The 57,671-nt window shown below is 41.4% G+C and carries 48 protein-coding genes (2 of these 48 cut by a window edge); 30 read left to right on the top strand and 18 right to left on the bottom strand.

Annotated features, from left to right (window positions below):
* The 8 genes from apf to AC6UDA_RS06760 form a co-directional block, all read left to right on the top strand.
* Positions 1–397, top strand: the 3' portion of a protein-coding gene (gene apf, locus AC6UDA_RS06795; RefSeq protein ID WP_500711429.1) for an aggregation-promoting factor. The gene continues 434 nt to the left of window position 1, outside the view; the window shows 397 of its 831 coding nt (coding positions 435–831); its start codon lies off the left edge, out of view; its stop codon occupies positions 395–397.
* A gap of 326 nt (positions 398–723) precedes the next feature.
* Positions 724–1,398, top strand: a complete 675-nt coding sequence (locus AC6UDA_RS06790) for a WxL domain-containing protein (RefSeq protein WP_500711427.1) — start codon at positions 724–726, stop codon at positions 1,396–1,398.
* A gap of 117 nt (positions 1,399–1,515) precedes the next feature.
* Positions 1,516–2,583, top strand: coding sequence for a DUF916 domain-containing protein (locus tag AC6UDA_RS06785; RefSeq protein ID WP_500707398.1), 1,068 nt, complete (start codon positions 1,516–1,518; stop codon positions 2,581–2,583).
* 20 nt (positions 2,584–2,603) lie between these two features.
* Positions 2,604–3,005: a hypothetical protein gene (locus AC6UDA_RS06780; protein WP_500711426.1), complete on the top strand. Its 402-nt coding sequence runs from the start codon at positions 2,604–2,606 to the stop codon at positions 3,003–3,005.
* Between the two features lie 7 nt (positions 3,006–3,012).
* A complete protein-coding gene (locus AC6UDA_RS06775; protein ID WP_500695854.1) occupies positions 3,013–3,981 on the top strand; it encodes a WxL protein host-binding domain-containing protein in 969 nt (322 codons plus the stop codon).
* A 48-nt stretch (positions 3,982–4,029) separates the two neighbouring features.
* Complete coding sequence (locus AC6UDA_RS06770; protein WP_500711424.1) at positions 4,030–6,435, top strand: hypothetical protein; 2,406 nt, start codon at positions 4,030–4,032, stop codon at positions 6,433–6,435.
* Between the two features lie 188 nt (positions 6,436–6,623).
* The gene (locus tag AC6UDA_RS06765; RefSeq protein WP_500711421.1) at positions 6,624–7,409 is read left to right on the top strand and encodes a TMEM175 family protein; all 786 of its coding nucleotides are present in this window, start codon (positions 6,624–6,626) and stop codon (positions 7,407–7,409) included.
* A 132-nt stretch (positions 7,410–7,541) separates the two neighbouring features.
* A complete protein-coding gene (locus AC6UDA_RS06760) occupies positions 7,542–7,922 on the top strand; it encodes a hypothetical protein (protein ID WP_500707403.1) in 381 nt (126 codons plus the stop codon).
* 74 nt (positions 7,923–7,996) lie between these two features.
* Here the strand turns inward: AC6UDA_RS06760 and AC6UDA_RS06755 are convergent, their stop codons facing one another.
* From AC6UDA_RS06755 to AC6UDA_RS06745, 3 genes are all read right to left on the bottom strand, one after another.
* A complete protein-coding gene (locus tag AC6UDA_RS06755) occupies positions 7,997–9,583 on the bottom strand; it encodes an L-lactate permease (RefSeq protein ID WP_500694115.1) in 1,587 nt (528 codons plus the stop codon).
* A gap of 142 nt (positions 9,584–9,725) precedes the next feature.
* Positions 9,726–11,210 (bottom strand): glutamate/gamma-aminobutyrate family transporter YjeM, encoded by a 1,485-nt coding sequence (yjeM, locus tag AC6UDA_RS06750; protein WP_500695849.1) that lies wholly within the window; start codon positions 11,208–11,210, stop codon positions 9,726–9,728.
* A 92-nt stretch (positions 11,211–11,302) separates the two neighbouring features.
* Positions 11,303–13,048 (bottom strand): ABC transporter ATP-binding protein, encoded by a 1,746-nt coding sequence (locus AC6UDA_RS06745; RefSeq protein WP_500711419.1) that lies wholly within the window; start codon positions 13,046–13,048, stop codon positions 11,303–11,305.
* 111 nt (positions 13,049–13,159) lie between these two features.
* Here AC6UDA_RS06745 and AC6UDA_RS06740 point away from each other — a divergent pair, with 111 nt between their 5' ends.
* Positions 13,160–13,996 carry an aldo/keto reductase gene (locus AC6UDA_RS06740; RefSeq protein WP_500695847.1) on the top strand — a complete coding sequence of 279 codons (837 nt, stop codon included), beginning with the start codon at positions 13,160–13,162 and terminating at the stop codon, positions 13,994–13,996.
* A gap of 68 nt (positions 13,997–14,064) precedes the next feature.
* Here AC6UDA_RS06740 and AC6UDA_RS06735 read toward each other — a convergent pair whose 3' ends face one another.
* A complete protein-coding gene (locus AC6UDA_RS06735; protein WP_500711417.1) occupies positions 14,065–14,568 on the bottom strand; it encodes a TetR/AcrR family transcriptional regulator in 504 nt (167 codons plus the stop codon).
* A 180-nt stretch (positions 14,569–14,748) separates the two neighbouring features.
* Entirely contained in the window at positions 14,749–15,585 is an 837-nt protein-coding gene (locus AC6UDA_RS06730; RefSeq protein WP_500711415.1) for a DegV family protein, read from the bottom strand.
* A 279-nt stretch (positions 15,586–15,864) separates the two neighbouring features.
* Between AC6UDA_RS06730 and AC6UDA_RS06725 the strand changes: the two genes are divergently transcribed.
* The 3 genes from AC6UDA_RS06725 (at position 15,865) to AC6UDA_RS06715 (ending at position 19,580) form a co-directional block, all read left to right on the top strand.
* Complete coding sequence (locus tag AC6UDA_RS06725) at positions 15,865–15,987, top strand: hypothetical protein (protein WP_500694107.1); 123 nt, start codon at positions 15,865–15,867, stop codon at positions 15,985–15,987.
* Between the two features lie 114 nt (positions 15,988–16,101).
* On the top strand, positions 16,102–17,295 hold the full coding sequence (locus AC6UDA_RS06720; protein ID WP_500711413.1) for an MDR family MFS transporter: 1,194 nt from the start codon (positions 16,102–16,104) through the stop codon (positions 17,293–17,295).
* Positions 17,296–17,306: 11 nt separating this feature from the next.
* Complete coding sequence (locus AC6UDA_RS06715) at positions 17,307–19,580, top strand: ATP-binding cassette domain-containing protein (RefSeq protein WP_500711411.1); 2,274 nt, start codon at positions 17,307–17,309, stop codon at positions 19,578–19,580.
* A 45-nt stretch (positions 19,581–19,625) separates the two neighbouring features.
* Here the strand turns inward: AC6UDA_RS06715 and AC6UDA_RS06710 are convergent, their stop codons facing one another.
* Positions 19,626–20,387, bottom strand: coding sequence for a hypothetical protein (locus tag AC6UDA_RS06710; RefSeq protein ID WP_500708521.1), 762 nt, complete (start codon positions 20,385–20,387; stop codon positions 19,626–19,628).
* 194 nt (positions 20,388–20,581) lie between these two features.
* Between AC6UDA_RS06710 and AC6UDA_RS06705 the strand changes: the two genes are divergently transcribed.
* Both AC6UDA_RS06705 and AC6UDA_RS06700 read left to right on the top strand, forming a co-directional pair.
* Positions 20,582–20,998, top strand: coding sequence for a hypothetical protein (locus AC6UDA_RS06705; protein ID WP_500694103.1), 417 nt, complete (start codon positions 20,582–20,584; stop codon positions 20,996–20,998).
* Positions 20,999–21,358: 360 nt separating this feature from the next.
* Positions 21,359–22,537, top strand: a complete 1,179-nt coding sequence (locus tag AC6UDA_RS06700; RefSeq protein ID WP_500711410.1) for an aminotransferase class I/II-fold pyridoxal phosphate-dependent enzyme — start codon at positions 21,359–21,361, stop codon at positions 22,535–22,537.
* A gap of 73 nt (positions 22,538–22,610) precedes the next feature.
* On the opposite strand, the gene AC6UDA_RS06695 is transcribed toward AC6UDA_RS06700, so the two are convergent.
* The 4 genes from AC6UDA_RS06695 to AC6UDA_RS06680 all read right to left on the bottom strand — a co-directional run bounded on the left by AC6UDA_RS06695 (position 22,611) and on the right by AC6UDA_RS06680 (position 29,158).
* Positions 22,611–23,957 carry an FAD-dependent oxidoreductase gene (locus AC6UDA_RS06695; RefSeq protein ID WP_500708523.1) on the bottom strand — a complete coding sequence of 449 codons (1,347 nt, stop codon included), beginning with the start codon at positions 23,955–23,957 and terminating at the stop codon, positions 22,611–22,613.
* Between the two features lie 108 nt (positions 23,958–24,065).
* Positions 24,066–24,551 carry a class Ib ribonucleoside-diphosphate reductase assembly flavoprotein NrdI gene (gene nrdI, locus AC6UDA_RS06690; protein WP_500701307.1) on the bottom strand — a complete coding sequence of 162 codons (486 nt, stop codon included), beginning with the start codon at positions 24,549–24,551 and terminating at the stop codon, positions 24,066–24,068.
* A 129-nt stretch (positions 24,552–24,680) separates the two neighbouring features.
* The gene (locus AC6UDA_RS06685; RefSeq protein WP_500708524.1) at positions 24,681–27,716 is read right to left on the bottom strand and encodes a YfhO family protein; all 3,036 of its coding nucleotides are present in this window, start codon (positions 27,714–27,716) and stop codon (positions 24,681–24,683) included.
* A 62-nt stretch (positions 27,717–27,778) separates the two neighbouring features.
* Positions 27,779–29,158, bottom strand: coding sequence for a hemolysin family protein (locus tag AC6UDA_RS06680; protein ID WP_500694099.1), 1,380 nt, complete (start codon positions 29,156–29,158; stop codon positions 27,779–27,781).
* A gap of 335 nt (positions 29,159–29,493) precedes the next feature.
* On the opposite strand from AC6UDA_RS06680, the gene AC6UDA_RS06675 reads away from it, so the two are divergent.
* The 3 genes from AC6UDA_RS06675 (at position 29,494) to adhE (ending at position 35,274) form a co-directional block, all read left to right on the top strand.
* The gene (locus AC6UDA_RS06675; protein WP_500694098.1) at positions 29,494–29,916 is read left to right on the top strand and encodes an Hsp20/alpha crystallin family protein; all 423 of its coding nucleotides are present in this window, start codon (positions 29,494–29,496) and stop codon (positions 29,914–29,916) included.
* 160 nt (positions 29,917–30,076) lie between these two features.
* A complete protein-coding gene (locus AC6UDA_RS06670; protein ID WP_500695839.1) occupies positions 30,077–32,428 on the top strand; it encodes an HAD-IC family P-type ATPase in 2,352 nt (783 codons plus the stop codon).
* A 227-nt stretch (positions 32,429–32,655) separates the two neighbouring features.
* The gene (adhE, locus tag AC6UDA_RS06665) at positions 32,656–35,274 is read left to right on the top strand and encodes a bifunctional acetaldehyde-CoA/alcohol dehydrogenase (protein ID WP_500711408.1); all 2,619 of its coding nucleotides are present in this window, start codon (positions 32,656–32,658) and stop codon (positions 35,272–35,274) included.
* Positions 35,275–35,321: 47 nt separating this feature from the next.
* Here adhE and AC6UDA_RS06660 read toward each other — a convergent pair whose 3' ends face one another.
* Positions 35,322–36,212, bottom strand: coding sequence for a LysR family transcriptional regulator (locus AC6UDA_RS06660; protein ID WP_500707414.1), 891 nt, complete (start codon positions 36,210–36,212; stop codon positions 35,322–35,324).
* A gap of 119 nt (positions 36,213–36,331) precedes the next feature.
* On the opposite strand from AC6UDA_RS06660, the gene AC6UDA_RS06655 reads away from it, so the two are divergent.
* The 4 genes from AC6UDA_RS06655 to AC6UDA_RS06640 all read left to right on the top strand — a co-directional run bounded on the left by AC6UDA_RS06655 (position 36,332) and on the right by AC6UDA_RS06640 (position 40,801).
* Complete coding sequence (locus tag AC6UDA_RS06655) at positions 36,332–37,987, top strand: malolactic enzyme (protein ID WP_500707415.1); 1,656 nt, start codon at positions 36,332–36,334, stop codon at positions 37,985–37,987.
* 16 nt (positions 37,988–38,003) lie between these two features.
* Positions 38,004–38,975, top strand: a complete 972-nt coding sequence (locus AC6UDA_RS06650; protein WP_500696983.1) for an AEC family transporter — start codon at positions 38,004–38,006, stop codon at positions 38,973–38,975.
* Positions 38,976–39,108: 133 nt separating this feature from the next.
* On the top strand, positions 39,109–40,080 hold the full coding sequence (locus AC6UDA_RS06645; protein WP_500701275.1) for an AEC family transporter: 972 nt from the start codon (positions 39,109–39,111) through the stop codon (positions 40,078–40,080).
* Between the two features lie 79 nt (positions 40,081–40,159).
* A complete protein-coding gene (locus tag AC6UDA_RS06640; RefSeq protein ID WP_500708525.1) occupies positions 40,160–40,801 on the top strand; it encodes an HD domain-containing protein in 642 nt (213 codons plus the stop codon).
* Positions 40,802–40,835: 34 nt separating this feature from the next.
* Here AC6UDA_RS06640 and AC6UDA_RS06635 read toward each other — a convergent pair whose 3' ends face one another.
* A complete protein-coding gene (locus tag AC6UDA_RS06635) occupies positions 40,836–41,336 on the bottom strand; it encodes an aminoacyl-tRNA deacylase (RefSeq protein WP_500701273.1) in 501 nt (166 codons plus the stop codon).
* Positions 41,337–41,448: 112 nt separating this feature from the next.
* Here AC6UDA_RS06635 and AC6UDA_RS06630 point away from each other — a divergent pair, with 112 nt between their 5' ends.
* The 4 genes from AC6UDA_RS06630 to AC6UDA_RS06615 all read left to right on the top strand — a co-directional run bounded on the left by AC6UDA_RS06630 (position 41,449) and on the right by AC6UDA_RS06615 (position 48,191).
* Positions 41,449–43,053, top strand: a complete 1,605-nt coding sequence (locus AC6UDA_RS06630) for an Nramp family divalent metal transporter (RefSeq protein ID WP_500694089.1) — start codon at positions 41,449–41,451, stop codon at positions 43,051–43,053.
* Positions 43,054–43,166: 113 nt separating this feature from the next.
* Positions 43,167–43,892, top strand: a complete 726-nt coding sequence (locus AC6UDA_RS06625) for a GntR family transcriptional regulator (protein WP_500707416.1) — start codon at positions 43,167–43,169, stop codon at positions 43,890–43,892.
* A gap of 150 nt (positions 43,893–44,042) precedes the next feature.
* Positions 44,043–45,548: a glutamate--tRNA ligase gene (gene gltX, locus AC6UDA_RS06620; protein WP_500707417.1), complete on the top strand. Its 1,506-nt coding sequence runs from the start codon at positions 44,043–44,045 to the stop codon at positions 45,546–45,548.
* 234 nt (positions 45,549–45,782) lie between these two features.
* On the top strand, positions 45,783–48,191 hold the full coding sequence (locus tag AC6UDA_RS06615) for a phosphoketolase family protein (RefSeq protein ID WP_500695833.1): 2,409 nt from the start codon (positions 45,783–45,785) through the stop codon (positions 48,189–48,191).
* Positions 48,192–48,247: 56 nt separating this feature from the next.
* Here AC6UDA_RS06615 and AC6UDA_RS06610 read toward each other — a convergent pair whose 3' ends face one another.
* Both AC6UDA_RS06610 and AC6UDA_RS06605 read right to left on the bottom strand, forming a co-directional pair.
* Positions 48,248–49,132 (bottom strand): RluA family pseudouridine synthase, encoded by an 885-nt coding sequence (locus tag AC6UDA_RS06610; protein WP_500707418.1) that lies wholly within the window; start codon positions 49,130–49,132, stop codon positions 48,248–48,250.
* Positions 49,133–49,184: 52 nt separating this feature from the next.
* Positions 49,185–49,625: a universal stress protein gene (locus tag AC6UDA_RS06605; protein ID WP_500694084.1), complete on the bottom strand. Its 441-nt coding sequence runs from the start codon at positions 49,623–49,625 to the stop codon at positions 49,185–49,187.
* Positions 49,626–49,761: 136 nt separating this feature from the next.
* Here AC6UDA_RS06605 and AC6UDA_RS06600 point away from each other — a divergent pair, with 136 nt between their 5' ends.
* Positions 49,762–50,181 (top strand): hypothetical protein, encoded by a 420-nt coding sequence (locus tag AC6UDA_RS06600; protein ID WP_500701272.1) that lies wholly within the window; start codon positions 49,762–49,764, stop codon positions 50,179–50,181.
* A gap of 15 nt (positions 50,182–50,196) precedes the next feature.
* On the top strand, positions 50,197–50,670 hold the full coding sequence (locus AC6UDA_RS06595; RefSeq protein ID WP_500694082.1) for a hypothetical protein: 474 nt from the start codon (positions 50,197–50,199) through the stop codon (positions 50,668–50,670).
* Positions 50,671–50,860: 190 nt separating this feature from the next.
* Here the strand turns inward: AC6UDA_RS06595 and AC6UDA_RS06590 are convergent, their stop codons facing one another.
* Positions 50,861–51,706: an SAM-dependent methyltransferase gene (locus AC6UDA_RS06590; RefSeq protein ID WP_500694081.1), complete on the bottom strand. Its 846-nt coding sequence runs from the start codon at positions 51,704–51,706 to the stop codon at positions 50,861–50,863.
* A gap of 9 nt (positions 51,707–51,715) precedes the next feature.
* Positions 51,716–52,123, bottom strand: a complete 408-nt coding sequence (locus AC6UDA_RS06585) for a helix-turn-helix domain-containing protein (RefSeq protein ID WP_500694080.1) — start codon at positions 52,121–52,123, stop codon at positions 51,716–51,718.
* A gap of 130 nt (positions 52,124–52,253) precedes the next feature.
* On the opposite strand from AC6UDA_RS06585, the gene rny reads away from it, so the two are divergent.
* Positions 52,254–53,846 carry a ribonuclease Y gene (gene rny / locus AC6UDA_RS06580; RefSeq protein ID WP_500707419.1) on the top strand — a complete coding sequence of 531 codons (1,593 nt, stop codon included), beginning with the start codon at positions 52,254–52,256 and terminating at the stop codon, positions 53,844–53,846.
* 43 nt (positions 53,847–53,889) lie between these two features.
* Here rny and AC6UDA_RS06575 read toward each other — a convergent pair whose 3' ends face one another.
* The gene (locus AC6UDA_RS06575; RefSeq protein WP_500711405.1) at positions 53,890–55,434 is read right to left on the bottom strand and encodes a bifunctional metallophosphatase/5'-nucleotidase; all 1,545 of its coding nucleotides are present in this window, start codon (positions 55,432–55,434) and stop codon (positions 53,890–53,892) included.
* A 202-nt stretch (positions 55,435–55,636) separates the two neighbouring features.
* On the opposite strand from AC6UDA_RS06575, the gene spx reads away from it, so the two are divergent.
* Both spx and AC6UDA_RS06565 read left to right on the top strand, forming a co-directional pair.
* Positions 55,637–56,035 (top strand): transcriptional regulator Spx, encoded by a 399-nt coding sequence (gene spx, locus AC6UDA_RS06570; RefSeq protein ID WP_010022968.1) that lies wholly within the window; start codon positions 55,637–55,639, stop codon positions 56,033–56,035.
* A 61-nt stretch (positions 56,036–56,096) separates the two neighbouring features.
* Positions 56,097–56,906, top strand: coding sequence for a Cof-type HAD-IIB family hydrolase (locus AC6UDA_RS06565; protein ID WP_500708249.1), 810 nt, complete (start codon positions 56,097–56,099; stop codon positions 56,904–56,906).
* Between the two features lie 64 nt (positions 56,907–56,970).
* On the opposite strand, the gene AC6UDA_RS06560 is transcribed toward AC6UDA_RS06565, so the two are convergent.
* Positions 56,971–57,671: the 3' portion of a nucleoside hydrolase gene (locus tag AC6UDA_RS06560; protein WP_500694076.1), read on the bottom strand. Its footprint extends 259 nt past the window's final position; the window shows 701 of its 960 coding nt (coding positions 260–960); its start codon lies beyond the right edge, outside the window; it ends in the stop codon at positions 56,971–56,973.

The following is a 57,671-nucleotide window of genomic DNA, read 5'->3' as shown; positions in this document are numbered from 1 at the left end:
CCCAGCTCCACAGCAACAAGCTAATACTCAACCAACCCAATCACCAAAGGCTAATGTACAAGCATCAGCTCAAAAGAGCACTCCAGCTCCAGCAGCACCACGAACTAACCAAAGAACTTACGCTGTACAAACTAATACTGTTAAACCAGCTAACGTTAACTACTCAAGCAACGGTGGTGATGATGCAGCCAAAGCTTGGATCACGGCACGTGAATCAGGCGGTTCATACACTGCTTCAAATGGTAACTACTACGGTAAGTACCAATTATCTAAGTCATACTTAAATGGTGACTACTCAGCTGCTAACCAAGATCGAGTTGCCAACCAATACGTAACTTCACGTTATGGTTCATGGTCAGGTGCCCAATCATTCTGGCAATCACACGGTTGGTACTAAGATAATTTATACTAACTAATTAATAAGAATTAATTGAAGTCACGGTGATCGAAAGGTCACCGTGACTTTTTTAGCTTGAAAAATAATCAATTTATAAGTTATACTAATAGTAGACTTTTGCATGAAGCCTGGATTCTATTAGGATATTGTGAAAAGAAGTGGGTGTTGTGAAATTTTTCCTATTTTTATTGCACAAGGATTTTATTCTATGGTATAATGTCTTTGTGAAAGATGTTATTAGATTGCGTGTCTGTGGTGCTTTATCACCATTACAAACATACAATTTATTAGCAATAAAATAATATATTTTTTGGAGGTAGTTTTTTATGGAAGCAAATATTGGTAAGAAATTAGTTTTAGGTGTGGCATCATTAGCAGCCGTTTTAGGTTTGTCAATGGCCGTTGGTAATGTTAATGCAAATGCCGATGCTGTAAATGGCGACACTAGCTCAACTCCTAATGACACTACTGGTTCAGTATCAGAAAAGTCAAATGCTCACGTTCAAGTAAGAACCGGATACTTAACTTTATCAGAAGTTCCAGATTTAAACTTCGGTGAAGCAGCTAACAACCCTAACCCACAATTCGGGATTCCGTTGCATGATAACCAAACCGGTAATGGTAAGCCACAATTAGTGGTTGTTGATGGTCGTACCGTCAAAGACCAACCAAATGGTGCTGGTTGGAATGTCTCAGCTGCTTTAGGTCAATTTAATGATCAACCTGGTAATGGTTGGGGTGTTCAATTAAATCAAACCGCTTATAAGAATAGTACTGGCAGTACCGCTGAAGTTAATACTCCATTGCTTCAAGCCGGATCTAACAATTCTACCCAAGTTCTTTCAGCTAATGCTGGTCAAGGTTTAGGATCAACTTCAGTTAACTACTCAAAGAGTACTGACGCTAGTTTGAACATGCCAGCTAACGTTACTCCAGCTGATTACAACGCACAAATTACTTGGACTCTTAACGCACAAGGCCCACAAAACCCAACTAACTAATAGTTCTCTTTACGGGTGTGTATTGTATAACCAAGAAGACAGACCACGTACGGTTTGTCTTCTTTTTAGTAAATTAGAAAATTAATTAAGTAGGACGTGATTGTAATTTTATCAAGGTTGAAGAAATTCTGGTTACCGTTTTTACTTGCCGTTGCAACCATTCTTTTGATGATTCCGATACTTGGAACCTTAAAAACAAATGCAGCCCAAGGTCCATCAATTGCGGTTAAACCGAATTACACTAAGAATCAAATTAAGCAAGATGGAGTGATCTTTGTTCAAACCAAGCCGGGTCAAACCCAACAAATTAGTTTGAGCATCGTTAATTTATCCAAATCACCCCAGTCCTTTAGCATTGAACCAACAACTGCTTTTACTTCCGGTGGTGGTGCCATTGCGCTCAATCCGACTAATAAGTTTCCGACTGATAAAACTTTGAAGTATAAATTCAAGGATTTAGTCCAAGGAGACAAAAAGCAGACGATTAACTTAGCTCCTAACAAGGGAACCAACGTTAACTTTAACGTAAAAGCTCCTGACAAGACCTATCAAGGTGTCATCATGGGGGGACTGTACGTTAGTCCACAGTTACCACCTTCTGCAGCTAAATTAAGGGGAGTCAGCGTTAATAATAAGTTTGCTTTAGCAATGCCCGTCTATCTTCGTGACAACACTAATCAAACCATTAAACCAAAGCTTACGGCTCAAGGCATTAAACCGGGGAAGGTAGCTAGTGAACCGGTGATTTATACCAAGTTGGCAAACGAAAAGCCCACGACGGTTAGTCAAATGCATTTAAAAGACAAGATTTACCGAAAGAGTAATCCGAAGAAGGTCTTGAGTAAGGCCAACCAGAGTGGCTTAAGTATGGCGCCTAATTCCAACTTTAATTTTATGAATAATTTTGGCAAAAACGCGTTGTTACCCGGTAATTATCATTTGAGTTTGCAGGCTTCAGACATTAACGGAAACAAGTGGGATATTGAAAAAGATTTCCATATCTCAATTGCTCAGGCAGCAATTAATAATGCTAATAAAAACTGGTGGTGGATCATCCTATTGATTATCTTGTTAATCTTAATCTTGATCTTATGCTACGTTTTGTACCGTCAACACAAAAAACAAAAGGATTTGATTGCCGCACAGCAAGCAGAACTTGATAAAAGAAACGATCAATCTAAATAACTAGGTTGGGAGATGTACAAATGCGAATACAATGTTCTAAGTTTTTAAGGATGGTACTGTTAACTGGATTAACTATTTTAATAGCCGTTGGGTTAGGAGCAAACGCTGCTTCGTTTGCGAAGAGTGAATCTAATTCAAATACCACAATTCGAATTGGTAGAAACGTAACTCCGGCACCCAATGGACAGGGTGGTCAACCTGAAGATATGTCTAATAAAACCCCAGGTTCCTCTGAATCAGAAGGCACTAAAATTCCGCCAACCATTGCTGTTAGTGGGGAGCAACAAGGTACGTTACCTCAAACAGGACAAATGCTTAAATGGGGCACAATGGTAGCCGGAGTGATTTTTCTCTTTATCGCTTTTCTGATTATATTAAACCGTCATTTCATTAAAAAATTAGAATTGAAGAATTCGAAATAAAATTCAAATGCGAAAACTAATTAAAATTATAATTTTAGTTGGAGTTTTGTTGATTGAACTGTTTGTGCCAATGACTTCCCAGGCCAATTCGGATGATTATCCGTCATTTTCTGCCACGCCGGTTTTGGGTGGACTTCCACTTCAAAAGGGCAAAGAGTATTTTGCGATTCAAGCTAAACCGAATCGGGAATACCAGCTCCCGCTTCTTTTGAAAAATCACGGAGACCGTCCCATTAAAATTAGGTTAACGCTGAATAATGCAACGACCACGTCGAGTGGCAGTATTTCATACGCTAATCCAAGCGTGCTTAAAAATGATCAGAATTCGGTTTCTAGACAAGTTGTTGGAAAACTTAAAAGAGAAGTGAATTTGGCTCCGGATGCAAGTAAGGTAGTCAATTACCAAATCAGGACAAATTCACGAGTTATGGGAACAGAACTTGCTGGCATTACTGCTACTGGAGTGGTTCCTTCCGTTTCAAACGAGAAGGTTAACAGTTTAGCCAGTTACGTTATTGGAGTTTCGTTAAGTGGACAGGATGGATTGAAATTAGATCGTTTAAAAATTTCAAACATCGAGAGTGGAAATTATGATGGATTAAATGCGTTTAAAGTTACGATTAAGAATAATTACCCACAGCTGATTCAACATGCGAGGGTGCGAGTCAAAGTTTTTCATAACGAAAAATTGGATACGATAAAGGAATATTCGGATGTCAGTATTGCCCCGAATACTCCTTTGGTGTGGACAATTCCCTATCAAAAATTGCAGCCTGGTAGGTATCGGATGGATGTTATGATCCATTCTGACAAGCAAACGGTTCGATTGCACAAGACGTTTACCCCACTAAAGTTATCAAACCAAGTAGAGTCATACGTACCGGTTTTAATTGCGGTATTTTTGACCATCGAAATTTGGATTATTTTTTGGATTTGTCGGATGTTCTATCACAAAAAGAAAAATAAAAAGAATTGAGAAAAAATGAGAATAAAAAGAGAAGTACTTTATAAGCTATTAATAGGAGTGGTTTGTACTGCTGTATTTATGATTTGTGGCGCAATGATGAGTGTTAGGGCGGATCCAGATAATCCGTATAACATTCCTGCACCACCAGAATCAGGTCCGTCAATGGATGAATTTATGTTTGCTGGGGTTCAACCGAATGAAAGCGTTCAAAAAAGATATCCCAACGTTCAGGTGGTAACTGATAATACTGGTGATGATCATTCTGCTCAAACCATGTGGTGGAAGAACCAAGTTGATTTACAAAAACCGTTTACAATTAAGTTTTACGTTTATATGAAAAACCCGAAAAAAGTTAAAACATTAGCTGATGGACTGACCTTTACCCTGCAAAATGACAATCCAAATGCCATCGGATCATCGGGTGAATCACTCGGTTCATATGGAAATGTCCGAACCGCTTCAAAGGCAATTGACAATGATCATGTTAATCCTAAAAAGGCATATTTGAGGACCCAATTTATTCACAATGCTTTATCGTTTGAGTTTGATCCATACTACAACGGAGATTATAGTGACCATAAATTGCCGCGAAAGATTCCGCATACGGCGTTCATTTATCCAAATGAATTCACTGGTCCATTTGACTGGCACGATAAAGATCATATTGGAATCAATCACCATGATTATAGTCAGACGCCATCTTTAACGGCTAATCAGGGAACATGGATCCCGGTGACTTACAAGTGGATGCCTAATGACTGGCAACCAGATAGTAACGCCAGGTCGGATCATGCCACCGCAACGGTTACTTATAATGATCCCAAGTCTGGTCACTCAATTGACGGAATTGATCAGCATACCACTACTGAAAATGTTCCTTTGAGCCAATTTCAAGGTGACTACGCATGGTGGGGATTTACTGGTGCAACTGGTGCGTTGAACATGGTCAGTGCCATTGCCAATACCGAAATTCCTCAGATTCCTGGAGTTAAAAAATTAGTTTGTGATTTAAGTGCACTTCAACGTGAGGGGAAGTATAAGGATATTAATCCCTATGATAGTGATACCGGTGCCGCAAATGACATGATTAAGGAAATCGATCCAAGTGAATTTAAGGACCTTGTCACTAACGCTAAGGTTGGAGACGTGATGCTTTATAAGGTCGATACCTACAACTACAAAGATAATGGTTTAGGAAATACCTGGGATAACGTTAAGGTTACGGATGACATGACCAATCTAGGGATGCGTGGTCTGGACGATAACGATCAAATCGTGGCGGAATACCCCAACGGAATTGAACCCATCGACGATGATGGGAAACCTGACTCGGTTGGATTTCGCACGATTATTACTGATCCAGATCCTAATACTAAGCAGAATACGGTAACCGCTAAGGGAAGTAACTTTACGGCACCGGATGACGGAGTGGTTAAGTCAAGTCAGGCGACCGTCGAAATGTCGAATAACCCGTACGACAACGTTAAACCACGGGTTATTTTACAAAACCAGATGTCAAATGACGGTGGCAATACTTGGACCAATAATCTGACCGACGTCAAAGACGGAAGTGAGGTTCAGTACAAGATTTCCCTTCATAACATGATTGAAGGCACGCAGTTTAAAGATGGTTCGTATTCATTTGTGGTTCCAAGTATTAAAGACATCAAGAACATTGATGTTAACGGAGAACCAATTAGTAATAGTGATTATACGGTAAGTGACACCAACGATTATGAGATTAGTGGGAAAGACTCCAACTCTAACTTTAAGAACGCTAAGAAGATTACGATTAAGAATCTTCCAGACATGAATGGTCGAGCTGTAACTAATATTACCGCTGACCTTCAACTCGGTGACAATAATCCTGATAATATGAGTTCAATTCCTGAATTGACGGGAACCGATCGCAACCAGGATTCACTTAAGTTTCAAGGACGAAAAGAAACGTATAATTTCTATAATGGATCGGTTGTTTTGAATCAACCGCAGGATTTAGACTACGGCTTTCAAAATGACTACTTCTTTAAGGATCAGTACATGCAACCAAGAAACCTTGGCAAGAAAAAGACCCCGATTGACATCAACAAAGGGTACGAGGTTGCTAGTTTAACCGATGATCGTCGTGTTAAGAGTCCGTACAGTGTCTGGCTCTCTCAGGAGAATACTCCTGAAAATCCACATGAGATTGGGAGGCCCGGGTCACCATTTTCACTGGCTTACTTTGCCTTAAACAGCAAGCAACCAACCATTTTGAATCCAGGAATTGGCAACGTCCAGGTTTACAACTATCCTGGAAAAAAGGAAGATGGTAAGATTACGACTCCAATTAAATGGAATGCTAATCAAGGACTTGATTTAAGGATGAACCAGAGTGGAAGTGCCGTCGGTAGTACCGGGGGATATGACGCTACGCTTAACTGGAGCATCAAGTATGGTTCAAAAGATAGTGGAACACCATAAAGACGGTTAATCAGTGATCGCGGTTATGATATGTTTTGCCAAACGGAAGGCTATCAATGATTTGATAGCCTTTTTTGTTGCATGTAAAAAACATAACGGTAGTCGCTGTGAAATGCTTTCTGATGGGCTTAAAATCTCCATAATGGCGTGCTATAATTAGCGTAAATCTATCAAAGTGAGGAAACGTTATGGGTGAAATCAAGAAAAAAATGAAAGATCGACTTGATGCCTTCAGTGACGCCATTATTGCCATCATTATTACCGTGATGGTGTTGGAACTGCCGATTGAGAAGATTGGTGGAAACGTTGAGTATCTGGTTCTATTTCGTGCCATTGGAATTTATGCCGTTAGTTTTTGTTTTGTTGGGAACTTGTGGTACCAGCATGCACAAGTATTCAACGATACCGAAAAAGTAGCCAACAAGACGGTTGTCATGGACCTGGTGTTCCTCTTTTTCATGTCGTTAATTCCAACTTTTACAAAGCTTATGACCGACGATACATCGCAAATCACGGTGATGCTTTATGGCACTCTTTCACTAATTTTATTGGTGGTCTTTCGCATCATTGTGTCGCAAATTGCGGAAGTCAAGTACCGAAAGCACTCCAAGCAACATGAAGTTTTCAACTATATTTTTGCCAGAAACTTTAACTATTCAATCGCGGCGTACGTTATTTTGATTATTTTGGCGTTTTTCTTTCCTAGAATTGCTTTGACTTTATTTATCATTATCCCAATTTGGTCGTTTATTGAAAACAGCCACGAGCACGGGACCTTGAACTTGGCTAATCAAGGAATGGAAGAGGGCCAGGTTAATTTAACTGAGTCGGTTAAAAATTTGACAGCTGATCAGAAAAAATCCTTAAAAGCCAAGTTAGCTTCGACGATTAAGGCGTCAAAGGGTACTGATGATGAGAAAGAAAAGCATGAGATTTGGACCCAGTTTGCCAAGTGGGCCGCTGATCAGAGGTAAAACTTAAAGCATTGCTATAAAATATTTTTAGGGATTGACGTCAATGAACAAACGATGTCAGTCCCTTTTTCTTTAACATTTTCTTTCAAAGTTAAATATATGTTAAAATTTATCTAAAGGTAGGTGTTAAATATGAAGAAAAACGCATTTACTAGTCGTATCAGTTTACTGTGGACGGCCATGGCCATGATTTTATTTGGCACTAGTGTGGTTGAAGGCATCCAAGAGATCATCTATGGTTTTCCTATTGGTTTCATTGACTGGATTTTGATTATTTTAAGTGCCCTCTGTATCATTATTTGGGCGGTCACTTTATTTATTAAGAATCCAGCAATGGAGATTGCAGGTGAAATTACTCCAAAGCAACGTATTTGGGGTGGGATTGTGACCCTGATTGTGTTTCTTTTGGTAATAATTGGAATTTCTCATCTTTCCGTCATGTGGACTGATTTAATCCTGATTCTAGGGTTTATTGGCTTTTTACTTAACGAAGTATGGACGTTTAAAGATTAAAATTTTTGATAATTAAATCTGAAAAAAATCCATTCCAATGTTGAATTGGGATGGATTTTTTTGTTTACCTATAATTATTTGAATATGAAGATGGAGATAATGAGAAAAAAGAGATAAGCGGCTGCTGGAATGGCAGTCTTCCGCATTACCGTCCCCTCCTGTCCTTTCAATCCAACTACTCCACTCACTGAAACAATGTTGTAGACACAAATCATGTTCCCAACCGCAGCACCGATGACTTGACCGGCGAGGATGAGAAATTTGTCTAAGCCAGCGTCCACGGCGACATCAGCCTGAATTGATGAAAAAGTCAGGGTGGAGACGGTCGTGCTCCCGGTGACAAATGAGCCAACCGCGCCTAAAATTGGCGCGATTGCTAACCAGACGCCGTGCAGGTGAGTAGCCATAAACGATGCCAAGTAACCGGGCATGCTGTCTAGTTTGGCGCCGTTAAAATTGGTGTTAGTAAAGACCTGGACCATGATTAAAGTCACAATTAAGGTCAGAAGCGTGGTCTTCATTGATTTCACCACGTCCCACGCTTCGTGTGAAAACGAACGAAATGATTCTTCACGAAGCAGAACCGTTAGTAGGGCAACAATCAAGAGGACGGTTCCCGGTGAAGCTAAAAGGAGCCAGCTCGAGTCAATTGCCTTAAAGCCAAGAATGTTGGTTAATGATAGGTTGACGTGGCTGTTTAACCAGTTATGGACCGGTTTGACGAGTTTAGGGATTACCAGTAAAACGACCACGAGGACGTATGGTAACCACGCTCTAATTAGTGAAATGTCGGTTCGGGGCTCTTTGATAGTTACTTTTTCGGACTGCTGCCATGGATTTTTCTTAACATCCCTTGGTAGTAAGATGTTGAATTTAATACTTAAGATGGCAAAGATCAGCGCAATGATGGGGCTGATAACGGATGTTAGTTCGTACCCCAGTAATAATTGACTGATAATGGTTGAAGTCGAGTAGATTAACCCAATGGCAAGACACCATGGAGTAACCTGTAAAACTGATTTGAAGCGGTGCTTGGTGTATTGATTGGGAAGCAAAAAGACCAGCATAACGATGAGGATCAGCGGAACCAGGGTCCCACTGATTAACTCGAGGTTAGCAATCTTTAACCCGACTTTGCCCATCTCAGCGGGACTAACGGTGTTACTTAGACCAACTGTTATTGGAGTTCCTACGGCTCCAAACGAGGCGGCAGTTGAGTCGGCTACAAGGGCTAAAACGATTGAAGAGAGCGGTTTAAAGCCCAGAGCAATTAGCAGTGGCGCGGTGACCATGGCTGGAGCACCGAAGCCCGAGACTCCCTCAATTAGGGACCCAAACAGAAAGACAATCAGGATGGCTTGCAGGCGCATGTCGGTGGTTAAATTGGTGAAGCCAGCGTTAATCCGGTCCACTGATCCGGTGTATTCCAGTGCTCTTAGTAATAACAGTGCCCCAAGGAGGATCCAGGCAATCGTTAGACTTTTGTGGACTCCCTGAATGGCTGAAGCTGCCAGAGCTTTCATTGGCATCTTCCAAACCAATAAACTAGCTAAAATAACAAGTATTGCCGTTACACTCATTCCCTTTAAAGCTGGCATGTTTAAAAAGCCCAGCAGAATTATTGGGACTAGTATCGGAAACATTGAAACTAATAATTCCATATAATGTTTTCTCCTCTTAGTGCTTTGCGGTAAAGATGTCTTATAACTATTATACATGAGTCAATGGTTTCAAGCTAAGAGGATTGGGTAGTGAAAATGTAAAATGAAACGCCCCCTCACCAAAGGGACGTCTCATTTTTGCTTATTTACTTAGATATTTCTTTTCGTAGTGGTGGTACAAAAGATAACCCACAATACCAAACAAGACAGGTCCAACGACCATCCAGATACTGCTTACGTAGTTGCCACTCAAAGCGGGAGCGATAATCGTAAAAATAATGGCAAAACCGACCGTTAGCATTACGACACAGACCGCTAATTTGGCGACCAGTGAATTCTTGTAGAAGACAAAGGGCTTCTTGATTTTCTGGTTGGCTTTAAAACCAATGAACGAGAAGGCAATGAACAGGTACGGAATTACCATGGCCACGTTGGTCATCTGAACCAGGATGTTGAAGAAAGCTTTGGCACTTTGTCCTCCAAATGAGATTACGAGGATGAATAAGATGACTAAGAGTCCCTGAATCACCATGGCATTGCCTGGTACGTTGTGTCTGTTGATTTTGGTAAAGAACCTCGGCCAAATTTCCTTGGGAGTGCCCTCCACGATCGTCTTGATTGGCGAAATGACGAGTGTGATGAAGGCCCCACTCAGTGCTAGAAAAATGGAAACCCCAACGTAACGGCTGACCCACATCCCGATTTGAACGGAGACGCTATGAGGAAAGTTCAGGGCGGTCCCCAGTTGATAACCAAAGTTATTCATGATAACGAAGGGGATGTTGACTAGGTTAATGTTGTGTTTTGAACCCAAGACCTGGTTCCAGTTCGTAAAAGCTCCAACCATGAAAATCCCAATCGAATAGACGACGGAAATGGTGATGGCCGAGATGGTGATTCCCTTAGGAAAAGTCTTTTCGGGAGTCTTGGTTTGATCGACGAGGCCCCCAATGGTTTCTAGTCCACCGTAGGCAAAGATGGCGTATACGATAAATCCGAGGACATTAATTAATGAATCGTATTGCGGATTGGGTGATACTAAGACGGCTTTCCAGGAGAGCGGCTGAAAGGTATGTCCGTTAATTAAAAGGATGATGGCCCCACCAACAATGAGGATTACATTGGTTAGCATTGCCGCAAACCCGCCGATGGAAGTGACCTTCTGAATTTGACTGATCCCACGGGTAGCAATGAACGTAATCACGATCATCAAAAGGACGGCTAAAAGGCCGATGGTTTCAACACTTGAAAGTCCAAAGAGGTGAGCATCTGACGTTTTATCAACGCCGAAGATTGCATTTGAAAGTGGGACCCAGATGGCGGAACTGGTGTTGACCATCCAGATGATGGCGGAAGCATACCACATTGAGATTCCCGTGAAGGCGAATTTAGGATTAACTGATTCGCTCATCCAAGTGTAGATGCCACCGTGCTTTTCTGAAAAAGCCGCACCAAACTCCGCAATCATGAACGCGAACGGGATGAAGAAGCAGAGCGCTGCCAGGATGTACCAGATGATTGAGGCATACCCCATTAGGTAGAACGCTCTGGAAATGTTCGCTGATCCGAAGACGGATGTAAAGATCATTAAGACTAACGCAAATAATGATAACTTTTTATTGTCCATCAAATGTAACCTCCAATTTCTTAAATAATTCTTAAAGTATAACAGGAAAATCCTGATTTGTGACACAAAAAAAGAATTCATTGCTGAATTCCTTATTTTTTGAATTGAATTTTAACGTATTCGCGATACTTGGGCAAAGTCTTGATTAACTCTTCGTGAGTCCCGTGTCCACTGATTTCACCGTGGTCAACAAAGTAAATGTCGTCTGAATCAACGATGGTACTCAATCGGTGAGCAATAATGAGGGTAGTACGACCCTTCATGAGTTGATGAAGCGCCTTTTGAACCATGGCCTCTGATTGTGAATCAAGACTGGCCGTGGCTTCGTCAAGCATCAAGATTTTTGGATCTCGCAAAAAGGCCCGAGCGATCGCGAGTCGTTGCCTTTGGCCACCACTGACCTTGATTCCTCGTTCACCAACTTGAGTGGAAAGTCCGTCGGGCATCTCTTTCACAAAGCCCTCCGCGTACGCCAGGCTTAGGACGTGCCAGAGTTGGTCATCGGTAAACTGCTCGTCTAGTCCATAGGTCAAATTATGGCGAATCGTCCCCGCCATGATGGCTGAATCCTGACTAACCAGTCCGATTTGATGCCGCCAGTTGGAGAGGTTAATGTCCTCGATGTTTTCCTTGCCAATTGTAAGGGTGCCAGACGTTGGTTGGTAGTAACGTTCAATCAAACTGAAGATGGTTGATTTTCCACTTCCAGAAGGTCCAACGAAGGCCGTAGTTTGATTGGGCTTGGCGGCAACGTTGACGTTTTTTAGGACCGGTTCGTCGGGGTCGTAGGCAAAACTAACGTCATTGAGACGCAACGTTTTACCTCCAATATCATCCGAGAATCCTGACGCAAAGTCTTCTTCGGGTTCAATGAGGAGTTCTCGGACGTGTTCGGTAGAACCATTGGCCTTCGAGAGGTCAGTGACAAAACGACCCAGCATGCTAACGGGACCAATGATTTGAAACAGGTACATTAGAAAGGCAAACATGGTTCCGATGGTCATGGCTCCAATGGCAACCCGATGAGCGCCATATGCCAAGATTCCAACAATCATAGCCATCATGACCGTGTTCAGGATTGGTCCTGCAATGGAATCGTAGACCGACTCTTTGAGGCCGATTCGATACAGATTGTGAATCAAGTTAGAACCAGCGTTGGTTTCGTACGGTTCGGCATTTGATGATTTGACTAAGCGAATTTCGTTTAAAGTTTCCTGCGCCTTTCCGCTGAAATCAGCCATTTGGTCCTGACGCGACTTCCCAATCTGACTCGACTTGTGAATGATTGGTCGCATCACGGTCATGACGATGGGAATGGCAATAAACATGATTAAGGCCATTCGCCAGTCCATGATGAGCATGATGATTAAAGCCCCGATTAGTTGAAAGATCGATGTAATCGTGTTGGGAAATGAAACTGACAGTAAGTCTTTAATCTGATCCGTGTCACTCACGAGCCGCGAAGTCATTTTTCCGGTCTTCACGCTATCGAAGTAGTGAACGTTTAACTTCACCATTTTCTCCCATAGTAGTTCTCGAAGGTTAGCCACGACGTCTTCACCGAAGAAACCCAGGAGCGTTCCTGAGCCCGCGTTAATTAGGGCACTTAAGACGAATAAAATAACCATGGCAAAAATCAGGACTAGACTCACGCCCTTGGCGAAGTCGTTCACCATGACCTGGGCAATCTTTGGAACCGTTAGTTGGGCTCCAGTAGCGACTAGTCCCAGGATCAGTCCGACCATTAGTTGCCAGTAGTGGGGTTTAGTTTGTCGAATTAAATGGAAGAATCCCCGAAAGTTGAAGGATCCGTTATTTTTTTGGTTTTTCTTTTTCACGTTATCACTCCTTAAATCGTAACTACTATCCTATCACAAATCGACTTGCTTGAAACGAATATTCATTCCGATTATCCTGATCGTAGAAACACATTGAGAGGAGTTCTCATCATGGAATATGAGTATTACACGTTAAATAACGGAATGCAGGTTCCGAAGATTGGATTTGGGACCTATCTTTTAAAGGGTTTTGAAGGTGCAATGGCGATCACTTCTGCCATTCATAAGGGTTACCGGTTAATCGACACTGCCTACAATTATGAAAACGAAGGGGCCGTTGGTCGTGGAATTGAAAACTCGAACGTCCGGCGTTCTGATTTGTTGGTAACTTCAAAGTTGCCAGGCCGTTACTACGACCGAAAGAGTGCCATTAATGCCATTCAAGAGTCACTTTATCGGGCTGGTCTAGACTACTTTGATATCTACTTGTTGCACTGGCCTAATCCCAAAGAGGGGAACTACGTTGAAGCATGGCAAGCACTGATCGATGCCCAACAGTACGGTTTGATTCGGACGATTGGAGTCTGTAACTTCCTACCTGACTACTTGGACAAGCTAGTTGATGAGACGGGCGTCATGCCGTCAATCAACCAGATTGAACTTCATCCCTACTTTAATCAGGCTGATATGCGTCACTATGATGAGGAACACGGGATTTTAACCGAGGACTGGAGCCCACTTGGTCGTGCCAGTGAGATGTTAAAGAACCCAGTTCTGGTTGACATGGCCGCTAAGTACCATAAAAACGTTGGTCAATTGATTTTACGCTGGGAGATTCAGTTGGGAACGCTGCCAATTCCTAAGTCAGCTCATCCTGGTAGACAGAGTGGTAATTTGAACGTCTTTGACTTTGAGATTACTCCTGAAGATATGGAAACGATTGATTCGTTAACCAAGCCAGATGGTCGAACTCATAATCAAGATCCAGCCACTTACGAAGAATTTTAGATTAATTAATGCTTGAAATCAATTAATAAAGGAGGCCCACTTCTGGGTCTCCTTTTTGTACGGATTAATTAATAAATAATTTCAAGGACTCTTTGAAGCCGATGGAGTAATTTTTCGGAATCTTTGGGAGATTCCATTGCTTCTTTAATCGTCTGGTGGCACAGAACGGTAATGGCCCACCGTTTGGCTGGCAGCTTAATGATTGCCGAATCATCAATGTTTTTCTGATTATGCAGGATGTCCATCTGAATAAATTCAAAGTATTCACTTTCAGCACTATCTTCTAGAAAGGAACGGGCGGCATCAACGTAGTCGCTTGGTTTCAGTTCATCAAGCTTTTTATTTGTGAAAGGCTGGTGAATGGTTGATAAAACCAGTCTGCGCGTGTAATCATAGCCGCCCTTTAAGGTAATGAAGTATTTGTAGTAGGCTCCACGTGAGATTTTGGCATCCTTGATGATCCTGGCAACTTGGGCGTCAGAGAAGGGATGAGCGGAAAATTCATTTAAAAGGGCACTGTTGATGCGATCCTTTTTTGCCTGGGGGAGATTTACAAAAGTTGACGATGGCATAAAAAATCCTTCCTTCTATGTAATAATTTAATTATACCCACATGTTGACACGGTGTTAACCGCTAATTTATCATAATTGGCTCATTAAAAGTCCGAATAAACAAGCGATGATTCCATGATTTCCCCCTTTCATAATAAAAGACCGAACATAAATGTCCGATCTTAATTGTTAGGATTAAGTTATGCGAAGATGTAGCCAAATCCACCAGGGCCAACGTGGGTCATAACGATGGGACTTGTCAGACGGCAGGTGACGTCGATGTCAGGTCTAGCTTCCTTGATCTTAGCGGCAATTTTCTTTGGGGCCGTTCCGTCGTCAACGTATGAAAGACCAACTTCGGAAATGGCCTTATTATTAATGATTTCATCGGTGACCTGATTGGCAATCTTGGTCATTTTCTTGATGCCACGGCACTTGTACTTCAGTTTTAAAGTTCCCTCAGTCAGTTGAATTACGGGCTTTAGTTGAATTAGTGAGGAAATAAAGCCAACCGCCCGGCTAGCACGCCCACCCTTGACCATGTAATCAAAACTGTTGATGAAAACGTAGGTCATAATGGTTGGTACAAAAGCCTTTAAATTGTCCATAATTTCGTTAACAGACTTGCCTTGATCGGCCAATTTTTTGGCACGTATGACAGCAAAAGTAAGACCACTATCAGTTGAATCACTGTCTAGGACTGAGATGTCTCCGCCCACTTGTTTGGCAGCGGTCCTAGCCGTCTCAACCGTTCCACTTAAAACCTTGGTTAAATGAATGGAGATGATTGAAGCGTCTGGATCTTCTTTTTGAATTTTTTCGTAGGCTTGAATGAATTGACCTAGCGAAGGTTGACTGGTCTTCGGAAATTCTTTGTCGTTTGCAAGATGATCGGAGAATTCTTTTCTGGTAATGTCAACACCATCTTCATAAGTTTTGCCATCAATGGTAACCTGAAGTGGTACGACTGTGAGATTATTTTTTTGAATTTCATCTGGGGTTAATTGAGCAGTTGAATCAGTAACAATATGAATCATGTGTTTCTCCCTCCAATTAACGTTTCGTTAATTTGCCTTATGGACCTTAATTATAGTAGAAGGATCGGTTTTTTCCCAGTTAAAATTGGATTTAATTTTAGTAGAGAGTTTGGTTAAGCGTGGGACAGGTAACTTCATCTTTGAAAGTGCGGTTACATAGTGTGAATGGTGTAACCGGTTGGCAATCACATTATAAAAATTATAAATTAGAGAAAGAAGTAGCTTTTTTGTCGCAAACAAGATATAACTATATTAGGGAGAAAAGCAGGGAGTTTCATCATGAAAAATAAAATGAAAATCCTGCTAACCAGTGTTGTTTCGGTGCTGGTAGCGGGTTCAATGGTAGCCGGATTGGTTGCCAAAAAGCGTGATAACGAAAAGAAGCATGCGACAAAAAAGTAAGCATTGCTGATTATTAGGGGGATTTCAACTACGGTTGAGTTTCCCCTTTTATTATGGTCGATCGTGTAAGCGTTGAAATTAAAGAAAAAATAAATAATGAAATGAGGCAAGCAAATGGTAAAGGGAAAGAAAAAAGAATTAAGGCTTAGTACCGTTTTAATCTATTCGTTACTATTAAATACCGGGTCATCCTTTATGTGGCCGCTAACCACGGTCTACATGCATAATTACCTTCATGAATCTCTGACAACGGCCGGCATCGTGCTGTTTGCCATGTCAATGTTCATGATTATTGGGAACTATCTGGGTGGTTATCTTTTCGATCGCTGGTCACCATATAAGACCGCCATCATCAGTGTCCTAATTACGATGACTTCGATTGTGACTTTGATCTTCTTTCACGGCTGGCCCATTTTTGGAATTATGTTACTGCTGTACGGACTGGGTAACGGCTCCAGCATGACGCTCTTAAATTCGTACGCATCGATGATCACCTCTAAAAGTACGCGATACGTTTTTAATTCGTTGTACGTGGGGCTTAATCTGGGGGTCGTTGTCGGAACCGCGTTGGTTGGTTTCTTGATGAAGTACGGAATTTCGATTGTTTTCATCGTGGCAACGGGTTTTTACATTGTGTTGTTGTTGATGACGATTTTTGAATTTAACATTAAATTACATCGACCAGAACCGACGGCCGTTAAGCGTTCACAAGATGACGACGATGTTTCTGAGAAGAAGAGTCGCGGTTTAAAACTGATTTGGCTAATCTGCATCATGGTTTTTTGTATTTATATGAGTTATACGCTCTGGGAAAGTGTCATGTCAGTCCACATGACTCAACTAGGGATCTCATTTGAAAATTACAGTTTCTTGTGGACGATTAATGGGTTATTGATTGTTTTCATTCAACCGATTATTAATAAAATCGGGGCTCGGTTTAAGATGAGTCGTCAGATTGCCTTTGGGGTAATCATTTTCGCGCTAAGCTTCTTTATGTTAATATTTGCTAAACAGTACGCCGTTTTCGTGATTATCATGGTCATTTTGACCTTTGGTGAAATGAATGGATTACCGGGAATTCCGGCGTGGATCGATACGTTAGCGGACCCCAGACAAAAGGGGAAGTTTCAGGGACTATTTAATATTTTTATGTCACTTGGAAGAGCAGTGGGACCACTCTTTGGTGGATTAATGGTTGAATTTTTCAACTATCCCGCTTTATTTATCGTATCCGGCGGACTGATTTTATTCGCATTGTTCTGTGTGATGAGCGAATCAAGAAAGTTAAGTAAAACACGTCAAGATTAGTGAGGTAAACCATGGTCGACACTTATTATAAAGATTCAATTGATGTGTCTGACGCACACCAAAATAATTTAAAGCACGTTAACGTCAAACTCCCTAAACACGAAATCACCGTTTTTGTCGGTGAGTCCGGATCGGGGAAATCGTCGTTAGTATTCGACACGATTGCGGCCATGTCACGTCGTGAACTAAACGAAACGTTTCCTAGTTTTTCACAACAGTATCTCCCAAAGTACGGGCAGCCGCAAGTTGGTGACATCAAAAATTTGCCAGTTGCCATTGCAATTGAACAGAAACAACTAACCGGCAACGCCCGGTCGACGCTTGCCACCTATACGGGAATCTACTCGTTATTACGGCTCCTGTTCTCACGGGTTGGAAAGCCATTTGTGGGATACTCGGAGGTCTTTTCGTTTAACCTGCCGCAGGGGATGTGTCCGTACTGTCAGGGATTAGGTTATGTCGATGAAGTTGATGAGTCAAAGTTAATTGATCCAGAAAAGTCACTTAATGACGGAGCGATTACCTTCGTTAGTTTTGGACCCGGAACCTGGCGTTGGCGGGGATACGGTTACAGTGGTTTATTTGATAATGACAAACCAATTAAAGATTATACTCCCGAAGAGTATGACTTGTTGATGCACGCGCCACAACAAAAACTGTCCAATGCGCCCGCTTACTACAAAACGAGCCAGTACGAGGGTGTGGTTCCCAGAATCAAACGTTCAATCATCAACAGTCGTGAGGGTAAGCACCACAAAGAAGCCATTAGTGAGATTGTGACCCGGGAAGTTTGCCCGGTATGTAAGGGAGCTCGACTTAACCCCAGATCTTTGAGTGTTAAGATTAATGATTTTAACATTAACGACGTTTCTAAGATGGACCTGGTTCAGTTCTTGGACTTTTTGGAGTCCATTAAAGATAACCTTGGAGATGAAATCATCCGGGGTTTAGAGTCTAAGATTAAACCTTTAATCGACATTGGATTAGGGTACTTGACCCTCGATCGGACCACCAGCACCTTATCAGGTGGTGAAGTGCAACGTATTAAGATTGCTAAACACCTGACCAATTCATTGTCAGATATTCTGTACGTTTTTGACGAACCAAGTGTGGGTCTTCATCCCCACGACATCGCTTTGATAAAAAAGGCCATGATTAACCTAAAGAAAAAGGGTAATACCATCTTTATCGTTGACCACAACCCAGAGATCATGTCGATTGCCGATCACGTGGTCGAAGTGGGACCAAAATCTGGGGCTGACGGTGGAAAGATTACCTTTACCGGAAGTTATCCAGAAGTGTTGGACTCTGACACCTTGACCGGAAAATGGTTAAGGGCACCCCATCACTTCGCCAAACCACTTCAACCTAAGGGATTTGTAGACTTGAAGCACGTTCACATGCATAACATTGACGACGTGAGTGTCAAGGTACCAACTGGGATTATGACCGTTTTGTCAGGAGTGGCTGGATCTGGTAAGAGTTCACTAGCGGAGGCCATGAAGGACCATCTAAATGGCAATTACGTTGATCTGACGCAAAAACAAGCCGGCATCAGTATTCGTTCAACTCCCGTGACCTATCTCAACATTTTAAACCCAATTCGAAGACTTTTTGCGAAGGCCAACAACGTTTCGACCCAACTCTTTAGTTACAACGGCAAGGGTGCTTGTCCGCGTTGTAAGGGGAAAGGGATCACAATTACCAACATGGCTTTCATGGATCCGGTCGTTCAGACCTGTGAGTTGTGTCACGGAAAACGCTACAGTCAGGAAGCCTTGGGATACAAGTATCACGGTCAAGACATCGCCGACGTTTTGTCAATGTCGGTTGCTCACGCGGCTGAGTTCTTCAAGGATGTTCCTGAAATCGCTAATCCGTTGAAACAGATGAGCGAAGTCGGATTGGATTATTTAGCGTTAAATCAGGCTTTGACCACGCTATCTGGTGGTGAACTGCAACGACTACGATTAGCCCAGATGCTAGAAGAGAAGGGCAAGATTTACTTTCTTGATGAACCCACGGCCGGTCTCCACATGAATGATACGCAACGATTGCTGAAGTTATTTAAACGAATGGTTGCTGATGGCGATTCTCTTATTATCGTTGAACACAACCTTGATGTAATCAGTCAGGCTGATTGGTTGATTGACATGGGACCTGGAGCAGGAACGTACGGTGGAAACGTCCTGTACAGTGGAATTCCTGAGGGATCGGAAAAAGTTCCCCAATCATTTACCGGAAAAGCCCTTAAAAAGTACATGTTGCCTTATAAAGAAAGATAAACAAAAAGAGATCATCACTGATATCAGTGATGATCTCTTTTTGAATTAGAATCCGATGAAAGACTCAATGTTGGCTTTTATCATATTGATACCATCTTGGATGGTCATGATAATTTGTTGAAGAGCATTATTATCCCGTTCACTAGCATTTTGTTCGATTTCTTGTTTGGCTTTTTCAATGACATCTTGAGTTTTTTGGTTAGCTGCATTACTGCCATTGTTGCCACCATTATCAGCGTTGTTCTGGGGTTTATTGTTATAATTTTTAACCACCACGGGCGGATTTTGTTTAACCTGTTGCTGGGCACTCTTTCCTGAACGGTATAAGCCAAAGATTCCCAACAAAATGATAATTAGGAAAATAATGACGATCCAGCGGAACCAGTGGTGTGTCTTCTTTTTAGGAGCACTTTGGTACTGCGTTTGATTGGGTGCTGTTCTATCAACACCCGGGGAAACCACCTGTGCACTTGGTGCGTACACCAAGTTGTAAGTGAGCGTTCCTCTTGCAAAAGTTCCGTTGATATTCTCGTTCGGATTGACGGCCACAACCCGACCCATGTTTGCCGGATAATCAACGTTTCGTTTAAAGGTGACATTAGTGAGGTAACTGACGGCATTCTGATCACCACTAAGTCCCTGAACGACGTATCCCTTTAGGTCAGGGACTTCGATTGAAAATGCTTCCCCGGGAGTTTGCGAATATTTTAATGGGTTAGTCAAATTTTGAGCGTTTTTATCAACAACGTTAATAACTACGTTTCCGACATTGCGGTCCATTCGACTACCAACTGTTTCATTGTTCATTGATTGAGTGCTCCTTTAATCAGTTTATATGCATTATCTTACCATTATTTCTCAATCTCACAAAAAGAATCCAATCCAATTTCCCGCACCTTAATGGGGGATCAGGTGTCGATTAGTCGCTTCAAATGTGATATCATGATTACTGTAAGTGATAGTCATTAACTATCAGACTGAATATTGAGAGGAAGAATGACATGAGCGAAAAAAAGATTATTGAAAAACTCGATGACATTAAAGATTACGAAGACAAAATGGCTGATTTAGTATCAGCAATCTTGACTGACCAACCTTGGGAACAAACTGATGAAGTTCGAAACGTTTACTTCTTGGATGTAACTGATTTTGGGAAAGACCTTCAAGATGTTTTGGACCAAATGAACGTTTTGCGTGACCAATACGATGAAACATTACACTCATACTTGGGTGTTCCATTCATCCCTTACGTTCCACTATCAAAATTAACTGATGCCGCTTTTCAAACTTTAGTTGACGTTGACCCAACGGACAACATCACTAAGACTAAGAAGAACAGTGTCTTTGTTGATTCACGTGTTATTGATAGTAAAGATGGTAAGCACATTAGCTTGGACTTACAATTTAACGAACAATAAGATTAAGTGTAAAGAGAGTTGACACCTTGGTGTTAGCTCTCTTTTTTACGTTCTTTAAATAAATGTTTTAAAATGATTGACAGAAAGTGATTTGAGTTGTTTAATTAGTGGCAATTAAAGAAGAGGAGGAATATTCCATGAATAATCATATTGATCATCAAACCGACCTTTATACTTACTTTACTTGGTACAAGTGCGTATCTAAGTAAGGTTGTTTTGAGGGCCTAATTAGATACCGTAAGGATACTAACTAGGCTAATTACAGATTATCGTTGGATATTCCTAATAACGAATGTGTTTTTAATCCCAGTTAGCATCGAATGTTAACTGGGATTTTTGTCTATCGAAAGGAGAATTAGAATGTCAAAAGCATTAATAAGTAAAATGAATCAAGAAATGCTGCAGCTATCACCATCGTCGATTTTAAAATTTAATGATGAGGTGAGTCAGATTCCTGATATTATTCCGTTAACGTTAGGAGAACCAGACTTTAATACTCCCGAACACGTTAAGGACGCGGCAATTAAAAGTATTCAACAAAATGAGAGTCACTATGCCCCAACCAAGGGAACTAAGCGACTGCGGGATGCAGCTGCGCACTTTTTACAAAGTAAATACGATTTAAACTACGACCCGGAGACGGAGATCATTATGACCGCTGGAGCAACCGGCGGAATTTATACGGCGTTAACATCGGTCTTAAATCCTGGGGATGAGGTTTTAATTCCAACGCCGATTTTTCCACTCTACTTTCCGATTATTAAACTACGGGGAGCCACCCCGGTTTTTATGGACACCTCTAAAACTGACTTTGTCCTTACTCCAGAACAATTAGAACAAAATTTAAGGGATCACCCCAAAACCAAGGCGATTGTCTTGAATTTTCCCACTAATCCCACTGGCAAAACTTATCATCCTGGCGAACTCCAAAAACTGGCCGATGTGATTAAAAAGCATGATATTTTTGTGATTTCTGACGAAATTTACAGCGAACTGGCTTATGACGGCCAACACGCCTCAATCGCTAAATATCTTCCCGAACAAACCATTTTATTGAATGGAGTTTCAAAGTCACACGCGATGACCGGATGGAGAATTGGGATCATGGCGGCGCCTAAAGACATCACTAGTCAACTTGAAAAAATCGATCAATTTACGATCACTTCGACTACCACAAACGCACAAGCTGCGGCCGCCGAAGCACTTGGAAACGGAATGAATGATACTGATGCCATGAAGAAAGAGTACCGAAAGCGACGTGATTTTGTCTACGAGAAATTGAATGCGATGGGCTTTAAGATGGCCAATCCCGATGGAGCTTTTTACATTTTCGCTAAAATCCCAGCTGGCTTAATTCAAAATAGTATGGACTTTAGCTATGATTTAGCCCGTAAAGCTAAGGTGGCCGTCATTCCCGGAAGTTCGTTTGGCCCAGGCGGCGAGGGTTACGTCCGCATTAGTTATGCTACTTCAATGGAAAACTTAAAAGAAGCCATGGACCGAATTACTGAATATATTGAAAAAGAAAGAAAAAAATAGTGGTGACGCCAAAGCCCTTAACTACTTACGATAGTTAAGGGCTCTTTTGCGGTGTATTTTATTTTATTTACAATTACTTGTTTTGGGCTTCTTTTTCCTGAGCCGCTTGACCCAAGATGTTGAGGTAGTTAAACGGACGGTCAAAGTTTGGTTGAAACAGCATGTCAACCATAGCCAGGTCGTCAATGGTGTTTTCGTTTTGAATGGCAACCGAAAGCACGTTAGCGGATTGTGAAATGTCGTAGAGACTGGTCAATGCGCCACCCAAGATTTTACGGGTGTCAGGACTGTAAACCAGTGACATCAGAACGGGAGTCGTGGTAGGCATGAATTCAGGACGATAGTTGTCTTCGACAATTACTTGGTGAGCGTTAATGCCCTGAGCCTTAGCGGCACTCATGGTTAAGCCGGTTGAGGCGAGGTTTCTGTCGTACAACTTCAGACCAGATGAGGATTGCGTTCCCATGTATTTTTCGGTGTCGTTTTCGATGTTCTTTCCAACCAAGATTCCTTGACGAACCGCATTGGTTGCCAGCGGAATGTAGGCGTTTTTGTGGGTTGGATTGTAGTGAACGGCGGCACTGTCACCAGCGGCGAAGATGTCCTTGTTAGAAGCATGCATGTAATCATCGGTGATGATTGCACCGTTTTCAAGCATGTCAACTTGACCCTTGAGTAGACTCGTGTTGGGTTTGAAACCAATGCACAAAATAGCTAGGTCAGCCGTAAATTCGTCACTGCTGGTCTTAATTGAGACTGTATCACCGTTATCAGTGAACTTTTGCACCATTTGGTTTCCTTCAAACTTAACGCCGTGGTCCTTGTAGTCTTTTTCAACGATGTCAGTAAACTTAGGGTCATAGTATTTACTTAAAACCCGGTCAACCCCATCAATCAGGGTAACTTCGTGGCCGGTCTTAGAATAAGCTTCGGCTAACTCAGCTCCAATGTATCCAGCTCCAATAACAGCGATCCGTTTAGCGTCCTTGGCGTCATCGAAAAGCACCTGAGCGTCGGTCCAGTTCTTACAAAGCTTGACGTGATCGCTATGAACGCCCTCGATTGGAGGGACAACCGGAAGGGAACCACTGGTCATTACGAGCTTGTCGTAATGTTCGGTCTTACTTTCACCGGATTCTAAATCCTTAACGGTGATTTCCTTGTTATTTGAGTCGATGTTAGTGACTTCGTGCTTCATTTGCACGTCGGCGCCTAGTCCCTTTAATTCCTTTGGATCGGAATAGAATAGGCCTTTTGGATCCTTAACTTCGCCACCTAGATAAAGAGCGATTCCACATGATAAAAATGAGATATTGTCATTTTTTTCATAGACAGTTAAGTCATAATCGGGATGCTCTTTTAAGATTTGTTTAACCACAAAAGTTCCCGCGTGGGTACAACCAACAACAATAATTTTCATGATGCAACTTACCTCCTAGTGTGAAACAATATTCATGAATTATAGGTTATCCTACCAGATAAAATTGTGAAATGCTAATCAATACACTCATAAAATGGTTCTTATTTATTATTTTTTGAAAGCGACTTCATTACTATACTCTCTGGCTCTTTCACACATGGTTTGATAAATGCGAACGACATCACGATCGGTGCCCCTTAATTCGTATTCTGCAATTTCAGGGACGTTAAAACGTTCCGCATATCTTCTGGCTGTGAGACAAAATTGGACGTTAAAATTGCGATTACCACTGCCGACGATTCCCATGCAGTAGTCGGCGTTATGGTTGTAAGCAACGTATTCGCCCATGGTGTTGGTCATGAGTTCTTTGACCCCGTTATCGATTCCATTTCCACCGTCAAGGTAGGTCGGCACGAAAACAAAGTACGGTGATGTTTCGTCAGCAAAGTCACTTTGATCTGAGATTTCGGTTGGTTCAATTAGTGGGTTACTAGCATCTTTTTGGTGCTCGGTTTCCGCGTAGTCCTCTAAATTTTGCACGAAGTTGCGGGTGTTACCGGCAATTGAGATGTATAAAATGCGAATGGGTTTGATGATTACTACCTCCTTAAATATGAAAAATAGTCACTATTAGTGTAACCTCTAACAAGTTTAAATGCACAGAATCTTAGAAGTCAAAGCAGCCAAAAAACGCACGGAATTAGTTATCCGTACGTTTTTAATTTAATTTCGTTTCTTTACGATCCAGATGACGATCCCACTGATAGCGAGGATTAAAATTCCGAAGGCGCTCGCAATTGCTCCTAATAGCAGTCCCGGAGTTTGGTATTTCAATTCAATCTGGTGTTTACCAGCTTGAATGGGTGCTCCGACAAAGCCAGTGTTGACCCGAGTAGTTGGTACCTGCTTGCCGTCGACGAAGAGTTTCCATCCCGTTGAATAGGGAATGGAAGTGGTTAAGACGGACTTCTTCTTGTTATTACTGATTCCCTTGACCTCGTTCTTTTTAACCTGAAGGTTTTGGAGACGGTTACGTTGAAGTTTTTGAATCCGTTGTTCATACGAATTGCCAAACGGAACGGCAATAATCTTGGCGTGTTTAAAATTAATCTGGTGGACACCATCAAACGTCAATTTAATTTGATTGCGGCGTTTGGTGGAATACCCTAGGTTAATCAAAGCGTTTTTCTTTTGCGTGTAGTTTGAGAGATTGTCGCGTCCATACTGTGAGTAACCGTTCTTCATTCCTTTCGTTGCAACATTTAAGGAGTACTGACCGACAAACGGAGTGTGGAGGTTCTTTCTTTTCTCGTTTAGTTTCATCATCCGCGTGTAGGGTTGATTTTTGATGGCGTGCTGTCTTTTGGTCATGCTTTCCTTTGAAGCCGACGAGTAATCGTGACTCTGAATGCCCTCTAATTGTAAGTAAATTTCGGCATTTTTGGTGCGGTTAGGTTGCTTAATCTTAAGAAAATACGGAACTGATTTACCGAGGACATCCTTAGTTACCACGCGGAGACCGTCCTGATTTTGCTTCTTGGTGTCATTTTCCAGTTGGACGTTTTCGGAAAGGATCTTTAAGGCGGTCTTCTGAGACGTGTGATTAATGGTTGGTTCGTTGTACTCAACGCTCTTAGAATTGTTAGTGAATGCCGTTAATTTATCGTAGTTATCAAGGGTCTTTTCGTAGTCCGGTTGCACTTCATAACTAAGTTGCTTCTGATTATGTTTCAACTTGGCTGATTTGATGCCCTTAATTGGCGAATCAACATGGACCCCACTGATCATTGCTTGTTCACGCTCGGTTGGGGATAATTTTTGGTACTGTCGGTTTGAGATCGTTTGATCCTGGGTGTAAGCAATTGGAAGTGCGTTCTTGTTTTTTAAAACGTAGGTTCCGTCGGGGTCTTTTTGGTTCACGAGTGGGTTGTCAGACGCAAACAGGAGCGGCTTTTTGTCCTTACCCTTGACCATCTTGAAGCCAAAGGGTTGTGATTTGTTTTGTTGGCCCGTGCGAATAAAGAGGTACTTGACCCCCATTAGATTATCAAGGGTGGTGCGGTAGTCATTTTGAGCGACCGGAGCGTTAAAGGTCCGTTGGTTATTTTGAACGGAATTTTCAAGTTGGCCAATTGCCCCATTTTCCACCGTCAGGTATGACGAAATGTCACGGGTCGAAAATAACATCGGAATGTTGGTATTGATGTTAGAGTAGTTTGATAAGTTGACGTCGTTTCGACCAGCATAGTGGTATCGATTACCAAGTGAGGTCCGATATCCACCCAACCGCGGTTCAACGTACTGATCGGCTCCGTCGTAGAAATTATTGATAAAGTTAGTGGCAACGTGCTTATTAAGCATGCCCTTTGAAAAACCGGCAACGTTGGGACTGTAGTAGCCAATGCCAAGTGAGATAAGGTTTATTATCAAAACGGCGGTCACACTTCCGATGGTTGTCACTGGCTTTAAATGAAAGAGCTGACTACATAGGATGACTCCCATTAAAATCAGCAGGAGGACAATTTCACCGTAGTCATGCGCGCTTAGCTTCATGATGAAGCCGCGAGAAGCCCAAATAAGCACAATGAGGGTGATAATTGCGACAATCATGACTTCCACGTCACGTTTAGTTAACGTGGTGAGATGATCTGAAAGAATTGTGGCAGCCATCCCAATTGGAAGTAAGCCCAAACACATCCACCGGTTTGATGGGGTCGATATGGCGTTGAAGACGGCTCCAAAAGCCGGAATCAGGGCACCAATGAAAACCACCAACAGGCCGATGTTTAGGTAAAGGTATTTCTTGAAGTGGGTCATCGTGTAAACAATGCCCAAAAATCCGAGTCCACTAATCCCAACAATGAGCCAGAAGCTAATGGTCAGGTAACCATTTCCGAGAATTTTACTTGGAATGGAGAGGTAATAGTAGAGAGGATAGAAAAGATAGCCGTTCGCAAAGGTCGAAGTGGTCCTCGTGGAACTTAGGGCAAATAAGAGGGTCGGGGCGAAAATAACAGCACTAATCAAGATTCCCGCTAGAATGGCCGCAACCATTTTGACCAGTGCGCTCACAAAATGAAAGTCAGGTTTTTTACGAAGGCTGAAATACCTAATGATGACGTAGATAATACTGCCAAGCCCAATGATGTAAGCAAAGTAGAAGTTACTTAAAAAAGTTAAGGAAACGGCCAGCATCAGTGGAATGAAGGAATGGTTAGAAATGATGCGTTCGACGCCGTAGCAAATCAGTGGGAAGAAAATCATCGGTAGAATAAAAAAGGGATGGTGCATCCCCGAATAAAGAGCGTAACCCGCAAACGTGTAAGTTAAAGTTCCGAGTACAATACTGTATTTTTTAAAATGAAATTGTTTAATGAATAGTAAAAAGGCCAATCCGGCAACGTACAGGCGCAGGATTACCAGGAGCCCATATCCCAGTTCCAGTAAGTGGTCTGGGAATAAAACGATCAGGTAGTTGAAGAGATCACCGACTACGTAGTACGAAAAACTGGTTAACTGATCAGCACCGAGGCCAATGTTAAACGACCAGTTAGTAAAGCCGTGACTGGGATGGGCAAGAAATTCAGTTAGCATGTGTTTAAAGTTTACGAGAATGGGATAGTGTTGGGCAATTCCGTCCATTCCCCAAATTAGTGAGTTACCGGTTAAGTAAAACGTCCAGATGTAGGCCATGATAATAATCAGAAAAATTAGACTGTAAAAAAGCCAATCCGGACATTTTTTTAAAACTGTTTTCATTGTTTCTATTACCCCTATGTATTAGTAAAGCCGAGGAGGATCCTCGGCTTTATTGATATTAGTTATTTGTCTTTTTGGTCGTCATCTGCGTCTGATTCATCATCAGTTGGTTCCAGTTTATTGACCTCTAGCCAGTTAATGAACGAGTTCTTGTAGTCAAGAACCTTAAACTGAAAGCCATCAATGGTAACAACGTCACCCACTTTAATGTGAGGGTTTTGTTCAATGATGAAACCAGCAATCGTAACGATGTCAGAGTCGTCAAAAGCAGGCATCTCAACGTCGAAGTACTTTTCAAAGTCATACGTGTTTAATTTTCCGTTCACCTGGAAGGTGCCATTGGGCTGTTTAAAGATGTATTCGTTAACCTGCGGATCGATTTCGTCTCGAACGGTCCCAAACAACTCTTCGTAGATATCCTTATCGGTAATTAAACCAGACGTTCCACCGTATTCATCGATTACGACAACAATTGGTTGATGCATCTTAATCATTTGTTGAAGCACCATCGTAATGGGGGTGGTTTCGGGGGTCGTACTAATCTTTCGGATTAGTTTTCCGACCTTGACGTTGGAATCGACCTGCGATTGTCTGACCAAATCGTAACTGTAAACGTACCCCAGAATATTATCCTTATCGTTGTCTTTGACAACGGGAATTCGACTGAATTTCTTTTGAATGTAAACGTTAATGGCGTCTTGAACCGTGTCGTTGATGTCAATCGTTACCAATTGGGTCCGGTCAATCATGATGTCCCTGGCCACTTTGTCGTTTAATTCAAACGATCGTTGCATGTACAGATAGTCGTTTCGCTCCAGGTCACCGTTTTTAACGGCATCCTTTGAAAGACTCAAAATCTCTGATTGCGAGAAGGCCTCATCGTTTTCGTTTGCCACCGGGATTCCCAGTAACTTAACCACGCCAGTTGCTGACACATTTAGTAACCACACAAATGGATAGAATAAAATGTGAAAGAAGTGAAGCGGACCAGCAATCACGCTCAAAACCTTCAGTGGCATGTCAATACTAATATTTTTAGGCACAATTTCGGTAAAGACCACTTCTAAATAGGTAAGTAAAAGTACCCCAACAATCGCACCAACACTGTGAGCGGTAGCAGGATTAACACTGAAATCCTTTAATTCCATGATGGAAACCAGGATTTCAATCACGAATGATTCACCAATCCAACCAAGAATGATTCCCGCAAGTGAAACACCTACTTGGGTTGTCGAAAGATACTCATTAAGGTTGGTTACCATTTTCATTTCACGATTAACTTTTTTCTTCTTTTTGTCACTGATATCTTCATCATCCAGTTTTTCTTGGAGGGCACTTGGCCTTGATTGGACCAGTGAGAACTCACACGCGACAAAGAATGCAGCAAAGAAGAACGTTATTAAAATAATTATTAGATCAAGTATTATCTGACCGGTATTCAAATTTCATTCCTCATTTCAAAATTTTAAACAATAAATATATTATAACGTACTTATCCATTTTTTTAAGTATTTAAGATGAGCGGCATAATTAATTGATTTTATCATAAAGCCGCTTGAATGGAAGCAATTTATTAAAATAAATTCCTTATTATGTTACGAAAAATTTTTGATTTTATGGTTTCGAGGAAAAATTAACGGTTAATACGAAAGTTATTTTGTAAGTAGCACTTTTTACCCCAATTATGAGCTAATTTCTTGTGTGAAAGGGACGATCCATCCTAGTATAGAGGGTGCTAAGAGATTAGCAAATAAAATAATAAAAAGGGGTTTTAGTTATGGCAAACGATTTAAGAAAAGCTAGTTATGATCCAATGGATGACTTTTTTGGCGACTTTGGCAAGAGTTTATTAAACTCAGTTGCTGGAAGCAACAGAATGAAAACTGATGTTTTAGACCAAGGCGATGACTACGTCGTAAAGGCAGAATTACCTGGCTTTAGAAAAAATGATATTGACATTAGTTATGATAACGATACCCTATCAATTCATGCTGTTCATGACATTGACAAGGAAAATAAGGGTGACAATGGTCGGATCTTAAGTAGAGAACGTTCATCAAGTGACGTTAACCGTTCGTTTTACATCCCTGATGTTGATGAGACCAAGATTTCAGCTGATTACGATGGCGGTGTTTTGACCATTACTTTGCCAAAATCACAAGATGATGAAACCCAAAACCATCACGTTGAAATTGACTAATTTAATTTAGACTAAGTGTTAAGAGATGATCCGGTTGGACCATCTCTTTTTTTAACTATTTTTAAAGCTTTGCGCTTTTCTTTCATTAGTGGTGCAAAATTTAATTCCTTCTTATACAATATTAATTAGAAATGAATTAATTACATAAGGAGGTGTAACTGTGGCAAGTGACCAGATCGATATTAATAACGTGAATCCGAGTGAGGGACTAACGAGTACGGAAGTTAAACAACAGGTGGCAGACGGTTATAAGAATACGGCGCCTAAACCACTAACGAAGTCTGTGAAACAGATCTTGGTGGAAAACATCTTTACGCTGTTTAACGTAATCAACGTAGTTCTTGGTGCGCTAGTATTCTATACTGGTAGCTATATCAACATGTTGTTCTTGGTGATTGCCATAGCGAACACTACCATCGGAATCTTTCAGGAGATTCGTTCTAAGCGCCAGGTTGACAAAATGGCGTTGTTGTCTCAGAGCAAGATCAAAGTTCGACGGAACGGAAAAATTGAACTTATTCAACCGGACCAGATTGTTTTAGGAGACATCGTTGAACTGGATCGTGGGGACCAGGTACCGGTTGACGGAGTCGTAAAACAAACCAAGGGGATTGAGGTTGATGAGTCTCAAATCACCGGTGAATCCAATCCAATTGAGAAAACCACCGGAGATGAACTGACGTCTGGCAGTTTTCTGGTTAGTGGAAAAGCCTTCATGCTTGCAACTAAAGTTGGCGATGAGACCTTTGTTAACACGATTACAAACCAGGCTAAGACCGACAAGAGTAAGAACAGTGTCTTAATCTCGCTGATTAAAAAAATCATCAAAATTCTGACTTTTATTATCATTCCACTTGGAGTAGCACTTTTTGTTTCCCGTTTGATGCACGGGGTGAGCGTTAATAATGCCATTCTGGGAACCGTGGCGGCCATGATTGGGATGATTCCGGAAGGGTTGGTTCTTTTGACGTCAGTGACCCTCGCAATTTCTGCCTATCACCTGGCAAAAAAACGGGTCTTAGTCAGAGACCTTTCTTCCATTGAAACTCTGGCACGGGTGAACACGATCTGCCTGGATAAAACCGGGACGATTACCAGTGGCGAATTGAAATTTAAACAGATGGTGAAAGAAGCTCCTAATTACACTGATCAACAAATTGCCGAAATCATGGGCTCTTTGGTCCATGAAATTGATGACAATAACGAGACCGCTTCAGCGCTTAAAAATGAGTTCAAGCAGCACCCGTACGCTGCTAGTATGATCGTGCCGTTCTCTTCAGCGAGAAAGTGGAGTGGGGCCGAGTTAGACGACAAAGGCAAATACGTCTTCGGAGCACCTCAGTTCATTTTGGATCTAACTGACAAGCAACAACAAGAAGTTAAGCATTACGCCGAACAGGGTTTTCGGGTCATTGCGCTCGCAAAAGTGGACCAATTAAACGAGGATAGTATCGCTGGTAGTGAACTGATTGCCTTAATCTTGATTACAGACGTCATTCGGCCGAACGCTTCTGAAACCCTGCAGTTTTTCTATAACCAGGGGGTGGACTTAAAGGTCATCTCTGGCGATGATCCGGTCACCGTTTCAAGCATTGCCAATCGGGTCGGCATTCACAATTCCGATGATTACATTGACATGACGACGATTGAAGACGACGCCAACTATCGTGATTTGGTCAAGCAGTACGTGGTGTTTGGACGGGTCAAACCCGACCAGAAACAACGGCTAATTAAGGCGCTACAAGAAAACGGTCGGACGGTTGCCATGACTGGTGATGGGGTCAACGACTTACTGGCCTTAAAGCAGTCAGACTGTGGAATCGCAATGGCATCAGGATCTGAGAGTGTCAAGAGTATTGCCGACTTCGTGATTATTGATTCCAACTTCGACGCCCTCATTAAGGTGTTAAACGAAGGTCGGAGGGTGATCAACAACATTGATAGCATCGCCTGCCTGTACCTGATTAAGACCATGTTCTCGGTCATGCTCAGCGTGCTCTTTCTGTTTTTTGCCAGAAACTATCCGTTTCAACCAATTCAACTCACGCCGATTAATGACTTAATGGTCGGAATCCCATCGTTTCTCTTGGCGCTTGAACCAAATTATCGAGCTTTAAAAGACCGCTTTGCTTCTAACATTTATGAAATTTCACTTCCAGCCGCACTAAGTGTCGTTTTCTACATTTTAGTGATTGGTGTGATTGGCGATATTTTTGGACTATTCACCTCAATTACTTCATCACTGAGTGTTTTGATTACTGGGGTCATCTGTTGGTTGGCTTTGACAATGGTTTGTCGACCATTTAACCGCTACAAACTAACCATCGTCGTTTTGAGTATCACACTCTTTTTGGCGGTGTTCATCTTTCTTGGTAAAATTTTCTCGTTGGTCACGATCTTTACGTGGTCAGTCGGAGGAATTGGATTATTATTAGCTCTTACAACTGATTTCACATTTGTTGGGGTGCAAAAGTGTGTCAGATTAGTTAGACATAAACTTTTTAACAAATAAGGATTTAGACAGATAGCGTCATGAGGGCGTTATTTGTCTTTTTAATTAACAGTTAGTGCATTATTTAACAATAGTATTCGTCAAATTAATTAATTATTTTTTAAGAGTTTAATAACCGTCAGAATAATAAGTGATAAAAATAACAATGAACCATTGCTTTTTGAAAAAGATGATGATATGATATTAGTTGTGAAGAAAATAACAAGAAAATATTGGAGGCTGGAAGTATGACAGATGCAAAGCAACAACCCAATGTTGAAGAGATCGATAAGAATATTGATGCCAAAGTTCAAAAAGCACGCATTGCCGTAGATGAGATGAGTAATTTCGACCAGGATAAGGTTGATAAGATTACCCACGCCATGGTACTTGCTGGGGTTAACGCCCACCAAAAATTAGCTAAAATGGCTTATGAAGAAACCGGACGTGGTGTTGAAGAAGACAAGGCCATTAAGAACTTGTTTGCCACCGAAGAAATTTGGCACGATATTCGTAATGATAAAACCGTTGGGATCATCTCAGAAGACTCTGAAAATGACCTGATTAAAGTTGCTGAACCACTCGGTGTTATTGCTGGAATTACCCCAGTTACTAACCCAACCTCAACTACTTTATTCAAGGCAATTATTTCAATGAAGACTAGAAACGCCATCATCTTTAGTTTGCACCCACAAGCCCTTCAATCGTCAATTGAAGCTGCTCGAATCGTGCGTGATGCTGCGGTTAAAGCTGGTGCACCTAAGGACGCCATTCAATGGATTGAAAAGCCTAGTCGAGAAGCTACGAACGCTTTGATTCAGAACCCTGGCGTTGACATTACCCTTGCAACTGGTGGTCCTGGATTGGTTAAGGCCGCATACTCCGCTGGGAAACCAGCTTTAGGAGTTGGTCCTGGTAATGGTCCCGTTTACGTTGAAAAAACCGCCAACATCCCACGTGCCGTTAACGATATCGTTTTATCAAAGACCTTTGATAACGGGATGATCTGTGCCACTGAAAACAGTGCGGTAATCGATGCCGATATCTATAAAGATGTAAAAGAACAACTTGAATTAAACCGGGTTTACTTTGTTCCAGAAAAAGAAAAACAAAAATTAACTGACGCCATGTTTGACAGCAAGCGTCTTAGTGTTAAGGGTCCAATTGCTGGTGCCACTGCGCAACAAATTGCTGACATGGCTAAGATCAAGATCCCAGAAGACACTCAAGTGCTTGCCGTTGAGATGACCGGAATTGGTCCTAAGTACCCAATGTCAGGGGAAAAGTTATCACCAGTTCTTTCGGTCTACAAGTCAAAAGACCACAAGGATGCTTTCAGAATTTGTGCTGAACTTCTAAACTACGGTGGATTAGGTCATACCGCAGCAATTCAAACCTCAGATGATCAATTGGCCGTTGACTTTGGGGTAGCCGTTAAGGCTTCGAGAGTGATCGTTAACTCACCATCTGGTCTTGCTGGAGTTGGTAATTTGTACAACAACATGACCCCGTCACTTACGCTTGGAACCGGATCATGGGGTAAAAACTCAATCTCCCATAACGTTACTGATTATGACTTGTTGAACATTAAAACTATCGCAAAGAGAAGAAATAATATGCAATGGATTAAACTACCTCGAATCTACTTCGAAAAGAACTCAGTTCGCTACCTCCACGACATGCCTGGTATTAAAAAGGCCTTTATTGTTACTAGTCCTTCCATGGTTAAGTATCACTACGTTGACAAAGTCTTAGATGAATTGAACCGAAGAGAAGATGACGTTCAGTACTACATCTTCGATGACATTCATGGTGAACCAACAACTGACATGGTTAACGCTGGGGTTACCCAAATGAACGCCTTTAAGCCAGATACCATCATCGCCCTTGGTGGAGGATCACCACTTGATGCCGCTAAGATGATGTGGTTAATTTACGAAAACCCTGAGACTGACTTCTTTGGTGCAAAACAGAAGTTCTTGGATATCAGAAAACGTGCTTACAGATACAACAAACCAGAAAAATCACAAATGGTTGCCATTCCAAGTACTTCTGGAACTGGTTCAGAAGTAACGCCATTCTCAGTTATTACTGATTCAAAGCTTCACGTTAAGTATCCATTAGCTGACTACGCTTTGACACCTGACGTTGCCATTGTTGATCCACAGTTTGTTAAGACGGTACCAAAGGGCACCATTGCTGCCTCAGGACTTGATGCCTTAACTCACGCGATTGAGTCATACGTTTCAACCATGGCTTCAGATTACACTCGTCCAATGTCACTTCAGGCCATCAAGATGATTTTTGATAACCTGACTGACTCGTACAACGGTAACATGGAAGCTCGAGACAAGATGCATACCGCCTCAACGATCGCCGGAATGGCATTTGCGAACGCTTTCCTTGGAATTACCCACTCAATTGCTCATAAGATTGGTGGACAATTCGGGATCACCCACGGGCTTGCCATTGCCATTACTTTGCCACACGTTATCAGATATAACTTCAAGAAACCAAAGAAGATTGCCACATGGCCTAAGTACGAATCATTTAGAGCCGACGACGATTACGCTAACATCGCTCGCTACCTTGGTCTTCCTGGAAACTCCAATGAAGAATTGAAGGAAGCCTTGGTTCACCGCTTCATCGAATTAGCTCACTCGGTTGGAGTTGAACTTGATCTGAAGTCACAGGGTGTAAGCAAACAAGAGTTAGAAGCAGCTGCCGATCATCTTGCCGAACTGGCATATGCTGATCAATGTACAACTGCTAACCCGAAAGAACCACTGATCGCAGATCTCAAGAAGATGATTCTTGACGAATACGAAGGTGTTGGGGTTGAAACGCAAATTGATAAAGAAGTTTAGTTTCTAAGTTATTAAGAACTAAAAAGTAGGAATTCCAAACGGAATTCCTACTTTTTTTGTGCAATTGATTTGGTTAAAACGTTGATTAATTCTTGCTCTTCGGGTGAAAGAACGTGACTTTTACGAAAGGCCACCGAAACATAAAACGGGGGTAAATCTTCATCGTCAATTGGGATGGGGACAAGGTTGTCGGAAGGTTTAATGGCCTTACTAACCAAAAAGGTGATCCCCACGTCTTCAGAGACTAATTGTTTGGCTAGCTCAATGTCAGACGTACGATACTTAATTTTGGGGTGAATGGCGTGAAGCTTAGACAGATCCGAAAAAACCTGAGTGTGAACGAAGTCACTGGAGAGGCCCACAAACTCTTCGTTTTTGAGGTCAGCAAATTTAACGGAGTGAGCGTCTGCCAGTGGTGACTGTCGATTCACGACCAGCATGAAGTGGTCTTTGGTTAAAACCGTCGCGTCGATCTCACTACTTTCAAGCGGTTTGGATGATCCTAAAAGTGCTAAGTCGATTCGACCGTCTTTTAATTCCCCTAAAAGCTTTTTGGAACCACTCTCTGAGTTATCAAGATCATTTAGGATCCCAAGTGAAAATAGTTTAGACGCCAGCTTGGGAAAATAATAGTTGCCAATGATTGGTGGAAGACCAAAGCGAATGACATGGTCACTGATGCTGCCCATTTCGTTGTTAATTTTGTCTACTTCCTTCATAATTACCTGGACGTGTTTTTCAAGGTCGGCGCCGGCCTTAGTGAGTTTAATTTGGTGGTGGGCCTGATTTCGATTAATTAATTCGACGTTGAAGTTATCCTCTAAACGCTTAATGGCCATGGTAATCGTGGGCTGTTTAACGTGATAATACTTAGAAACGTCGGTGTAATTTTTAAGCTCGGTTAACTTGTTGAAGTACATTAAATCTTTTAGCTTCATGATGACCTCATATAAATTAAATTTATGAATAAATTGTGTTTGACTATCTTTTTGATAGTGAATTAGTATTTAAAAGAATCAATTACAGACTATTTTACTACAAAAAGGAGTCTTAAAATATGGCTAAAGGTGAAGAAATATTGAACAATCCCTTTATCAATAAAGGGACTGCATTTACTGATGATGAACGAAAGACATTAGGACTGGTGGGGATGCTTCCACCGAACGTTCAAACTTTGGGCGAACAGGTTGAAAACGTTTATGACGAATACCAACACAAGGGTAGTGACCTTGAAAAACGCATCTACTTGATGAGTATTTTCAACGAAAATCGGGTTCTATTCTATGCTACCTTCGCTAAACATGTTACTGAATTCATGCCAGTCGTTTACGATCCAACGATTGCTGACTCAATTGAAAATTACTCCAGACTGTACGTTAACCCACAAAACGCGGCGTTTTTATCAATCAATCACGATGACCCTGAAACGATCCGTGAAAGTTTGAAGAACACTGCTTCCGGACGCAATATCAAGTTGATCGTTGTAACCGATGGCGAAGGAATCCTTGGAATTGGTGACTGGGGAACTCAAGGAATTGACATCCCAGTTGGTAAATTAATGGTTTACAGTGCCGCTGCTGGCATTGACCCATCTGAAGTCCTACCAGTGGTCTTAGACGTTGGAACTACTAACAAGAGTTTACTCGACAATCCACTCTACCTTGGTAATCATCAGGACCGCGACTACGGTCAAAAGTACTACGACTTCGTTGACAAGTTTGTAAAAGAAGCAGAAGACTTATTTCCTAATTTATACTTGCACTTTGAAGACTTTGGGCGTGCCAACGCTTCAAACATCCTTGATAAGTACAAGGATGACTACTTGGTCTTTAACGATGACATCCAGGGAACTGGAATTATCGTCCTTGCTGGTGTCTTAGGTGGCCTTAAGATTTCTGGTGAAAAGATGACCGATCAGAAGTACCTGTGCTTTGGTGCCGGAACTGCCGGCGTCGGAATTGCCGAACGGGTTTGTGAAGAGATGGTGCAAGCTGGCTTATCCGAGGAAGAAGCTAAGAAGCATTTCTACATGGTTGATAAGCAAGGCCTCTTGTTTGACGACATGTCCGACCTAACTCCTGGACAAAAAGAGTTTGCGAGAAGTCGTTCTGAATTCTCTGACTCAGAAAACCTGACCGACTTACTCTCAATTGTGAAGGCTGTTCATCCATCAATCATGGTTGGAACTTCTACTCAACACGGCGCCTTCACTGAAGACGTTATTAAGGAAATGGCCGCTCATACTGACCGTCCAATCATCATGCCAATCTCAAACCCAACTAAGTTGGCTGAAGCAACTGCTTCCGATTTGATCAAATGGACTGATGGTCGTGCCTTAGTCGCTACCGGTGTTCCAAGTGCACCCGTTGAATACAACGGAGTTAAGTATGAGATTGGACAGGCTAACAACGCCTTAGTCTACCCAGGAATTGGGTTAGGTGCCATTGCTGCCACCGCCACTAAACTTAACGACGACATGATTAGTGCTGCTGCTCATTCCCTTGGTGGAATTGTGGATTCAACGGTTCCTGGGGCTGCCATTTTGCCACCAGTTGACCAGTTAACCGAATTCTCTGAGACCGTTGCGATTGCTGTTGCTCAAAGCGCAGTTGATCAAGGGATTACGCGCGAAAAGATTACGGACGTTAAGTCGGCCGTTGATGATGAAAAATGGTATCCCGAATACCCAGATTTAACTAATTTAAACAAATAATTGGAGGAATGTTACATTGGCAGCGTTTATTACTTCACTAGAAAGTGTTGCTGAGATTGTCATTGTCATTGCACTTGGATATTTCTTGAGAAAGTCAGGCAAGTTTGCCGACAGTTTTAAGGGAAACATCTCATTCTTAATCATGAATGTGGCTTTGCCTATTTCAATCTTCGTATCAGTATTAGATAATTTGACCCGCGGAAAGTTAGTTGGGCTAGCTGGCGGACTGTTATACACCGTAATTAGTTTTGCGTTAGGTTACATTGTCGCAATTGCCCTAGTCTACATCCTAAAAATTAGAAAGGGTCGTAGGGGAACTTTCATTAACATGGCGGTGAACGCCAACACCATCTTCATTGGGCTGCCTTTGAACTTGGCACTGTTTGGAACTTCTGGGATGACTTACTTCCTGATTTACTATGTAATGAACACCATCTCAACTTGGGCCATCGGAATCTTCTTCATCTCAGGAGACGATCCCACCAAGAAGAAGGGTGAAAGCAAGGGGAACTTTAACTGGAAGAAGTTGCTTCCAGCTCCACTGATTGGTTTCTTGGTTGCGTTAGTTTGGATTCTGATTGTTAACGTTAAGTTGCCAATGTGGATCGACAAGACCTGTAACATGATTGGTGGTCTTGTAACACCATTATCCTTAATCTACATTGGGATTATTTTGGCCGATGCTGGTCTTTCATCAATTCACTTTGATAAAGATTCCATTGCCGCACTACTTGCTCGTTTCGTGATTGCTCCGGCAATTATGATCGGAACCTTACTGGTCTTCATGCACACCGGCGCTGGGATTCCAAACATCGAATTTGGCACCTTAGTAATTCAATCTGCCACCCCTGGTTTGGCTGTGCTTCCAATTCTGGTTAGTCAGTCCCATGGTGACGTTGATTACGCTACTAACTTGGTCGTAACCAGCACGATTCTGTTCGTGATCGTGGTTCCAATCTTGATGGCCATTATCAACTTTATCGTATAGATAAGTAATTAATAAAGAAGTCAGACGTTCAATCTGGCTTCTTTTTGTTTGCACAGGTCACTAACACGGTTTGAAAGTGGTAACGTAGAAGTATGCACAATTTCATTTATTAATTAATTGGAGGGATTAAACAGTGACCGCATTTATTGCCTCACTAGAGAGTGTCGCTGAGATTGTTATTATTATTGCTTTAGGGTATTTCCTTCGTCGTTCCAACAAAATGACGGATGGTTTTAAGGGAAATGTTTCGTTCTTAATTATGAACATTGCCTTACCAGTTTCGATTTTTATTTCCGTTTTGGATAATTTGAATCGGGGAAAATTAGTTGGACTAGTTGGCGGACTACTATACACGTTGATTAGTTTTACCCTGGGTTATGTAATCGCAATCGCATTGGTTTTTGTTTTAAGGATCAGAAGGGGTCGAAGAGGGGCCTTTATCAACATGTCGGTCAACGCCAACACGATTTTTATGGGATTACCCTTAAACATTGCGTTGTTTGGAAACGCCGGGATGACGTATTTCTTGGTCTACTATGTGATGAACACCGTCTCAACCTGGGCGATCGGAATCTTCTTCATTTCAGGAGATGACCCAACGAAACAAAGGGGAAAAAAGAAAAAGAAGGTTACCCTCAAACAGATTTTACCGCCGCCACTGGTTGGATTTATCTTAGGTTTGGCGTGGATTTTGATCGTGAACGTCAAATTGCCAGCTTGGATTGATAAGACCTGCAACATGATTGGTGGATTAGTGACACCGTTAGCATTGATCTACATTGGAATCATTTTAGCCGATGCCGGCTTATCTTCAATTCATTTTGATAAGGATACCATTGCCGGACTGGTAGGAAGATTTGTGGTTGCGCCAGCAATCATGATTGGAACCCTCTTAGCGTTTATGCATTTTGGCGTGAACATGGCCCTTCCAGAGTTTGGGACGTTGGTAATTCAGTCGGCAACACCCGAACTAGCGGTTTTGCCGATTTTAGTTAGTCAATCCCACGGGGACGTGGACTACGCCACTAATTTAGTGGTAACCAGCACCGTGCTGTTCGTTATCGTGGTTCCGATCCTGATGGAAATTATTAATTTTATTATGTAAGTAAAAGAAGCTATTGGATGGCTTCTTTTTTAGTTATATATTTATAATGTGGGAAATTATTTTAGTAGGAGTGAGAGACATGAACGATAAAATTGCAAAGGTAAAAGAGTACGCCAAAGAGAACATGAGTAAGGATAAGAGTGGACACGGATTTGACCACATCCAACGGGTCGCAAACATGGTCTTACAATTGATGGGGACCGAACCAGCTAACGGTGAGATTGCCCTTTCAGCTGCTTACTTACACGACGTTTTTGACGATAAATTGGTGGATGATCCGGACGCTAAAAGAGAGGAAGTCAAAGAGCGGTTAGCAAAATTTGGCTTTAGTCCTGATGAGATTTTGCAGGTGATGGACATTATCAACCACATGTCTTTTAGTGACAACATTGAACACAAACAACCGTTATCAAAAGAGGGTCAAATCGTTCAAGATGCTGATCGATTAGATGCTCTGGGTGCGATTGGAATTGCGCGGGCCTTTCAGTATGGCGGGGCACATCATCGGACCATTTATGATCCGATGATTAAGCCACGGACTTTAACTACTAAAGCAGATTATCGCAACGCAACTGACGATACTACCATTAATCATTTTTACGAAAAGTTGTTTAAGATTGCTTCCGATTTAAATACCGAGGCTGCTAAACAAATTGGAAAGAAGAGAACTCAGTACATGCGTGAATTTGTTGCTGAATTTAAAAACGAATGGGATGGATAAAAAACGCCGATCCAAAGGGATCGACGTTTTTAGTTTATTCGGTAATATCAGCAAAGGTTCCGTTGACTAATTGTTTGACGTCTTCGGCATTTACTTTAACAGAACGACCAATCTGACCGGATGACACAATGATGTCACCCTGTTTTTGGGCTTCTTCATCAATATAGATGGGATAACCCTTTTGTTCATAAATTCCGATGGGGGTATTTGCACCGTGCTCATATCCGGTCGTATTAACTAAGTCTTTTAGGGGAACCATGCCCACTTTTTTGTTGCCAGAAGCCTTGGCTAACTTTTTGTAACTTAAGCGTTCATCTAAGGGAACCACTCCAATGACGGGACCAGTTGTTTTTCCAGTCAGTGCTAACGTTTTGTAGATTAAATGTTGATCAACGTCAGCTTCGTTAGTGGTAATTTGTTGAACGTCTCCCTCTTGATGGGTGGCAAAAATCATCTGTTGAAAGGGAATTTGGTGTTTTTCTAGGATTTGTTCGACTAAGGTTTTGTGGACTTGATTCTTTTTTTTCTTTGACAAATGGCTCACCTCTCGGAGGTATTTTATCATATTAATAAAATATAAGTAAAAATTTCATTTACTTTTAATTCTTATTTATGTAGAATCAACGTGGAAGGAGATGCAAAGGAAAATGAGTGAGAAAGATGAAAAAAAAGCACCAAAGAAAAAGCATGCCCTAATTGAGTATGCGAATGGTAAATCCCTCCAAGAAATTAACGGAAGCGTTGATGTCCCTGAAGGATTAGGATTTTGGAAAACATTATTCATGTATTCAGGACCAGGAGCGTTAGTTGCGGTGGGGTACATGGATCCCGGAAATTGGTCAACTTCAATTACCGGTGGTCAGAACTTTGGATACTTGCTGATGTCAATTATCTTGATTTCAAGTTTGATCGCGATGTTACTTCAATACATGGCGGCTAAACTTGGTATCGTGACACAAATGGATTTAGCGCAGGCGATTCGTGCAAGAAGTAGTAAGACATTAGGGGTTATCCTTTGGATAACAACTGAGTTAGCAATTATGGCGACCGATATCGCGGAAGTTATCGGGGCAGCGATTGCGTTGTACTTGCTATTCCATATTCCATTGTTGATTGCCGTTTTAATTACGGTTCTTGATGTTTTGGTACTGTTACTACTTACAAGTATTGGATTTAGAAAGATTGAAGCCATTGTTGTTTGTTTGATTTGTGTCATCTTCTTGGTATTTGCCTATGAAGTAACTCTTTCAAACCCACAGTGGTCAAAGGTTTTCTTAAACTTAGTTCCAAACATCAAAACCGTTCAAACCCATCCATTTGTAGGTGGTCAAACTCCGTTAAGTGGTGCCTTAGGTATCATCGGAGCCACCGTTATGCCGCATAATCTATACTTACATTCTGCCATTTCGCAAACCCGTAAGACTGATAATAACGACGAGGATTCAGTGGCACGCTCAGTTAAATTTTCAGCTTGGGATTCCAACATCCAATTAACAATGGCGTTCTTTGTTAACGCATTGTTATTGATTATGGGGGTTGCGGTCTTCAAGTCTGGTGCCGTTAAAGACCCATCATTCTTTGGTTTGTTTGCTGCCTTAAAGAATCCTGATTTTATGACCAACCCATTACTAGCAAGTGTTGCTAAAACCGGAGTTCTTTCAATCCTGTTTGCCGTGGCTTTGCTTGCTTCTGGTCAAAACTCCACTATCACTGGTACTTTGACTGGTCAGGTTGTTATGGAAGGTTTCATCCATATGAGAATGCCTTTGTGGGCTCGTCGTTTGGTAACCCGTGTCATTTCAATCATCCCAGTTGTTATTTGTGTACTTTTGAGTAGTGGAAAACCAGCCATTGAAGAGCATGAAGCGCTTAATACTCTGATGAACAACTCACAGGTCTTCTTGGCGTTTGCTTTACCATTCTCCATGTTGCCGCTTCTGATCTTTACCGATAGTAAATTTGAAATGCGTGGAAAACGGTTCGTTAATGCCCTTTGGGTTAAAATTGCTGGTTGGGTATCTGTGATTGCTTTGACTTTCTTGAATCTGTATGGTTTGCCAAGTCAGATTGTCAGCTTCTTTGGTGATAATCCAACTCCAGCTCAAACCGATATGGGGAACTGGATTGCCTACATCTTGATTGTTTTAGTTCTGGCCCTCTTGACTTGGGTCGTTTGGGACTTGTACAAGAGTAATAAACGATTCATGGAGGAACATAAGAACGCGAAAAAAGAAGTCGATCAGTACGAATAATTAATTAGAAAAATAGAACTTCGATTTGATCGGAGCTCTATTTTTTTAGCCAAAATTTATTATTTTTAATATGTTAAAATAATGGGTAAGAAACGTCTAATAAGGAGTATTGAATGGCTGATCTAGTTTATAAACGGGTAATGGATGATTTAAAAAAGAAGATTGATTCCAACTATTTCAATAATAATCGTTTACCGGATGAACGGACTTTAAGTTCAAAGTATCACGTCAGTCGGAGCTCGGTTAAGCAAGCTTTAGGTATCCTAGCGGAACAGGGAATTATTTTCAAGAAACGTGGCTCTGGGACCTTTATTAATCCACTTTATTTGAAGAATAAATCTATTTTTAGTTACGAGGGATCTAACCTTGGAATTACCAATAATCTGAAGGTTGAGGGGTACGATCCAAAGATTGATTTACTGGAATTTAAAGTTGTTGCCCCCACCCCTGAGATTTTAGAAGATCTGTTTCTAAATCATGGTGATGAAGTGTATGAGATTAAACGGCTCCGCTCGGTTGATTCGACACCTATTATTATCGAGTCTGGTTATATTCCGGTTAAAGTGGCGCCCAAGATGAGTAAGCGAGTGGTTAAGGGTTCGATTTTTAACTACTTAGAGGAAAAGCTAAACAAGACGGGAACCAAATCCTACATGTCGATTGAAGCCCAACCGTCCACGATTGATGATCAAAGACTATTGAACTTAAAACCTGATGAACCAGTCGTGGTCATGGGTGGGATTTTCTTTTTAGACGATGGAACCCCGTTTGAAATTTCCAACATGCGCATTCATTATAAGTACTTTAATTACAACACGTTTGTTGATTTGAATAACTAGAATCGACTTTTACTCAATTTTTTGAGTTAGTTTAAAAGTGATATAATGGAATTGTTGTAAGCACGTACATTGGTTCGGAATTAACGTAATGTAAGAATGTACGAAGAGATTTAAAAGAGTGCCAATGCTGGCAAAAAAGGAAGTATTAAGATGGCGAAAAAGAACGTTAGAGTTAGATATGCACCAAGCCCAACTGGTTTTTTACACATCGGAAATGCACAGTCTGCTTTATTTAATTATCTGTTTGCAAAACATTTCGGCGGAACGATGGTTCTTCGAATCGAAGATACTGATTTAAAGCGTAACGTTGACAGTGGTGAAAAAAGCCAGATGGACAACTTACGCTGGTTAGGGATTGACTGGGATGAAGGCCCTGATAAGCCTAATCCGAAGTATGCTCCCTATCATCAAACGGAGCGAAGAGCTTTGTATGATAAATACATCAGTGAATTAATGGACAAGGGTCTGGCATACAAAGACTTTGCCACTGAAGACGAACTAAAAGAGATGCGGGAAAAGCAACGGGCAAATAAAGAGGCTCCACATTACGATGGACGTTGGTATGGTGCTTCTGAAGCTGATATTCAAGCCGCTGAAGATAAGGGATTACCTTACACAATTCGTTTACATTTACCAAAGGATCATACCTACGAATGGGACGACATTGTGAGAGGTAAGGTTGAATTTAATTCTGACAATTTAGGTGGCGATTTTATCATTCAAAAGAGTGATGGATTACCAACCTATAACTTTGCTGTGGTGGTCGATGACCATTTAATGGACATTACTGATGTTTTAAGGGGGGACGATCACATCGCTAACACCCCTAAGCAAATGGCCGTTTATGATGCATTAGGATGGCAGCACCCTAACTTTGGTCACATCTCATTGATTTATAATCCGAAGACCGGTAAGAAGTTAAGTAAACGTGACAAGGATACTTTGCAGTTCATCAGTGAATACAAGCGTGAAGGATACTTACGTGAAGCAATCTTTAACTTCATTGCCTTTCTTGGGTGGTCACCGGTTGGTGAAAAGGAAATCTTTTCAAAGGACGAATTGATTAAGGCGTATGATCCAAAGCGAATGTCAAAATCGCCAGCTTTCTTTGACCAACACAAATTAGACTGGATTAACTCGCAATACGTAAAGAGCATGCCATCAAGTGAACTTGCCGATCGAGTGGTCGAACTCGTTGACGAAGGGCAGACTGACATTGCCAAGAAAATTCAAGAAGATGACATTCCCAACCTGCACGATTACGCTGAACAGGTGATTGATATTTACAAACACAGTGTGTTTAAGTTGACTGAAATCATGGAATACATGGATTTCTATTACAATATTTTGGGTCAAAACATTGATTACTCAAAACTTAGCGACTTTTCACACGATGATTTGGAAAAGTTATTCAATGCTTTAGAAGACAAGATTCATGAGGCCAGTGAAAATGGTCAAAATAAGGGACTTGATTATGGTCCAATTGTTAGTGAGGTTGGCAAAGAAACGGGGATGAAGGGTAAACAGCTTTATTTCCCACTAAACGTCATCTTTACTGGTGACACATCTGCTCCCCAAGTTGCGCAGATTATGGGGCTATTTTCACCGTCAGTTATCAGTGCATTAATTAATAAAGCACTTCGTGGAATTGAATAAAATATTTTAAGTCTCCAATTGAAAAATTGGAGACTTTTTAGTGCTTAAAATTGCTTGAAATTAGGGTTTTTAAGGGCTTAAAATTGGTTCGTATCAATTGTCGAAATGGTTGACATTTCACCAAAAGTCTTTATCATAGTTGTTGTAGGTAAGCCAATAAGTTTGGCGCTTTCAAAAACAGATTAGATCCAGCTCGAAAACGAGCTGCCGATTATTTAAAAGGAGTGTTATAGCATGGCAGTAGATTATGATTCCAAATCATATTTTGAAAAAATGCAACAATACTGGAATACTGCAAATTACTTGTCAGTAGGTCAGCTATTTTTACGTGCTAATCCTTTGCTTAAGAAGCCTTTGACTTCTGAAGATGTAAAGGTTAAGCCAATTGGACATTGGGGAACAATTGCCTCACAAAACTTTGTTTATACCCATTTGAACCGTGTCATCAACAAATATGACCTTAATATGTTCTATATTGAAGGTTCAGGTCACGGTGGCCAAGTTATGGTTTCAAATTCTTACATGGATGGAAGCTACTCAGAAATCTATCCTAAGATTTCTCAAGATGAAGCCGGAATGGCTCGCCTGTTCAAGCAATTTTCATTCCCTGGTGGAATTGCATCACATGCTGCACCTGAAACTCCAGGTTCAATTCATGAAGGTGGAGAATTAGGTTATTCACTTTCACATGGTGTTGGTGCAATCTTTGATAATCCTGACGTTATCGCTGCCGTTGAAATCGGTGACGGTGAATCAGAAACTGGTCCTTTGGCTGGTTCATGGATGTCAAGTAAGTTCATCAACCCTGTTACTGATGGTGCTGTTTTACCAATCATTAACTTAAACGGATACAAAATTGCTAACCCAACTGTCTTAGCTCGTATGACTGACGAAGACATTACTAAGTACTTTGAAGGTATGGGCTGGAAGCCTCGTTTCGTTGAAACCAACATGCCTTATGGTACCGACCAAATGGAAACTCACGAAAAGCTTGCTAAAGTTATGGATGCTTCAATTGAAGAAATTAAAGCCATTCAAAAGAACGCTCGTGAGAACCAAACTGCAGAAACTGCTACAGAACCAAAATGGCCAATGATCATCTTCCGTTCACCTAAGGGATGGACTGGTCCTAAGAAGAACGCTGAAGGTCTTCCAATTGAAGGATCATTTAGAGCTCACCAAGTTCCAATTCCACTATCAGCAGATGACATGGGTACTGCTGATGAATTCGTAGAATGGATGAAGAGTTACAAACCTGAAGAATCATTTGATGAAAATGGTACTTTAAAGCCATACCTTAGAGAATTAGCTCCTAAGGGTGACAAACGGATGTCAACGAACCCAATCACTAATGGTGGTATCGACCCTAAGCCATTAGACTTACCTGACTACCGTGATTACGCTCTTGATATCAAGACTCCAGGTGCTACTGAAAACGAAGACATGGTTGTTTGGTCCGAATGGCTACGTGACGTTACTAAGAGAAATCCTAATAACTTCCGTGGATTCGGCCCTGATGAAACATGGTCTAACAGATTATGGCACTTATTCGATGTTACTCGTCGTCAATGGTTGCCAAATATCAACCCACCATATGATGAGTACATGGCTCACTATGGTCGTTTGATTGATTCACAACTATCAGAACACCAAGACGAAGGTTGGCTTGAAGGATACACCCTTACTGGTCGTCATGGATTCTTCGCAACTTACGAAGCCTTCGGTCGAGTTGTAGATTCAATGCTTACTCAATACTTCAAGTGGTTGAGAAAAGCTTCTGAACTCGAATGGAGAAACAAGTATCCTGCATTGAACTTCATCGATTCATCAACTGTATTCCAACAAGATCACAATGGTTACACTCACCAAGATCCAGGTATGATTACCCACTTGTCTGAAAAGAAACCTGAGTTTATCCGTGAATACTTCCCAGCTGATGCAAACACATTATTGGCTGTAGGTAACGAAGCATTTGATAGTTACGAAAGAATTAACTTGATTACTACTTCAAAGCACCCACGTCCACAATGGTTTAACATTGACGAAGCTTCAAACCTTGTTAAGAACGGTCTTGGCTACATTGACTGGGCTTCAACTGACAATGGTGAAGAACCTGACGTTGTTATGGCATCTGCTGGTGTTGAATCAACTCTTGAAACCCTTGCTGCAATTTCAATCTTGCACAAGCGTTTCCCTGAAATGAAGATTAGATACATCAACGTTGTTGATTTGCTTAAGTTACGTAACCCAGAACTAGACCCTCGTGGTATTAGTGACAAGGAATTCGATCAACTCTTTACTAAAGACAAACCGGTTGTATTCGCATTCCACGGTTTCGAAGATATTATCAGAACCATCTTCTTTGATCGTCACAATAAGAACGTTCACGTTCATGGATACCGTGAAAATGGTGACATTACTACACCATTTGACATGCGTGTCTTGAACCAATTAGACCGATTCAATTTGTCTAAGGAAGTTGTTTCTGATATTCCAGAATACGCCCTTAAGGGTACTGGATTTATCCAAGAAATGAACAACATGCTCGACAAGCACGACCACTACATTAGAGAGTACGGTACTGACTTGCCAGAAGTTGAAAACTGGAAATGGGAACCACTTAAAAAACCAGCTAAGAAATAATTAATGTAACTAATTAATTAGAAAAGAGTGAACTCATATGAGTTCACTCTTTTTGTTTACATATTGAATTCAGGCGGTAGTGGGACAGTAACTTCAAGTGGTTGATGGTAAAACGGTGTCATCATTTGGACCCGCCAAGAATGAAGCAGCATGGGATGATCATGATGACCGTTCGGGTCGTATAAGGGATCGTCAATGATCGGATGACCAGTGGAAGCCAAGTGCACCCTGATTTGATGGGTTCGACCGGTCTGAAGTTGAAGGGCCACGAGGGTTTTGTCTGGATCCGTTTTTATGACCTTGTAATTTGTGATCGCTGATTTAGAATTTGGTCCGTTAATTTTGCGTTTACGCTGGTCGTAAGGATCAAAACCAATTGGCTGATTGATTACTCCCAATTGATTTTTAAAATGACCATGAACCCAGGCCAAGTAAGTTCGCTTGACTGCTTTAGTTTCAATCATTTTGACTAAGATGGGGACCACGGATGGATTCTTGCCGATGATAAGTGCACCACTGGTTTGTTGATCTAAGCGATGAACCATGTAAGCGTCGTTTTGGGGTTGAAGGTAGTTGGCAGCAAAATTAAGGGTGGATCCCATTTCGTGAGGTTGATTGGCATGGGTCTTGTCACCGCGATTCTTGTTAACAATTAAAAAGTCAGAGTTTTCGTAGACAACGTTTAGTGGTTTCGATGAATCTGATGAAACGTGTGGGAATGGGACTTTAAAATCGGTAGCAATAAACTCGAGTGTGACTCGATCATTTTGCTTAACCAGAAAGTTCATGGGCAGGTACTGACCGTTAATTAACACGCGGTGATTTTTTCTTAGTGAGAAAATCAAATGCTTGGGAATTAAAAGATATTCGTGCAGATACTCCCGAACGGTTTGTTGATCAAATGATTTGGGGACGGTTAATTCATATTTCCATTTCTTCATAAAATTCCTCAAAATAAAAAACCCACTCAATAAGTGGGTAGAGATTTTGTGACTATTTGACTACTAAGACGTCTTGAGTAGCAGCACGTGTGACGTAGCTAGTGACCGAGCCAACCATCAAACGTTCAACGGCTGAAAGACCAGTAGCACCGATGATGATCAGGTCATCATGGTGATCGCTTGGAAATTCCTTGGCAATGACTTTCTTGGGATTACCAAAACGCATATGAATTGATACGTCGGTTACCCCAGCGTCAATTGCTTGTTGTTTCAAAGTTTCAAGAATCTTCTTTGTCTTGTCAGTTAACTGGTAAACAGCGTCGGCGGTAATTGCATCCCCGTAGCTACGGTTGAATTGGTTAACTTCAATTACATTTAAAATATCTAAGTGACTGTCATTTTGTTTAGCCATTGTGATTGCACGACTCATAACAGGCATTGTATCTTCAGCACCATCCACCGGTGCTAAAATCCTCTTGTAATTCTTGGCCATTTAGCTCACCTCATTTGTTTTCTTATACACTAACTATACCATGTTTTAAGAATTTACGTAACGAATTTAGCTAAAACAAAAATTGTTGGTATCAAATTGAGAAGTTCGTTATACTGAAGCTAAAAGGATGAGTAAAATGAAAAGAAAACAGACGTTAACGTGGGCGTTTATTTCACTGATATTGTTCTGGATTGTAAACATTGTTATGACGATGCCAATCATGAAATTAACGGTCAAGTCGAGTGTCAGTGGCCTAGTTCGCACGTCAGCCATTGCAGCCATTATGTATTTGATTCCGATGATTCTGGTTGCTTTTAAAAGTCGTTTAGGATATTATTTGTTGGCAGCCGTTCAGGTTATTTACACGATTGGGTTAATCGCAGCGATTATTGCGATGATTACCATTAGTCATGCAACATGGCCACTTCGAATTGCCGTCATTGTGCTGGTAATTGGTTCCATTGGTGTAAATATTTACTGGTTCATGATTGCTTATCAGGTCCGAAAGGCAACGACGAAAGAACGTGTGGCTCATTATATGAAGTTTAGAAAATAAAGTTAGGTGAATGAAATGAAAATTGATGAAAAAGAGTTTGTTGAAGCAGCTGGAAATGATGATTTTCAGAAACAGGTGTCGGAAATGTCCCTTAAAAAGTTGCAATCTGACTTAAAGGGAAACTTGAAGAAGATGACTGATTTTATCGCAAGTAATCTGAAAGAAGACAGGATTGCCAGCGCGGAAATCACCGTTTCTGATCATGACATTCAGCTGAAACTGCAGACCTCGGTCATTAATTTACCGCTAGACTACGCTAAAAACATTGCTAAAATAACGGTGGGAGACGGGATAAAATCAGTCAATGTGTACATGATCATTGCTTCTCCCAACGTCAACCGTTCTAAAATGCGAATTGATGAGTTGGCGGATTCAACTAGTTTTGAAAAGGAGCCCGATGGGACTTATTTGGCGCAGTTCGTTGACTGGACTCAGGATAAATTAGATCAGATTGCGGCTAATGAACAGGATGACGCAAGTTCTAAATAGCTTTTAATTACTAATTATGATACAATGAAGGTATGCGACGAGCCGAGCAGACTTTTTAGTCTGATTGTGGGAACCATGTTTATCTGCCGGATTGCAGATGGTTTGATTAGCAGGTGATGTGAACACCTAGTTAGTCCGTCTGACTTGTTCAGATGCCAAAAAGAGCTTCCAACAAAAGTTGGAAGCTCTTTTATTTTGCTAAATAAACGTGATCTTGGATTAAATCGAAGTTTGAATAGTGTTGATTCAGGTTCTTAATGCCCTCGTCATCGTAAAGTTGTGCGTTTTGCCAGAACTCTTTGGAGTCGGTGGCCCCGTTTCTCTCACCAATGACGATTAATTTGATATCACGATTTGACTTTCTGATTGCTTCAAGAAGTTCATTATCGATTGGAATGCCATCTGGAGACCACGACATAATTACGTAGTCAATCTGGTCCTGATACTTGTGAAATGCGTCGAGAGCTGATAACTTTTCCACGTTAGTGACGGGATGTCTGCCAGTTTCGTTCTCGTTTTGCCAATCTAAACTGTCAGTTGCGATGACGTTTGCGTGGTTATCACGGAGTCCCTTTGAGATGTAGCCGTTACCCGCCATTACTTCAAGGGCAGCATTACCATCTAAGTATTTTGCAAGATGGTAGGTAAACGATGAGGAGATGTAGGCCCACATCCCGTATTGATTTTCGAGATAATCACGAAAGTCACGCAAGTGCTTGTCAAGGTTAGAAAGATCGCCTGAAAGCCGGTTCCATTCGGAATCACCGCTACGATCATTCATGGCGTACTTGGAATTGATTTTTTGATAAATCTGGTCCTGAATGTCATCAGGAAGAATCAGCTTGGGCAAATCCTGCGGAAGTCTACCAGCCGTAAGTAATTGATTGGCTGCTAAGACGTTGTTAATTAAGTATTTAATCTCAGGATACTCCCGATACTCGTCACGATACTGTTCCATTTGATGAATGTAAGGTGGAGTCGCCTGTTTCAACTGATGACGTTTTTTGAGTTTTTTTCTGAGTTTACGTTTATCCATTTGATGTCCTTAGTAGTGTAAGTCAAGCGATTCTTGGTGATTTTTGTGGTCATCGTCTCTGTTTTGTTTACCGTGAAGGTAGCCGTTGATAAGTTGAAAAATCTCGTACCGATCGTTGTTATTAATGGCTTCGCCGTTGAAGAAGAGTTGCTTTCCAGAGATAAATAACTTGGAAAGATCGGATTCTTCATGGTCAACTCGGCCACTCAAATAGTCCATTGACACCCCAAAAAATTCAGCTAATTTTTTGACTTCAATGTAAGAAGGATTACGGATTCCACGTTCCCAATTGCCGATCTGTGAGGCGGTATTCTCATGCTCTTTGTCAGTGGGAAACATTGTGTTTAATCCGTTTGCAAGGTCAGTCAATGTGATTTTCTGACCGGTTCGTAAAGCTCTGAGTCTTTCAGGAAACATAGAATCACTCCTTAATACCATTATACTTCATAATATCATCAAAAAGCACGAGTGACTTATTTTAAAATAAAGATTTAAATGTTATTATTTAAATAGATTAAAATGAATTGAAAAGAAAGGAAGTGTCAAATTGATAGCTTCCATTGCAATTATTATTGCACTCTTACTTGGAGCAGCATGTGGCTACTACGTACGAAAAAACCACGTCGACAAGGGACTGACAGCCGCCAGGACTGCTGCTAGTAAGATTAAAGATAATAACCAAGTTAAGATTAATGATACTAAAAGAAAACTTGAAGATAAAAGTAAAACAGCAGCTGAAAATTATCGTAAAGAAGAAGAAATTGAACTCGATGCCCAAGTTCAAGAAAACGAGAGCCGCAAACTGCGAATTGATCATAGAGAAAAAAGCTTGGAGACTTCCGTTGCCCGCTTGGACAAATCAGAGGACGCTCTAACAACTAAAAAGAACAGTAATCACCTTCTAGTTGAAAACCTCAAAAAGGCTCGTAATGACGTCTTAGAACTTGAGAAGCAAAGAAAACAAATCATCCACGATCGGGGTGAATTAACTGAGGGTCAAGCCAAACAGCTCGTTTTGGCCACTCTTGAAGCTGATTTAAAACGTGACTTTGATACTACCGTTAAAGAAAATAATGACTTAATGGCATTTAATGCTGCCAAACAGGCCCGTAATCTTATGATTGAGGCAGTTCAAGAGGGGCCAGTTGATGTTCCTCGTGACCACATTGAGCGCTCAGTGATTATTCCGGATTCCGGAATGCGCGCCAAGATTGCTGGCAAAGATGACCAACGATTACGATTAATTGAGACCCTTACCGGGGTTGATTTAATTTTTGATCCAGAACACCCGGAAACGTTAATCATTAGTACCAGTGATCCGGTTAGAAGAGAGATTGCGCGCAATTCCATTAACGATCTGTTGGCCATTAAGCAGGTTAATAATGGTGTAATTGAAAATGAAATCAATCAAACCCAACAGGAAGTTCTGGATGAATTAAGAAAGACTGGCGAGATGACCGTGAGTCACTTGCACCTTGGCTGGGTTCATCCAGACCTAATGAAGACGGTGGGACGCTTAAAGTTTCGAACGTCGTATGGTCAAAATGTCTTAGAGCATTCCATTGAAGTTGCCGAACTATCAGCTGTGATGGCTGCTGAACTTGGTTTAGATGTTCGGATGGCTAAACGGACTGGATTATTCCATGACATTGGTAAAGCGATTGACAGAGAAGTTTCCGGAACACACGTTGAACTGGGAGTGAAGTTAGCTGAGGCTTATGGTGAAGATCCAATTGTCATAAACTCGATTGCGTCTCATCATGGCGACGTGGAACCAGATAACCCATACGCTATTTTGGTCGCAGTGGCAGACGGAATGTCAGGAGCTCGACCAGGAGCCAGAAGCGAATCGGTCGAAGAGTACATCAATCGATTAAAGAGTTTGGAAAAAATTGCGAATGAACATCCCGGCGTTAAAGATAGTTACGCCATTCAGGCCGGTCGTGAGATTCGAATCATGGTTGATCCAAAGAAGGTTAACGATACGCAAAGTAGTGAGTTAACCAATGAAGTAAAGGACCAAATTGAAAACGAATTGACCTATCCTGGTAAAATTAAGGTTACCACAATTCGACAGTTGCAAGCCGTTCAGTACGTGGGCGGTAAACCGAAAAACAATAAAAAGAAAAAAGCTGGATAAAAAAAGTTCTTCACCATTGGTATTTACGTGGTGAGGAACTTTTTTATTTAATGACTTTGAAGTTTTGCTGGTTGTTAGCGTCGACTATGGGATGATCTTGAAGGTACTTCGCAATCAAATTACTCATGGTAATGGTGTTATAGGAAATAATTTTACTTTCATCGTACATGGGGTAGTGGCCGCCACCAACGGCGCGGTATGCGTTTAAGACGATCTTCAAGGGCTGATGGTCCAGAACTGGGCGACCGTGATAGGTTAAGTTAACGATTCTGGAACCAATCGGCCGGGAGACGTCAATAGTGTAATCAATGCCCGCGTACATGTCATAGTTATAGTCCCGGTGTTTCGGATAAGTATATACGGGGTTGACAATGATTTTATTATCCTTTAAGGCAAAATAATCAGCCGTTTTTTCAAGGGCAGCTTTTAAGTCCGCTCCAGTAATGTTTAAGACTGCTAACGTGTTTGGATAGACGTAGTTGGTGATGATGTTTCTCATGGTGATTGGATTTTCGAATCCATGGGCTTCGTCGGTAAAGAGCGCGGTTGCCGAAATATCAACTCCCATTGTTTCCATTTGGACCCTTTGAATAAAATTGATAAAGGCCGATCCATGGGTTCGAACTTCGAAGGGATCTTTATATTTGAGATTACCTTTAATCTTTGAGAGTGGTTTTGAGAGCCATTTTTCAACATCTTGGTCGACTGGATCAACGACGTTTTTGGTCGGTTGAAATGGCTTATTTTGAGCCGTTGAGATTAGTTTGGCGTTACTGTTGACCACCGTTTTATAGTTATCATTAATATCAAGGGTAATTTGGCCTACGTAATCACCACGATGTCCGGGTTGAACGTACGGAACGCCAAAGAGATGGTTAGCGAGCTTTCGGTGCTGGTGACCTGTCACTAAAGCGTCAATTCCGGGAACTTCTTTTAAAATTTGATAACTTTCGTTTTCACCAGTGAATTTTTCACTAAGTTTACCTACTTTGTCTCTTTCAAACCCCCCGTGATACAAAATAACCACCACGTCGGCTTTTTGGCGAAGAATTGGGACGTATTTTTTGGCCGTTTCTAAGCCAGATTTAAACTTAAGCCCCTTAACGTTGGCCTTATTCTCCCACTGGTTAATGGCCTGAGTGGTAAGACCTAATACTCCCACCTTTAGATCCCCAAAGTCTTTAATGGCATAGGCCGACCCAAAGGCTGGCTCATCTTTTTCGTTTAGGATGTTGGCGCAGATAAACTGGCGCTTGGTGTTTTTGATGGTATTTTTTAAGTAACTTTGTCCGTAGTTAAATTCGTGATTACCAAGCGAGCCAAAGTCATAGTCAATCGTATCATATGCTTTATTAATCGCCTGAGCACTCGGAAGTTTTAAAACTTCGGCCGTGTAGTAGGCGAGAGGAGACCCCTCTAAAAAATCACCATTATCTAAAATTAAGGTGTGGTCGAAGCCTTCCTGTTCGTGCTTAATTGTGGTTGCTGCCTTTTCTAAACCAAAGGGCATGTTTTCATTTGGTTTAACGTAATTTGTTGGCGCTAAATAACCGTGAATATCGCTCGTACATAGTATTTTGAGTTTCATAGTTTGGCCTCTCCCTCTTATATAGTACAAATTATAATATTTATTAAGGAAAGTGTAAATAAAAGCTAGAAATCAGGCTTTATTTAAGTTTAAAATAACGTTGACGAAGTAATAATATATGATACAATTTAGTTGTTTAATAAGTACATTCGTACTAATTTAAACAAGTCATGTTAAATGTTAGACATGAGGAGGTTATTACATGTTGAATTTATATGTTGCACCAAGCAGCGCATCAAGTCGTAAAGCCCGTGCTTGGTTGAAAGACCATAATATTCCATTTAAGGAACGAAACATCAATTCAAACCCACTTAACGCTGACGAAGTAAAACAAATTCTTCGTTTAACCGAAAATGGCAGTGAGGATATTATTTCAACAAGATCAAATGTTTTTAAGAAACTGCACTTGAACTTAGATGACTTATCTTTAACAGAGTTAGTTGACCTATTAGTAAAGTACCCTGACCTAATCAAGCGTCCGATCATTTTTGATGACAAACGTCTTGAAGTTGGCTACAACGAAGAAGAAATTAGACGGTTCTTACCGCGAGATGTTCGTGAAGCAGAATTGAGACAATTAGAGTCGAAGTTAACTTCTTAAGATATGAAAACGCCCGGTATGGGCGTTTTTTTATGAATAATTTAAATGATGAGGAATTAATATGATTAAAATGATCGCACTCGATCTTGACAACACACTGCTTACAGGTGATAAGAAGATCAGTAAAGTAAACGAAGACGAGTTAAAAAAGTTACACCGACAGGGTATCAAAGTGGTGCTCTGTACTGGACGACCAATCAATGCCATTTGGAAGTACATTAAGCAACTAGACCTTGATGAGCCAGATGATTATACCATCACCTTTAATGGTGGGCTCGTGGTTCGAAATGCCGATAAGTATGAATTATTTAAGCGTGGGATGAATCGAGATGCGTTCAAATTACTTTACGAATACGCTCAAAGAAACGGCCTCCCGTTAGATATTCTTGATTTTACCCAGGTCTATCCAATCTCCGATTTAAAACCATCGATTTATCAACAAATGTTGAATGCTGACATGCAGTTTGTACCAACTAAGTTTTCTGAGATGCCAGACGAAAGCTACTCTAAGGCAGTTATCGCAGCCGAACCAGACGTTCTTGATAAAGCTGTTAGTAACATGCCCGAAGATGTGAAAAAGCAGTATCACATTGTTCGTTCACAACCCCAAATCCTAGAATTCTTGGCACCCAATGTTGATAAAGCCTATGGATTAGGAGCATTGCTTAGTCACTATGGTGATGATTTTTCTAATCTAATGGCATTTGGTGATGCTGAAAACGATGCCGGAATGATTAAGAAGGCCAAGGTTGGAGTTGCGATGGCAAATGCGCAGGAACCAATCAAGAAAATTGCGACGGATGTGACTAAATCGAATGATGATGATGGTGTGGCAGTCTTTTTAAAGAAGTGTTTTAAAGCAGATCAATAAATATAAACACAACTAATAAAAAATGAGCTAAACAATTATGTTTAGCTCATTTTTATTTGGTTCTTTACATGGTCTCAAACGCATTATTCATATTTTTCATAAATTCTTTTAGGTAACGTTTGGAGTCTACCGCTACAGCCACCTTAACGTTGGTGTTAGGATCATCTAATCGATTCTTGTCACCAATCGTTCTAGCATAGTATGCGTCGGGTTTGGTGGTAACGATCATATTCATATCAATGAATTTTACGAAACTGGGGTCGACCGCTACACCAACGGCGAGTGGGTCATGAAGTGAACAGCCGCCAAGTTCAGGATACATATCAGCATAGATGTTGATGTAGAAATCCACGATGTCAGCCATTTTCTTTCCAGCCATTGTCCCAGAATCGCGCCACTTTTGGGTTTCTTGCTTGGTCAAAAGGGTTCGTAACGTAACGTCAAGGCCGACCATGTTGATGTGAAGGTTACTGGTAAAAACTTCGTTTGCTGAAATGGCATCTTGGTTGATGTTGGCCTCGGCGACGGGGGTGACATTACCCGGAACTGTTAAAGCACCACCCATTAAAGTCACATTGCCAACCTTCTCCATAGCTTTTGGAGCTTGTTTGATTGCTTGGGCTAAGTTAGTAAGAGGACCAGTTGGCACAATCGTTAGATCATTGCCGTACTTTTTAGCGGATTCAATCATGAAATCGACCCCGTTTTTACTTTGGACCGCACCGCTTGGTTCGGGAAGGTCAACGTCACCAATCCCATTTTCAC

Source organism: Fructilactobacillus sp. X8R4C1 (assembly GCF_059900905.1).
Note: the sequence above shows the minus strand (reverse complement) of the source record. Positions and strands in the feature narration are given on the sequence as shown.

Coding starts and splice junctions, on each gene's coding strand:
- AC6UDA_RS06790 (WP_500711427.1), top strand. CDS start 724: ATGGAAGCAAATATTGGTAAGAAATTAGTTTTAGGTGTGGCATCATTA.
- AC6UDA_RS06780 (WP_500711426.1), top strand. CDS start 2,604: ATGCGAATACAATGTTCTAAGTTTTTAAGGATGGTACTGTTAACTGGA.
- AC6UDA_RS06775 (WP_500695854.1), top strand. CDS start 3,013: ATGCGAAAACTAATTAAAATTATAATTTTAGTTGGAGTTTTGTTGATT.
- AC6UDA_RS06765 (WP_500711421.1), top strand. CDS start 6,624: ATGGGTGAAATCAAGAAAAAAATGAAAGATCGACTTGATGCCTTCAGT.
- AC6UDA_RS06760 (WP_500707403.1), top strand. CDS start 7,542: ATGAAGAAAAACGCATTTACTAGTCGTATCAGTTTACTGTGGACGGCC.
- AC6UDA_RS06755 (WP_500694115.1), bottom strand. CDS start 9,583: ATGGAATTATTAGTTTCAATGTTTCCGATACTAGTCCCAATAATTCTG.
- yjeM (WP_500695849.1), bottom strand. CDS start 11,210: ATGGACAATAAAAAGTTATCATTATTTGCGTTAGTCTTAATGATCTTT.
- AC6UDA_RS06740 (WP_500695847.1), top strand. CDS start 13,160: ATGGAATATGAGTATTACACGTTAAATAACGGAATGCAGGTTCCGAAG.
- AC6UDA_RS06735 (WP_500711417.1), bottom strand. CDS start 14,568: ATGCCATCGTCAACTTTTGTAAATCTCCCCCAGGCAAAAAAGGATCGC.
- AC6UDA_RS06730 (WP_500711415.1), bottom strand. CDS start 15,585: ATGATTCATATTGTTACTGATTCAACTGCTCAATTAACCCCAGATGAA.
- AC6UDA_RS06725 (WP_500694107.1), top strand. CDS start 15,865: ATGAAAAATAAAATGAAAATCCTGCTAACCAGTGTTGTTTCGGTGCTG.
- AC6UDA_RS06720 (WP_500711413.1), top strand. CDS start 16,102: ATGGTAAAGGGAAAGAAAAAAGAATTAAGGCTTAGTACCGTTTTAATC.
- AC6UDA_RS06715 (WP_500711411.1), top strand. CDS start 17,307: ATGGTCGACACTTATTATAAAGATTCAATTGATGTGTCTGACGCACAC.
- AC6UDA_RS06710 (WP_500708521.1), bottom strand. CDS start 20,387: ATGAACAATGAAACAGTTGGTAGTCGAATGGACCGCAATGTCGGAAAC.
- AC6UDA_RS06705 (WP_500694103.1), top strand. CDS start 20,582: ATGAGCGAAAAAAAGATTATTGAAAAACTCGATGACATTAAAGATTAC.
- AC6UDA_RS06700 (WP_500711410.1), top strand. CDS start 21,359: ATGTCAAAAGCATTAATAAGTAAAATGAATCAAGAAATGCTGCAGCTA.
- AC6UDA_RS06695 (WP_500708523.1), bottom strand. CDS start 23,957: ATGAAAATTATTGTTGTTGGTTGTACCCACGCGGGAACTTTTGTGGTT.
- AC6UDA_RS06685 (WP_500708524.1), bottom strand. CDS start 27,716: ATGAAAACAGTTTTAAAAAAATGTCCGGATTGGCTTTTTTACAGTCTA.
- AC6UDA_RS06675 (WP_500694098.1), top strand. CDS start 29,494: ATGGCAAACGATTTAAGAAAAGCTAGTTATGATCCAATGGATGACTTT.
- adhE (WP_500711408.1), top strand. CDS start 32,656: ATGACAGATGCAAAGCAACAACCCAATGTTGAAGAGATCGATAAGAAT.
- AC6UDA_RS06660 (WP_500707414.1), bottom strand. CDS start 36,212: ATGAAGCTAAAAGATTTAATGTACTTCAACAAGTTAACCGAGCTTAAA.
- AC6UDA_RS06655 (WP_500707415.1), top strand. CDS start 36,332: ATGGCTAAAGGTGAAGAAATATTGAACAATCCCTTTATCAATAAAGGG.
- AC6UDA_RS06640 (WP_500708525.1), top strand. CDS start 40,160: ATGAACGATAAAATTGCAAAGGTAAAAGAGTACGCCAAAGAGAACATG.
- AC6UDA_RS06630 (WP_500694089.1), top strand. CDS start 41,449: ATGAGTGAGAAAGATGAAAAAAAAGCACCAAAGAAAAAGCATGCCCTA.
- AC6UDA_RS06625 (WP_500707416.1), top strand. CDS start 43,167: ATGGCTGATCTAGTTTATAAACGGGTAATGGATGATTTAAAAAAGAAG.
- gltX (WP_500707417.1), top strand. CDS start 44,043: ATGGCGAAAAAGAACGTTAGAGTTAGATATGCACCAAGCCCAACTGGT.
- AC6UDA_RS06615 (WP_500695833.1), top strand. CDS start 45,783: ATGGCAGTAGATTATGATTCCAAATCATATTTTGAAAAAATGCAACAA.
- AC6UDA_RS06610 (WP_500707418.1), bottom strand. CDS start 49,132: ATGAAGAAATGGAAATATGAATTAACCGTCCCCAAATCATTTGATCAA.
- AC6UDA_RS06605 (WP_500694084.1), bottom strand. CDS start 49,625: ATGGCCAAGAATTACAAGAGGATTTTAGCACCGGTGGATGGTGCTGAA.
- AC6UDA_RS06600 (WP_500701272.1), top strand. CDS start 49,762: ATGAAAAGAAAACAGACGTTAACGTGGGCGTTTATTTCACTGATATTG.
- AC6UDA_RS06595 (WP_500694082.1), top strand. CDS start 50,197: ATGAAAATTGATGAAAAAGAGTTTGTTGAAGCAGCTGGAAATGATGAT.
- AC6UDA_RS06590 (WP_500694081.1), bottom strand. CDS start 51,706: ATGGATAAACGTAAACTCAGAAAAAAACTCAAAAAACGTCATCAGTTG.
- AC6UDA_RS06585 (WP_500694080.1), bottom strand. CDS start 52,123: ATGTTTCCTGAAAGACTCAGAGCTTTACGAACCGGTCAGAAAATCACA.
- AC6UDA_RS06575 (WP_500711405.1), bottom strand. CDS start 55,434: ATGAAACTCAAAATACTATGTACGAGCGATATTCACGGTTATTTAGCG.
- spx (WP_010022968.1), top strand. CDS start 55,637: ATGTTGAATTTATATGTTGCACCAAGCAGCGCATCAAGTCGTAAAGCC.
- AC6UDA_RS06565 (WP_500708249.1), top strand. CDS start 56,097: ATGATTAAAATGATCGCACTCGATCTTGACAACACACTGCTTACAGGT.